Raw genomic sequence first — 57,671 nt, 5'->3', positions numbered from 1 at the left:
CGGGATCTCCATGCTGGCTGAGGAGAACAAGGGCGGCCCGGGTCAGATCGGCCGGGCGATGGCCGCGGCGCTCGGTGTGGCCGGGTTGCTGTTCATCGTGCAGACGTGGGTCGCGGCGCTGCTCGTCCCCGACCCGGCCGGGCTCCTCACCGGCGGCGACGCGGACGGGGTCGCGTTCTACGACGCGGCCCGGCAGGCGGGTGGGGCGTGGCTGGCAACGTTGTGCGCGGTCGCGACGGCGATCGCGTGGGGTGTCGCGAACTCCCTCGTCGCGCAGGTCGCCACGTCGAGGTTGTTGTTCGCGATGGCCCGGGACCGGCAGCTGCCGTCGTTCCTGCGCAAGGTGTCCGTCCGGTCCGGCGTGCCCGGCAACGCGATCGCCTTGACCGGGGTGTTGTCCGTGGCGATCGGCCTGTACATGGCGTGGCGCACGGACGGGATCGCCCTGCTCTCGTCGCTGATCAACTTCGGGGCGTTGACCGCGTTCCTCGTCCTGCACGTCGCCGTGGTGTGGCACTACCTGATCCGCGAACGGTCCCGGAACGTGTGGTCGCACCTGCTGATGCCCGCGGCTGGGTTCGCGATCCTCGCCTACGTCGTCGTCAACGCGAACGTCGCCGCGCAGCGGCTCGGCTTCGTCTGGATCGGTATCGGTGTCGTCGTCCTGATCGGCCTGTACGCGGCGGGGCGCCGGCCGAAGCTGTCCGGTATGCCGGGGACGGGGGACGCGGCGTGAACGGCGTGGTCGAGCACAAGATGACGGAGTCGGACCTGACGTACCTGTTCGGCGGTGCCAGGTATCCGATCGCTGACGTGCTGCCCGGTCAGGTGCTGTCCACGAGCACGGAGGACTGTTTCGGCGGCGCAGTCCGCAGCGTTGAGGATCTGCCGTCGAGGGTGTGCTCGCAGTTCAACCCGGTCACCGGCCCGTTCCGGGTCCCCGGCGCCGAACCCGGCGACACCCTCGCCCTGCACTTCATCGACATCACCCCAGCCCGGGACTGGGGGATGTCAGCGACGTTCCCGCACTTCGGGGCCCTGACCGGCACCCACACCACGGCCATGCTGCAGCCGCCGCTGGAGGAACTCGTCTGGCGGTACACCATCGACACGGACGCTGGCGTTGTCCACTACCACGCCCGCCGCTCCGACTACACGGTGGAGCTTCCCCTGGATCCGATGCTCGGCACCGTCGGGGTCGCCCCGGCCGGTGGTGAGGCGCGGTCGACGATCGTCCCGGACCAGCACGGCGGGAACCTCGACACCCCGGAGCTGCGGGCCGGGACCACCGTGTACCTCGGGGTGAACGTGCCCGGGGCGATGTTCGCGTTCGGCGACGGCCACGCCCGGCAGGGCCAGGGCGAGGTGTGCGGCGTCGCGGTAGAGACCGCGATGCATGTCACGGTCGCCGTCGACGTCATCAAGGGCGTGCCGACGCCGTGGCCGCGGATCGAAACCGACCACCAGCTGATCAGCATCGGCGCCGCCCGGCCACTCGAGGACGCGTTCCGGATCAGCCAGCACGACCTGGTCACCTGGACCGCGGAACTGACCGGTCTCGACGTCCTCGACGCGTACCAGCTGGTGTCGCAGGCTGGTCGGGCCGCGCCGGGGAACGTGTGCGACCCGCTGTACACGATGCACGCCGCTGTCGATGCCGCGATCCTGCGTGGGGCGTCGGCGTACGGCGGGGCGCACCGGCGGTTGCGTGAACTGGCCCGGTCGATGCGGTGACCGGCAATGACCTACCCGACCTACCCGATCGGTGAGGCACCGCCCCCGAATCTGCGGCAGCCGCTGCGGGTCGAGCTGTTCTTCCTCACCCACTCCGAAACCGGCGAACCACTCACCCACCCGACCGCGCACGCCGTGGCCCTGGCCGGTGCGGCCCTGATCGACGATCTGCTGCGGCCGGTCGAGCGGATCCGGATCGTCGGTCCGCAGGTCGTCGTCGTCAACGCCGACGTGTCCGGCGATCCGGTCGCCGACTGGGTCGTCCGCACACTCGGCGGCCACCGCGGCGCGTCCGTGCTGGACCGGCCGCAGCGGTCGCACTCGGTCCGTGACGCGGTCCGGGCCATCGCCGTGCACGCCTACGACCGCACTGCGGCCGGGATGTACGCCGGGGACCTGGTCCAGGAGGTCAAGCGGCGCAGGTTAAGCGGCGGCCGGCGCCGGTACCCGCCGACGGACACCGGGGTCATCGCCCGAGTGCGTGGCCGGTTGTGCAGCGTCCTGACCGGCCACACCCCACCGGACCCGCAGACCGCCGCACTCGCCGGCCTGATCCTCGCCCTCGACCTGACCTCCGAGCTGTACCTCGACGGCACCGGCCTGAACGTCCGCAGCCTACTCAAAGCATTGGTCGACTGGGTGGGACGCGGCATGCCTGAGGTCCAGCAGTTGATCGCCGCTACCGACGACCTGATCGCCGAGGCGGCAGTCGCGGTCTACGGATAGCCACGCCGACAGCCGGGCGTCGCAGCAGCGCGCGGCGCCGGAACGAGCGCTCGCCCCCGTCCCGATCGACGGCGGCCGGGCGCCGGACGGACGGCGGACGGCCCACCGCCGAAGCCGCCGCCGTCCACGCGGGGTGGCCCTGCCTTCGCGCCTCCCAGGGAGCCGGGGCCACCCCGCACCACTGCTGTATCCGCGTAACGATCGCAAGGAGAGGACCCGTGGGCACCGCAACAGCCGCCGAGGCGGCGCGCATCGTCCTGATACGCGCAGGTACGCCGATCGATGCCAGCGCCGATGTGGTCGACGACGTGACTGTCCTGCTGAACGGCTATGTCGCCCTCGCCGGCCGTGACCCGGCGACGCAGCTGCCGGACGCCACCCTCATCGAGACCGCGATGCGCTACGCCCGTACGGCAGCGCCGGCCGCTGACGAGTTCCTGGACGCGACAGTCTGGGCGAGGTACGCCTACCACGCCGCCCGGACGCTCCACGGTGTGCATCATCCGCGGACCGTGGAGGCCACCGAGGCGCTGATCTGGGTGCTGTACAGCCGAGGCCTGGACAGCGAGGCGTGCACGCTGCAGCGTCAGCTGGTCCAGCTGCACCTCGACCATGGCAATACCGCCGCACACCTCACCGCCCGGGTCGCCCTCGCCGGCCAACTGCACGGCGCGGGCCGCTGCGCCGCTGCTGTTCAGGAGGCGACCGCCGGCTGGAACGCCTGGATCGACAAGTTCGGTGCGCAGGACCCCGCCGGGCTGACCCTGGTGCTGCAACTCGTCGGCCTACTCGCCGGTTGCCAGCGAATCGCCGAGGCGCAGCAGCACATCCAACAGGCGTACCAGCTGCTTCCGGAATCCGTCGACCCTACCCGAACGCACGCGAGTGCCCTGATCCACATCTTGGCCATGGCCCCGGCGCGGCACCGGTCCGTGTGTACCGCTCCGCATGGTCGCGAGCAACCCGACGCGGGCCGGTTGGCGGACCTCATAGCCGTCTGGACCGAGCTGCTGCCGTGACACCTCGCCGTCCACACCGCAGCGTCGCCGCCGCCGCCGCAGTACGGCTCGTCGCACCTCGCCATACGCCGACCTGGAGCAGACCACGGCCATGACCATGACTATGACCAGCGCTACCGAAGCCGCCGCGCCAGCCTCGGCCACCGTCCGGGACATCACCGCCCGGTTCCATCACCTCGCCACCACCCAACCCGACCGCGTCGCCATCATCGACCGGCACCGCAGCACCACGTTCGCCGACCTGTGGCAGCTGGCGTATCAGGACGCGGTGCACCGCCCCGCCGATCAGACGATCGTGCCGGTCGCCGCCCGGCCCGACGCCGCGACCATGGCCGCCGCACTGGGAGTCTGGTTGACCGGTGGTATCCCGCTGCCGGTTCCGGCAGCGGCGCGGCTGAAGACCCTCAACGCCGCTGTCCAGCGGGCGACCGGCGTGGCCCACACCTGCCGTCCGTGGCGCGCGTACCTGCACGCCGAGCCGGGCGCCCGCCACATTTGTGTCACCGGTGGCGTCCCGCCGACCGACCGCCGGCTCGGCGATGCGATCGGCCTCACCAGCGGCGGCACCGCACTCATCACTGCGCCTCTGCACGCCGCCGCGATCTTCGAGGCCGCCGTCCGGCAACTCCTCGCAGGCGGCACCATCGTCCTGCGGCACGAGTTCGAGCCCGACGACTGGCTCGCCACCGCCGTGGAGACCGGGGCCGACTGGGCGGTCCTCGCCGCCGAGCAGCTCATCGCGCTGATCAGACACCAGGAGGCGATCGACGGTTGGCTTCCGGTCGCCACCCGGGCGCTGCGCCGCGTCGTCGTGCCCGCCGCGGTACCTGCGGTCAACACCGGCTACCTCGCCGCGCTCACCACCCACGCCGGCGCGGCCGTCACCGCCTGGTACCACGCCCCCGCCTACGACGGGGCTCTCAGCCGTGCGGGCGGACCGCCGAACGTCCTGACCCCGCTGCCGGGCATCCACCTGCGGATCGTCGACCCGTGCGGGCGTCCGACACCGCACGGTGTCGCCGGGCTCATCGAGGCCTCCAGCAGCCGCGGCGCCACCAGCCACCGCGCCGACCTGCCCTGCACCCCCGCCGGAGCCTGGCGCACCGCCGGCGACATCGGCACCCTCGACACCGACGGCAACCTCACCCTGCGGCGCCTCGAACCGGCCAGACACTACCTCGACCCCGCCGGCGCCAGGGTAACCGTCGCCGCGCTCCGCGAAACGCTCGACGCCCACCCCGACATCACCGCACACACCATCCACGTCGTGCCGGACGACGACGGGCAACGCCGTGCCCGCGTGCAGGTCTGGACCCGCACCGCCCTCAACCCGGCCGCCGTCGCCAGACACTGCGCCGGCCGAGGCACCGCGACATCCGCCGCGCACATCATCGTCAACGATGCCCGATCCGAGGAACCGTTCACGGCGGATACGCGATGAACACAGCGCACCCACCCACGTCCAGCACACCCGACACCGGCGGGCCCGCACCTGACACGAGCAGGTGGAACGCCGCGCCGGCACGCACCACTACCGCCGCACTGGTTGTCTCCGCCGGCCTGCTGGCTGCCGTCCTGCTACCCGCGATGCTGTTCATGATCCGTCACAGGACGGCTGAGGTACCCGCTCAACGGGCGTCGCAGTCACCGGCACACGCCAGCAAGCCTTCAGGGGTGCTGCCAACGAGCCCGCCTGCCGCCAGTTCCGTGCCGTGCGGACCCGGTTCGCGGCGACCGTGCAGTTCGCCACCGCGGACGGTCATGCCGGTACCCGCGAGGACGTCATGGACCGCAGCGTCGAGTGCCGGGCTGGACACCCCGCCGACGAGCGGCGGCGTGTCATGAAGGCAGCCAACCCGGAGCTGCGGCACGCCCTGGACCGCGCGTACACGGCGTTGCTCGCCGGGGACACGGTGAGCGCCTCGGCGCTCCTGCAGCCGCATCTCACCGCGGTGCCGGAGTCGGCACTGCCGGATGCCGTGCGGGGCGAGGCAGCGACGTTGTGGGCCAGCCTGCTCGTCAACGGTGCGGGAGCCGCCGACCGTAGTGCGAGCACAGCGTTGGCGGTGCGGTGGGCGCGGTACGGGGCCGCCACGGCCCGGCAGTTGCACGGCAACTCCGACTGGGCGACGCTGCGAGCTCAGCGGGTGCTGGCTGAGGCGCTGACGGCAGGCGGTGCGCGTACGGCGGCCCGCGCCGGCGCTAACCACACTGTCGCGGTCGAGGTGTCGCAGACCGAGCGTGCCCGGCGACTGCTCAGCGCAGCCAGGATTTTCGCGAAGGATGCGGGTGCGCTCGGCGTCGCCGGCCTCCTGTACGCCCGCCGGCACACCGCCGGCGCCGCTGCGGGTATCGGCGCCGGCCATCACATCGCCCTTGTCGATCCTTCCGGCCGCGCCGACGACCCTCGACCCGAAGCCACTGCTGCGGGAGAGGACCGGCCGTCGTGAGGCAGCCCAGACATGCGGAGGTCCGTGCCGGCGGCGTCGGCGCCGTCATGCGCGGCGGTGGCCGGCACCGTACGTCGGAGAGCGTGACCGACCTCGTTGATCAGGCGGGGGTGTTGCTGGAGGCGTACGACTTCGCCGGCGCGTACCAGCTTCTTGTCGAGGTCCGGTCCAGGCTCGAGCACCGCGTTGCGGTTGACCCTGTTGACGCCGTGGACGCGGTCCGGATGCTCGCCGACGCGATGCTGGCCCTCGGTCAGGTCGACGACGCCGCCGACGTGGTCGCCGACCTCGGTACGTGGTCCGGTCTCGGCCCGTACCAGGCTGCGATGCTCGCCGTCACCCGGGCGCGGCTGCTGACCGCGCAACACCGCCTGGACGAGGCCGCGGCCTGCTACCAGGACGTCGTCCAGCAACGACCGCGGCCGCGGGACCCGGCGCGGTGGCCGGCGCTGCTGGCGATGGCCGGCGCCGCCGCGGTCACCGCCGCCAGTGGCCGGCCCGGGACAGCGGAACCCGCCCTGGCCCTCGGCTACACGTATCTCGTCGAGGAGTACGGCACCGGCCCGGCCGACGTGGTCCGTGTCGGTGTGGAACTGACGCACCTGCGGATGGACCTCGGCGGGTATGACGGGGCCCGGCTCCTCGCGGCGCAGCTGCTGCCCGCCGCAGTCACCGGCCTGGGCGAGGACCATCCGCTGGTCGCGCAACTCGCGGCCCTCGTCGAACGTCTCGGCGCCGAACGCAGCGACCAGGAGCGGGTACCGGTCCCGGCCGGATCACGGCCGCGGCCCGTGCGGCGTCGCCGAGAGGTGGCCGGGCGGCGGTCGTGGCCGTACTGGACGTTCGTCACGGTTGTCGTCTGTGCGGGTGCCGCCGTGGCGACCGCGGTCGTGGCGGTCGCCATCGCCACGCTCGTACCCGCTCGCGAACCGGTGGAGGTGACCGCCGGCCCGGCGCCGAGCCGGGCACCGTGGACGCCGACCTACGCGCCGGCCCGTGACGTGCGCATCGTGCGGGACACCGGCGCGGCGATCGTCGCCGCGACCCTGCAGGCAGCAACCACCAGCGTCCGGCTCACCGGCCTCGACGCCCGCGCACGCCGGTACTGCATCGGTGTCGCCGTCGCCTACGGCCCAGCCACCATCGCCCGCGCCGCCGACGTCTGTACCAGCAGACCCACCAACAGATCCACCAGCAGTCCAACCAGCCGACCCGGCAGCACCCCGACCACCCGCCACAGCACGCGGAGCTCATCCCGACCTGCTGCGCGGCGCCGCCGCCACAGCACGATCCGCCGTCTCCTGGCCGCACGCGACGCGACGCGGAACGGACCTGCCCACCAATCCAGATCGCCAGGCGGTGACGCGGATCGACCGCACGACATCAGTGCCGACCGCGCAACGAACCACGACACGGACCCGGCCGCGAAGCCCTCCACGAATTCCGACACGAACGGCACACACCCATGGCGACACGCACCTCGTACACCCTTCTCGACGACCTCGACGGGAGCCCAGGAGACGAGACCGTCCCGTTCGAACTGGACGGCACCGCCTACACCATCGACCTGTCCGCAGCGCACGCCGCAGACTTCCGGGCAGCGCTCACCCCGTACGTGCGGGCCGCGAACCTCGCCGCGCAGCAGCAAGCTCGCGGTGCCGAGCCGGGAACGGCCCGGCGGACCCGCCCGCGCCGGAGCACCGGCCGTCCGGGGGCAAGCCCGGCCGGTCGGCTGAGCAACGCCGCCGCCCAGCGCAGAGCGGCCAACACCGCCATCCGGGACTGGGCCCGCGCCGCCGGCTACGAGGTGCGCGACCTCGGCCGGATCAACAACACGATCGTCGAGGCATACCACCGGGCCACGCGGGCCACCGCGGGCCAGAGCTCGTCACGACAACGCTGATCACAGACCGGCAGCCGCTACCGGTCCAGCCTGGCCTCGATCCGATAGGCCGCCGCCGACGCGAACGGGACTGCAGGTGTCACCAACGCAAGTCGGGGCGCCTGATGGCGGGCCGGTGTGGTGGGCGCTGCACCGGCCCTTCCCGCCCTCACGGCCCGCCGATGGACCGCATCCGCTGCGCGGTCGTCCCGGCGCGGCTTCAGCGATGACCGCCCACACCCAGACCACTACCGACCAGGAACGTCATCATGCCTACCTCCCAGCAGCCGGGCACGCCCGGCGAGCCGCTCCCGCCCACACCGCCCAGCGACGGGCCTCGGACCCAGCTCGACATGTCGGTGATGCATCCAGCCCGGCGCTACAACTATTGGCTCGGCGGGAAGGACCACTTCGCCCCCGATCGGGCATCGGGTGATGCGATCGCCGTGGCGCACCCGGTGGTCAAGGCCGCGGCGCTGGCGAACCGGGCGTTTCTCGGCCGGGCGATGCGGTACGTGGCAGGGCAGGGTATGCGCCAGTTCCTGGACATCGGCACCGGCCTGCCCGCACCGGGCAACACCCACGAGATCGCCCAGGCCGTCGACCCGGGCTGCCGGACTGTGTACGTCGACAACGACCCGCTCGTGCTCGTCCACGCCAGAGCGCTGCTGACCAGCACCATCCCGGACACCGTCGCCTACCTTCACGCCGACCTCGCCGACCCCGCAGCGATCCTCGACTACCTCCGCGCCGACACCATCCTCGACCTGACCGAGCCGATCGGGCTCCTGCTCGTGGCAGTGCTGCACTTCCTGCCCGACGACATCGACCCGCACCGCATCGTCACCGCGCTGCTCGACGCCCTCGCCCCGGGCAGCTTCCTGGTCCTCAGCCACGGGACCGCCGACTTCCTCACCGCCGAACAACGCGCCGCCCTGCCGGCCCTGGCCCCGGGCTACCACCCACGCAGCCGCACCGGGATCACTGCGTTCACCGCCAGCCTGGAACCGGTCGCCCCCGGGCTCGTCGGCGTCGCCGACTGGCGCCCCGACACCACCCCGCACGCCGATCCGGACACCACCCCGAACGTCGAGGCCGGTGTGCGGCTCGGTGTGGAGCAGCTCGGTGTCTACGGCGTCGTCGCCCGCAAACCCGCCGGATAGTCCCCGATCAGCCGGATGTCGCCCGGCTGCCGGTCCACTGCCGCGCGGTCGTCCCGTTCCTGCGCGCTGCCGAAGCTGATCCCTTCCCCCACGAGCATCTCCATTGGAGTCGAGCCACATGACCAGTCGCGGTACCCGCCTAGACGGCGGACCCGCCGCCGCGCCGCCGTCCACGCGCCCAGACCGGCATCCCGGCAGGCGGGCGCCCGCCGGGTGGCGGACCCGGACCACAGCCGCAGCGGCAGCGCTCGCCGCTTCCCTGTCCATCGGTGGGGCCAGCAACGTCGGTCGTCCGCAGGGAGATCCGGATCGCCCGGTGACACTGGCGCAGCTGCGGCCACGCCCGGCGTTCTGCCCCGACCCAGCACCACAACCCGGCACGACGCCCATCGGCATCAGGTTGCTGCCCGCGCCGGCCGCGATTCCGCTGGCGCCCGCCGTCACACAGGTGTGGGCTGGTCCGTCGCCGTGGAAGTTGGACGGCAGCCGGGTCGTGATGCCGCCCGGTCGATACAGGTTCTTCGCCACCCGGCTGGTGCGGCAGGCTGACTTCTGGCAGCGCGACCCCGGCTCCTCAGCGTGGTATCAGCCGTTGGAACAGACCGACGTCGCCACGTGGGAGTCGACCGACATGCCGACCTTCGGGTTGTGGCAACGCTCGTGGGATGTGCCCGACTGGCAGCCGCGCGAACCCTACCCGTTCGTCCGGCCCGCCGTCGTGCCGCTCGCTGATCCGTCAGATCCGGCTGACCCGCGGTATGACCTGTGGCTGGCGGCGTCGGCGTGGTCGACTGACCCCGCCACCCTGGCCAGGCAGATCGCGATGTGGGACCCCGACGACCGGCGGGCGACCTACGTCCTGGCAGCGATCGCGTTGCGGTACCGACACATCCTGCCGACCATGGCACAGCACCAGGCCGCGCTTGCAGTCCTGTGCAGCACCCCCGGTCTACGGCTCGACGGGCCGACGATCGACCAGGCCGGCCGCCCCGGCATCGCGGTCCACGCCGAACATGACCACGGCCACGGCACCGTAGACCACAGCACCCTCATCCTCGACGCCCATACCTGGCGACCACAGTCCTGGGGCCGCGTCACCACCATCGACGGCGTCGTCAGACAGTCCCCGCACGACCGCATCGAGCTGCTCCTGGACGCCGGATACCGCACCGTCATCACCTGAGCCAACCGGCTGAACCAGCCAGCTGAACCGACCGGTACCCGCACGGCAGCGTCCTGCCGGGCGGCGTTGCAGCATGAGGCGGACCTCGGCCGGCCGCAGCTGGCGTTCACTGCGGGCGAGCCGGTCGGCCCGCCAGTCCGCGAGGTCGAGCAACGCGACGGTGGCGGTTTGCGCGACGGCGCTGGAATCGTGGGGGTCGGCGAGCTGGGCGACCCCGCCACTGCTGCCGTCGGATGGGTTGGCCACATCACGGCAGCCAAAGACGGCCCCAACCGTAAGCGCCGCGCAGCAAAGGGCCGCTTGACCACCGGATTCGTCGCACTGCTGGTCCTCGCAAAGCCTTCTGGCCACGGCCCTAACTGATGCGAGCCTTCAGGCCACTGTCAGGTAATCTGAGGGCCTCGGGCTGCTAGCTCAATGGCAGAGCTGCGGACTTTTAATCCGTAGGTTCAGGGTTCGAGTCCCTGGCGGCCCACCCTCTGACCTGCGAAAACGTCGCAAAGATGATGACGTTCTTGGATGTGGTTGCTCGGAATTGCCCGGAGTTGCTCGGTTCGCCTACCGGGCGTAGCCGCAATATCACCCCGCTTCGGCCTCGATATCCGTTGAACGTGGCCGCCGGTTCGGCGACTTGCTGCGGGTGCCGGTCTTGCTGCGCTGCCGTAGCGGGGTGACGTTGCTGGTCGCGGGTTCGGTGCGTGCTGCTCGTGGGACGAGCGCGGCGGCGGCGTCGGCTTTGGCTCGTTCGGTTTCGAGTTCCTGGATGACTGAGGTGTAGGTGTCGGCGGTGATGGTGATCGATGAGTGGCCGAGGGTCTCCTTGATGTCGTTGAGGTCGGCGCCGGTCGCCTTGAGGTAGGTGGCGGCGCAGTGCCGCAGGTCGTGCAGACGGATCGGCGGCAGGTCCGCGGCTTCGACGAGTTCTTCGAAGCGGTCGCTGACGTGGTCGGGGTGCCACGGGGTGCCGTCGGGTTTGACGAAGAAGTCGCCGGTGGCGGGCCACTCGTCGCCGGACACGAGTTGCCACCGGTCGCGCATCGCCTTGTATTCGGTGAGGGCGGCGATGGACGCGGCGTCGAGGGCGAGGGTACGGTCACCGGCCTCGCTCTTGACCTTCTTGCGCACGGCCCGGTAGCCGACGGTGGTGACCTGTTCGGAGAAGGTGATGGTGCCGGCGTCGAGGTCGACGTCGCAGTCCCGGAGACCGACGGCCTCACCGCGGCGCAGGCCACGGTGCATGATCAGCGTGAACAGGGCGTAGAGCATGATGTCGTGCGCCTCGGCGTAGTCAAGGAACTGGCCCGCCTGCTCGGGCACCCACACCATCACCTTGCTCGGGCGCTCGCCGGTGGCGCGCCAGTGCGCGATGGCGGCTTTGGTCCACACCTTCGCCTTCGGGCGTTTCCCGGAGGGTAGTTCGACGTGGGCGGCGGGGTTGAACTCGATGAGCCGGTGGGTGCGGATGGCGTCGTTGAGGGCTTTACGCAGGGTGGCGCGGATGCGGTGCATGGTGGCGGGGCCGGTAATCCGGAGGCCTTTGAACCTGGCGCGGACGGCGGGGTCGTCGCTTTGGCGGGCGAGGTCGACTTCGGTGTTGCGGTCGGCGATGGCATCGAACATGGCCTGGATGTGTACGACCCGCAGTTCGTCGATCGGGATGTGGCCGAGGTGCGGGGTGAGGTGGTTTCGGATGTGCCCTTCGTAGGAGACCCGCGTGGTCGGTTCGATCTGGCGGTGGCGTAGCCACTGCTGCAGGTATTCGGCCGTCGGCGTGGATTGGGTGGTGGGGATGCCGGCGCGGACACGGCGGGCGATCTGGTCCCGGTCGGGTAGTGGGTGTCCAGCTTTGAGGCCGCTGAGCAGGTCGGCGATCTCGGTGGCGAGGGTGGCGTTGGTGCCGGCGAGGGCGAGCAGTTCCTGGGCCTGGCCGCGTTCGGTGAGGGCGTCGTCGCGGGTGTCGAAGTTGCGGCGGCGCAGCTGGCGGCGGACCCCGGCCGCGGTGGGTGGGAGTTCCAGTTGGTAGGCCCACCGGCCGTGGGTGGGGCTCCACGAGCCGCCGGGCCGGCGCAGTTTCGGGCAGTTGCCGTTGAGCCGTCGGCCGTCGCGGTCGCGGCACGGGCAGTATTTGGCGATGGATCCTTCCGCCATGACGGTTGACTCCTTGGTGGTTCGTTGCGGGTGCTGGCGTGGCGGTGCTGTGGGTTCGTGGTGTTGATCGACGCGTGGTTCGGGGCGGGAATCAAGTCGTCGGTGGGTCGGGTTCGGTGGGCATGTGCAGGGCGGTGAGGATCGCCGTGACGGGGATGCGGTAGCGGCGGCCGAAGCGCAGGACAGGTAGGGGGAAGGTGCCGGTTTTGATGAGGTCGTAGGCGACGGAGCGGGACAGGCCGAAGATGGCGGCGGCGGTCGGCACGGTGGTGACCGTGCCGAGCGCGCGGATCCGTTCGGCTGTCCAGGCGGGCCGGTGCGCGGACGCCGACGGCTGCTGGGCGCCGTGGGTGTGGGTGTGGGCGGGCTGCGGGTGCATGGGGTGTCCCTTGCGTGGTGGGGTGGGATGCGGGAGCCGCCCGAGACGGGCGGTGCAGGACGGCGGTCGCCGGGTTCACCGGGTGCTTGACCGTGTGGCGGCGCGCCGCGCGCGAAGCGCTGACATCCCCCTATCCGGTTTTGTGAGCCGTGGCGAACGCCCCTGCCGCTCACAGCCGCTCACAGCCGCTCACAGCAGCCCAACACCCACTCACAGCCGCATTGCGCACGCTCACAGATACCGAACGTGGTCGAATTCAGGCGGGCGTCCGCTCACAGCGGCCCCGCCTGTCAACCCCCACCCGCTCACAGTCACTCACAGCGTGAGTGGACCCGCTCACAGCCGCTCACAGTGCGAGGAGGACCCCGCTCACAGGCGCTCACAGCGCGAGGCGGATCTCGGCGGTGTGCGCATGCAGGTGCTGGAGGGCAAGGGGGCGGTCGCTTCCGCATCCAGCAGACGTCGGGGCGCATCGGTGACACGCCGTTCACACTGATCGATAATCTTCTGTGACACGATCAGGTGGCAATCGACGATCTTCTGTGACACGGGCGGCATGTCAATCGGTGATCTTCTGTGACATGCGGGCGTGTCACGGCTGGCGGGTAGGAGCATGGCGAGGTGCCGTGAGCGCCGACGGCATCTGCCGCAGTACGGGTGATGAGGGCTGCGGCGGACCGCCGCGCGTGGGCGGGGTATTGGCACGGCCCGCCGACCGGGGAGGGGCGCGCTGTCATCCTTCGTGTCAACGTGCAGCTCAACCGCTGTGACAGGCATTCATGTCAACGATCAAAGTCGATGTCAAAGATCGTGTGACACGCCGCCGGCGTTGTGACACGTCACGACGCCGACCGCCTCGATACACCGCTGACCAGCACTGTCGGTGACCTGTGAGCGCGCCGTGGCGCGATGACATCCCGGACGCCGCCGTGACAACCCGCGTGATGTCAATTCACGATCTTCACTGTCACGGGGAGCTTGTGACATGCCCCTGTCCACCATCCCGGACCACGCCACGACCCACCCGGCCACCGATGACACGACCGATGACACGGCCGGCGGTATCGCCGCCACGAGCGGGGACACTGCCATCGGCACGGCCCGCATCGTGTCCGGTCACGGTCCCGCCGACATTGACCGCGCCGACGCCACCGACGCCGGTGATGGGGGTGATGGGGGTGGCCGTCCGCACCGTTGTGCGCGCGTCGACGCCGCGTTCGCCGCGCTGGCCACCGGCCCGGACCCGTTGAGCATCGATCACACCGGCCACGACCCCGACCTCGGCCTGCCCGACGGCGTGGTCAGCCTGGACGCGCTGCGCACCTGGCTGGCCGCACACCGCCGGAACTGGGCGGCGTTGGACGCAATGTGGCGGGAGCTGATCGTCCGGGCCCGGCTCGACGACCCGGCCTGGGTCGTCGCGGCGACCGCCCTCACCCCACCCCGCCCAAACCCCACCCTCGGCCTGCCGGTCGGCGGCGTGCTCCTCGCGGCGCTGTCACCGCTGCTGCGTCGGCCTTGCCGCCCTGATTGCCTACGGCCGGCGCCGGGCCGGGTCCCCGATGGTCGAAGAACGGCGCCGAGCAGGGCTGTGAGTGGGTTACGAGCGACGCCGCCCGCCGCTGTGAGCGGCTGTGAGCGGCTGTGAGCGGCTGTGAGCGGCAGGGTCGTTCGCCACGGCTCACAAAACCCGATAGGGGGATGCAGGGCCGTCCGACCCAGCGCAGAGGATCAATGGGTGATCCGGACATGCCGGGTCGTGCTCGAACCGGGATAAGCCCGGTGGCCCGCTTGCCAGGGCCCTCGAGCGTCGGCTATCCCGGGTGCTGCCCCGCCAGTACCTGCCCCACCCGTCCCGGACGTCTCCTCGCCGCCGCGGCCGGCTCTCCGCGACCCGGGGGATACTCAAACCACCGCCGTGCGCAGGGACATGCTGGTGCCGGGCCGGCGCGCCCGCCCAGGCGCGACGAGCAGACCGCCCTCCAGGCCCTGCACCACCAGGCCCTGCACCACCGTCCGCGCTGTCGCCGCCAACAAACCTCAGCCTCGACTCCTGAAGGCGCGTCCACCGAACCGTCCTGATGACCGGGCAGGCCTCCGTGGTCGCATCGCCGCGGCATTCCAGCGGTATCGATGACGCGTTGAGCGACCCCTCCGCGAACCCGATGACGGCGGCCGCCGACCAGGCAGGCCAAGCGGGGATCCGCTGTCAGCGGGCGTCGTGCACCGGGTCGTCGACCGGCTCGTCGTGCGGCTCGTCACCCCTCACCGCGCGGACCCGTATCACCATGCCTGACCTGCGCTGTCAGTGCAGCACACCGCCCTGACAGCGGCCGATCCGGCGACCTTCACCGGCCAGACACCCCTCCAAGGGAGGGGTCCCCCTTCCCCCAAGGAGCACCAGGACCCATGTCCCCCAACCGGCCCGACCCGAACAGGTTCAGCCCTGCCGGTCCCCCGTCGAACTCCCTATCGAAGGCCAAGCCCCGGGTACCGCCGCCCTCGGCCCGACCCGACCCGCTCGCCGTGTACCGGCGCATCACCGCGCGGGACCGCGCCCTGCTCTCCCTGCTCGCCGAGCACTACCTGCTGTCTGCCCCCCAGATCGCGTCCGCGTTCTTCGACGGGCTACGCACCGCCCAGCGGCGGCTGACCATCCTGCACCGCCTCGACATCCTGCACCGCTTCGCCCTGGCCAACCCCGCCAACACCGCCGTGCCCTACCTCTACGCCCTCGGACCGGTCGGACTGCAGATGTTCCCGACCGTCTACCACAACCCCGACCCCACCCAAGCCCAACCCAGGGCGCCCCGCACCTCCCTGGAACGGGCCCGGCGCATCGCCGCCAGCCGCAAGGCCGCACACCTCATCGGCGCCAACCAGTTCTTCATCGACCTGATCACCACCTCCCGCCACCAGCCCGGCACCGAACTACGGCGCTGGTGGTCCGAACAGCACGCCACCGACGTCTACACCCTGGCCGACATCCGCCCCGACGGCCACGGCATCTGGCACGCCGAACACCGCACCGCCGGCTTCTTCCTCGAACACGACAACAGCACCGAAAACCTCGCCCGCGTCATCGCGAAACTCCGCGGCTACGAACGCCTCGCCGCCTTCGGCCCCCGCTACCCCGTCCTGCTGTGGGTACCCAGCCGCGACCGCGAGACGAACCTCCTACATCTCCTCGCCGGGCTCGACACCGCCATGCCCATCGCCACCGCCGTGCACAGCCACGACCCCGCTGGCCCGGTCTGGACCCTCACCGCCGACCCCGGCCACCGCCGACGCCTGCACGAACTGCCCTCCGACCACGGCCCACACGCGGCGACCAACCCCAGCAGATACCCCGACGACGACTGACAGAGCCCCACGCGCGAGCAGCAAGAAACGTCTCCTCGTTCACGCACAGCGCAGGTTCCCGCCCATGCAACGTCACGTGCTCCCGCCGACCCCGCCACCGGCCCTGGTGCGGGCGGTCGGCGGGTCCGGACCCCCGCACCCGACAGGAGCGACCACGACGACTTGACCTGCGAGGCAAAGTCGAGCGTCGATCTGTGTGCCGCCACCGGACGACCCGCCGCGGCCGGCGACAACGGCTGCCCGGACACGCACGCAACGCAGGAGACCACGCCATGACCATGCTCACCCTGGCCACCACACACCGGACCCACCCATCCGCTGACGTGCCGGTCCCAGCCGACGTCGTCGACGTCCTGCTCTGGCGCACCGCGTTCGACGTCGCCGCCGAACACCAGCGCGGCCCCACCGGCGACTGCACCAACCTGCGCTGCGCCAGCGAGCACGGCACCTGCACCCCCGCCCGGCAAGCCCTGCACGCGCTACACGTCGCCCGACGCGCCCCAGCCCCCGCACCACAACCCACCACGAACACACCGCACACCACACCACCCTCACCCGGTCCGTCCCGGCCACAGCCGCAGATCGTCGGCCGTGCCACCGTCGCCAGACCGAACACCACCCGGTTCACCGGCTGGTTCACCAGCACCGCCCGCGCGGTCAACACCCTGCGGCTGTACCACCTGCCACGCCGCCAACCCGGCGCCGCACTCGCCTACGCCACAGGAGGCATGGCAACCACATGAAAAGTCGACAGCCGTCCCGCCGACACCGCCTCGATCCGGACCTGCATCACCGCGATCGATGCCGGCGAAACTTTTGTACGGGCATGGCGGAGTTCAATAGCCGCGAAGGCAGATGAGCCGGACACGGTAGGGGTTTCGATGCACCACCAGGCGTGGCAGACGAGTATGGGTCGGACGCTCGAGGGTTCGATCCTGCAGCCACCGTCGACCGGCGTCTCGCTTCCGCTACTCACGATGGGTCGTCACAAGGGTCTCGCCAGCGCTCGGACCGCGGCCGGACCCGGATGCCCTTGAGGTTCTCCCACGTGGATGCCGATCTTGACACCAGTGTGCCGGGGCATACAGGTGATGGCCGCGGCCGGTCTGCAGCGTGGTTCGTACGCGACCAGCAGGTCCGATCGCGCCGGACGGAAGGTGTGTTGGCAGGCGCGGGCGGCTGATCATGGGATTCGCAAGGGCGGTGCGGGGTGGTACAACGTCGCCATGCATGCTGCGCGTCCCGGGCCCAGCCCATCCCGCGCGCCGATGATCGGAGGTGCGGTCGCCTTCGTGGTCATTGTCGTGCTGCAGGCTTCGGCGTGGGTCCGCCAAGACTGGGCCGTCCCACTGGTCTTGGCGCTCTTCGGGGTGACGATCGCGGCGGCCATGGTCGTGCTCGTCCGCGCCGCGCGGGCTTCGCGACGTGACGACCCGCCGGCGTGGCTGGTTCTCACGTGCGGCGGCTTCGCGGTGCGGCCGGCAATACCGCTCGGGCCGGTCCTCGGCATGCTGAGCGCGTTCCTTGGCGTGCAGGTCGGTCCGGTCGTCAACGAGTGGCGTGCTGTGATCCAGATGCGGCCGACTGTCGAGGTCGACGCCGGGTTCGCTCTCGTGATAGGCGCACCGGTGCTGCTGGGCGTTGTTGCCCGTGGCGTTGATGGTGCCCGTTGCCTGGCGCGGTTACGCGGTCGAGCTGGCCCCGGCCGAGATCCGATCGCGCGGTCCTTTGCGCCGACGCGTGCTGCCGTGGCAGGCCCTCGCCGCGCAGGCCGGGCATCAGGCTGGCCGCGTCTGGCTCGTCGTGGACCGTCCGGACCTGGTGTTCCAGCGGGGTATGCCGGTCCTGGACTCGCGGGAACAGCCGACGCTTTCCGCTGGGCGGGCGGCACCTGTGTTGACCGAGGCAATCGCCTGGTTCCTGGCACATCCCGGTGAGCGGGCCGGCATCGGTACTCCGGCCGGGTTTGACCGGCTGCACGCGCACCTCAAGTCGGCGGCACCGGCACCGCCCGCCGCGGCAGCGCTGGGGAGGCCCGGTCGTATCGGCGCGATCGTGCGGCTGGTCCATGCCGCGGCCGCTATCGCCGCCGTGACCGCGGCCGCGGATCTGAGCATCGCGATCGTCTTCCGCGACCGCCTCCTCGCCGCCGAGAACGCCCTCGCCGCAGCAGATCCGATACCGCCGGAGGGCGAGCTGTTGTTCACCAACGAAACAGTAGGGTTCGCGACGGGATCGGCGACGGTCGCGCTGATCGTCACGCTGGTCCTGGCAACAGTTGGGGTCGCGTTGGTCCACAAGGTGCGGGCTGGCTCCGGGTCCACGCGGACCGGGCTGACCATCTTGTCGGGTGTTGTGGCCGTCATGGCGATGTGTTCCGGCCTACGGTCGTCGGCGCCGCGTCTTATCAGGCTGATCCGCGGCCGTACTCGCCGACGAGCGGCTCGGAAGCGGGGCGGTCGTCGCCGGCCTTCGGGTTGCCCTGGAGTTCCTGCTGCAGGGCGGCGAGGTCGGTCTGCGGAGTCGAGTACTTGAGCTCGCGGGCAATCCTGGTCTGCTTGGCTTTTGCTCGTCCGCGTCCCATGATTCCCCCCGTTGAGAACTGCCGCTGTGGCGTGGAGTTCGATCGTGCCGCTCATAGTATCGAAGATCCAAAAGCAGGTACCAGACTCGTCTGTCCACAGACTTATCCACAGACTGTTGATAGAACGTCTGTACGAGAACTGGTCAGCCCGACGCAACTCTCGCGCCCCCGCCAACCGCACCATCAGCAGCTACATGTGTTGTTTCGCTGCCCAAGAAGGTCTGCGCCGAGCTAACTGCGACGTCCTCTATTCGGGACTACATATAGCGATACGGCAGGCCGCCGGGCCAGTGGTCAGGCTTCCTCGACTCGTCGGGTGGCGCGAGCCGTGAGACGGTCCGTAACCATGCGGGTGACTGCATCGCGCAGGTCGTTGGGGACGTTGTCTGTGTTTGTGTATCGCTCGCCGTCGACGTGCTGGGTTAGTTCTGCCCAGGTGCGGATGCCGTTGGGCAGTGTCCCGTTCGCTTGGCCCTCGTCGATGGCTTTCATGGTCTCATCGGCGTAGCGGCAGAGTTCGGTCCAACGCTCGCCGGCAAGCGTTGATGCGATCCGCTGCGCGAGTGCCTTGGTAGTGACGGGTTCGTCAACCATGAATCCGGCCTCGTCGTCGTCCTCCAGTCCGACAAGCAGATCGCCGACCTCGCCGGTAAATCCGCCGCTCCCATCCGGCCACAGGGGCCCGACGATGATGAGGTTCGGGGCGTAAACCTCGAGCACGCGGGTCCCGCCGCCGCCATCCATGATCTCGCAGGCAAGACCGATGGCGCGGAGGTCTGCGGCGAGCGCGTCGATGTCGATGGTGTCCATGTCGACTCCCTTGACTCGGAGGTTCGATAGTTCTATCGATCGCAGCCCGCCGGGCCGTACCCGATCACACCCAACAGACGGCGCCGGCACGCTGCCGACTGCGCGTCAGCGCCGGCTGTCGCCGACCAGACCGGCTGGTCGGCGACGCATTCACGGGGCGTGAGTCTAGCTATGCCACCGGGATGGATTCGTAGATTCCGGTGGTGCGTTGAACTCGGCGGGGTCCGTGCCTGCGGCGACGACTGCTTCAAGCAGCTCAATGGGCATCGCCGAGCGTGTCGCCAAGGCACCCAGCTGCATTCCGTCGGAGGCGAGCAGGCGCACCGCCTGCCCCACGATGGAGGGGGCTTCGCGGGGGCCGAGGTCGCCGGGTTCTGGATAGCCCCCGTCGGCGAGCAGGGTCATGCCGCGCCGGTAGGTGTGGTCGCGGTAGACGCCCATCGTATGGCCCCGGTAGATGAGTGCCTTCAGTGACATGCCCCAGCGGCGTTTGAGTTCGTGGAGGCGGTCGAAGTCGAGCCGGCCGGGCAGTTCGTCGCGCAGCCGGCTGGTCGGGGCGAGGAACTGTGAGGCGAATGTGGTGGCCTGTCGTTCGAGAATCTGGCTGCCTGGCTCGGCGTCGTGGTGCAGCAGTATGTGGCCGAGTTCGTGGGCGGCGTCCATCCGGGAACGGGCCTTGTCGTTCTTGCCTGGGCTGGCGAAGATGAACGGTCGTTGCCCATACCAGTGGGAGAAGGCGTCGACCCGGTCGGAGGCGTCGGGCAGGGTGAGCACGATGATGCCGTGCGACTCGAGCAGCCGCGTGACGTGCGGAACCGGTTCGTCACCTAAACCGAACGCGGTACGCGACTCGATCGCGGCGCCTTCGACATCCGCTGCCGTCGCCGGTTCCGGTATGTCGAGCTGCGGGAGCCGCAGCTCCGGCAGGTGCAGGTACTGCTGGAGCACGTCGATGACCCGCCAAGCGATCTCGCCGAAGGCGAGGGCCTGGTCGCGTTCGGCCTGGGTGGTGACCCGCAGGCTCCGGAAATGGGCATGGCCCGGCGTGGCAGGCGTCGGGAAGCCCGCGGCGAAGAACTCGACGGGCAGCGCGAGGGCGAGGGCGAGCCGGCCAAGGACGCCGGCGGACGGCCGGGCCTGAGCGAGCTCGTACTGGCTGACGGCGGCGGCCGTGACCCCGGTGTGCACCGCGAGCTGCTTCTTGGACATGCGCCGCCACCGCCGGGCCAGGGTGAGCGCGTTCGGCTGGAACGCCGCCACCGCCAACGCGGGCGCGGCGCCGCGGGTCGATGCTCGGCTCATGCGGACATCGGCGCGCCCGGACTACGGTTGACGTGGCGCAACTGCAGGTCGATATCCGGGATCGGCAGTTCGTCGTGATGCCGTTGCGGACGCTCCGAAGCCCGATCGGCTGGCTCTGCGGCGATGTGGGCGGGCGCACCGAACCACAATGCCACCTCGAACCACGGTGAGCCGCCGTTGCGGTTGTCGCGAGGTAGCCCGAGATAGGCGACCGTCTCGCCGGTGTCGATGTCACCGGTGTGCGCGACCCTGATGTGCCGCTTGCGGGGGATCAGGCCGGCGAACGCGTGCGGGAACTGCTCGTCGTCGTCGAGGGCCAGCTGGCCGTCGGCGCTGTTCTCTACCGCCCCGCCGAGACGGGTCTCGCTGCCCTCCCACCGGATCGACTCGACACTCGAGCCGGTGCCGCCCTGCAGCGAGTACAGGCGCAGGATGTAACCGGCGGCCAAGATCTCCAGCGAGTTGTCCTCGATCCGCGCGTCCATACCGGGCCGACCGGCGAACTGGGCGGCACCGAGGTTGGTCAGGTTCCGCCACACCGTGGTGCCGAAGCTCATCGCGTCATCGCCGAGGTCGGGCTCGTGACGTTCCGAAGCTCGGCGGTATACCTGTCGGATGAGATCGGCCAGTGGGGTGAGCACCCCGCGCTGGTCCAGCGTGGCGATCGCGTCAGTCAGCAGATCCACGTCCGAAAACCTAGCAGGGTCATCTGTTGATGTTGCGGAAATCAAGCGTGGACACGCGGGACGAGCCCGCGGAGCATCTACCGGATTGATGGGACCGTCAGGCCGGCACGGGCGTCGATGCCGCGCCCGGGCGGCCGATCTATGCTGCTCAGATGGCCTACTTCCGACCGGGCGACAGGGTCGAGCTCGTTTCCACAACCGATGTCCTTACCAAGCTACGCCCTGGTGATCGAGGAGTCGTCACCCGGTTCGACCTTGAGCGACAGATGGTCTACATCGACTGGGACGGCGGCAGCAAGCTATCCATGTGTCTGGACGCGGGTGACGAAATCCGCACCATCCAGTCAGTCACCATGAACGACAGCGCTGTCGATGCCGAGCGGCTCGATCCCCGCAACGGGCGGATCGGCCAGGCGGAGGATGCAGACCCGTCCCCACTGCATCCACATGCCACCGAGGACGCCGGTGCGCTCCTACAACGCCTCGACCGGACAGGCCTCGACGCGGACGATCTCATCAGCTTGGCGTGGATCGTCGATCGAGTCGACCGGCGCGCGTCTCTGGAGCGTGTGGAGGGAAACCTGTCGAGCGTCGGCAGGGTCGTCGGTGCCGTGATTCGCGACGGAGAGGTGACCTCGGAAAGTCCGAGCGCCCGTGCGGCCTACCTGCACGTTCAGCTCGAGCCGAGCGGCGACCGGGTCCTCTGGCCGCTCGACGATCTCATCGCCGCGCAACAGCAGGAGTGCCTGTTCGAGCTCACTTGAGTCACCGGACCGTAGCAGTCGTGGTGGCTGCTGTCCGCCTTTCGACGCTGACCCGCCGAGATGCACGAGCGGGCGATGCTGGCAGGGCTCTACACCGCGGATCGTACGACACAGTGGCGAGGCAATCGTCGCCGCCAGCACCTGCGACGCCGGTGGAGGACGTGAGTATGGAGGCTGCTGATGCCAGACCCGATGGTTGGCACGACGACCGCTGGCACGCTCATTCATGGCGCATGATTCAACGTTCGCAAACCCCGGGCTACGTGGCCCGGCCGTATGTCGAGCCGCACCGGGACATCTCCGAGCGTGGAACGATGTGGCCATGGACGAGGGCTGTCAGTCTGGTGATCGGCGCGACGAAGTGGCGCAGCTCTGCGCCGCGTTACGTCAAGCCCGCGACGACCTGTACCTTGACGCGTCCGGTTCGGCTACGAGGCCCAGTTCGTCGCCAACCGGCGGCATCGTCGTTGGAGCACCGCATCGCCATTCCAGCGAGCCCCCGATCGAGCTGCCTTTCTGTATTGCGGCCGTCGACCGTGTCGACCGATCGGGTCGTTGGTGACTCCATACGGCCACTCGGGGACGGTGCCGGTCGTGGCGGCCGGAGTGTCGGCGGCGGAACGAAGGCCCAGGTAGTACCCGACGGCGCCCGCCGATACGGAGAGTCCGTCGTCACCGCTGCCGTGACAGCAGCCGGTGACATCGAAGTCGTCACACCGGGATGCACGGTCCTGTGCCGCGAGTCGTTCTTCCGTCGGGTCGATGCACTCAACACTAGTCTGGGGAGGTGTCAGATTCAGAGTTCATCGAGACGGCAGAGGCATCGGCGGCCGCCGGGAGGCGGCCCCGCAGGGGCAACCCGGTACCTCCGGTCGGTGCTACGTGCCTGAGCGACTACACGGGTGAGGCCGATCTGGTCGGTCACCCGGACGACGACGCGGAGCTGCAGAAGGTCAGGAGCCTGCTCGTCGCCGAGTCGGAACTCGCCAGACTCGTCGGGGATGCGGTCGAGGACTCGATCTTCTACGTCCTCGACGGCTATCGGACGCACCGGTTCGATCTCCTCGACGATCGGGTCGAGCCCGACGAACGCCGGACCGTCGGAACGAAACTGCAGTACCACCTGCTCGACAATCTCGGCCTCGAGAAGATGCGGCAGCCCGACACGGTGATCGCGGGTGTGCCCGTCGACGTCAAGGGCAGCGCGACGACCGACGGTTCGCAGAGCTGGATGATCCCGCGAGAGGCTCAGTGTGGGCTCTGCCTGCTGGTCCACATCGACCTCGTGCGCTACCGGCACCGCACGTGGCTCATGCGGACTCATCGCGTCATGCTTCACGGCGGTGACGGCAATGGTGACCGCAAACGCGGCATCTCGGTGCCAGCGTTCGATACGTACAGCGTGGCGCTCTACGACTGGACCTCGTTGAGGCCGAACCCTCTGAAGCATCTGACCGCTGAAGATCGGGAGCTCGTATTCGGGCGGGCCGGTCAGGAGACCCGCATCAAGGCACTGTTCCGCGCCGCGCCGCAGACGGTGATCCCTCGTGGCGTCATCCTCACCGTCTGCGCCAATCGGGCCGACCCGATGCGCCGGGTTCGCGCGACCCGGGTCGACATGGCCAGGGAGGGCGTCGCCCTGCTCTGCGGTACCTGGACATCACACCGGCAGCTCGCCGATACGTTGGGCTTCGATCTCACCGGTGAGGCGTGGATCGCGGTCCCTATGAGCGCCGTCCTGGGTCATGGGGAGCTGACCGACCGGGTCCTCGATCAGATGCGCGACGGCGTCAAGGAGCCGGACCTCGGACTGTTCGAGCCCTGATCCCGAGATCCACGATGCTGGCCGACTGCCTACGGGCGCACTCCACGACGAATCCGAGTCTGCGGCAGGCACGACCGATCGCATCACCCGTGCCCACTGGGCGTTCCGAGTGGACGGACGGTTTCTCCGTCCGTCCACTCGCCGAACGCACTCCGAAGTGGCGAAGCCCGTGCGACTCTTCGGTCCTACTCGCTGCGGCCTCCCGATCACACGCGACCATCCGCCCTTCCCTTGGGCCATGTTGATTGCGGCCTGCACTTGACCTGTTCGGTGTCGTGAGCGTGAATGCCATGACGGCGGCGTGCGCCCAGCCGTCCAGTAGCGGCAGGCGGCGATCCGAACGGATGGCCGCAGCCATGAGAGGAGCATTCGTGAGATCAATCGGGAGGCGAGGCCGCCCGCGCGCTGCTCACCGTCGCGGCGATCCGAGCGGCGGCCTGGGCGGCGGGTTCGTGTTCCCAGACTCGGACGACCGTCCAGCCAGCCTGGATCAGCCGCTCATTCGTGTCGAGGTCCCGGCGTCGGTTGGTCGCGACCTTCTCGGCCCAGAACGCCGCGTTGGTCTTGGCGACGGTGTGGTGCTGGGGACACCCGTGCCAGAAACAACCGTCGAGGAACACCGCCACCCGCACCCGTGGAAACAGCAGGTCGGCGGTGCGGCGTACGGACTTGATCGGTCGCCGGTTCACGTAGTAGCGCAGGCCCAGCGCGTGGACGGCGCGGCGCAGCGCGAGTTCGGGTGCGGTGTCGCGTCCGGTGTTGGCCTGCATCGACTTGCGGACACCGGGGGACGAAGCCCAAGATCTGTCGGACACGCGTTCTATCTCACCGGCGCGGCAATGTTGCCGCCGACAGAAGGGGAACTACCATGTCGCAGGTGAGTGATCGGCTGAGCATGATCGACTTGTTCGCGGGATGCGGTGGAATGACCGTCGGATTCCGGTCCGAAGGATTCAACCCGATCATGTCCGTCGAATGGGATCTCGCGGCGGCCGCCACGTACGCGGCGAACTTCGGCGAGTCGCACACCCGTTGGGGTGACATCACGCTCATCCGTGACGACGAGATCCCCCAGGCCGAGGTGGTCATCGGCGGCCCGCCGTGCCAAGGTTTCTCCAACCTCGGCAGCAAGTCGGTCGACGATCCGCGTAACAAGTTGTGGAAGCAGTATCTGCGGTTCGTCGTCGAGGCGCGCCCTCAGGTGTTCGTCATCGAGAACGTGGAGCGGTTCTCCCGTGCGAACGAGTTCCAGCTGCTGCTCGACGAGGCCGACCATGGCGTCATCAAGGATTACGAACTCACCCCCGGCGTACTGTTGGCGGCCGACTACGGTGTGGCGCAGCGTCGGCCGCGCACCATCGTCATCGGATCCCGTATCGGCAAGATACCCCTACCGGATCCGACGCACGCGAAGGTCCCCACCGGTGACCTCAAGCCGTGGGAGGACGTCCGCAGCCGCATCGGACGGCTCGACCCGCACCCGTCGACCACGGAGCTGCCCGACAGCATGACCGAGTACTTCGGGCAGCGCATCCGCGGCGAGTTCAAGGGCGTCGACATCCACTTCGGTAGGCAGCCGACGCCGATGTCGTTGGAACGCTACGACCACGTCCCGCCCGGCGGCGGTCGGTTCAACCTTCCGGACCATCTGCTGTCGCGATGCTGGCGGGAGAAGAAGACCGGTACGACGGACGTCATGGGCCGCATGCGTTGGGACGCCCCATCGCTGACCATCCGCACCGAATTCTTCAAACCGGAGAAGGGACAGTATCTGCACCCCCAGTGGGAGCCGGACCGCCCCGATCGCAGGGTGAACCGTGTCATCACCCACTACGAGGCGTCCCTGCTGCAGGACTTCCCGAGGGACTACCTGTGGTGCGGGTCCAAGACGGAGATCGCCAAGCAGATCGGCAATGCCGTGCCGTCGGGTCTCGCCGCGGCTATCGCACGGCAGCTTAAAAAGTACCTGAACTGAATCGTCAGCCACCGGGCACGCCGCCATCGTGCGCCAGTCGGGCTCTCGGCGGTTGACCGGCCGTCGATACTTCTGACACCCTGCCGGGGTGTCGATCACCCAGGGTGAGTTGTTCGAGGATGACGAGGGCGCGGCCGTCGTCCCACGCACGTTGCGGACCCGACGTACCCGGATCCTGCCGACCCGCCCGTCGACGTCGGGCAGGCCGCGCCCGGCAATCGGGCCTTCACCGTTGCGGACCGCAGCGCGGCCGCCGACCGCCGACGAGGATCCCGAGATCCTGGCCGTCTACGAGGCCATCCGGATGCTTGACCCCGACGGCGTTCGAACCGGCTACGCAATTCGAGAGGCGCTCGATCAGATCTACGACGGCCAGCGCACCGGCCGATGGGACTACACCCAACTGCTGAAGACCGAGAAGACGCACGTCGGGACCCTCGTCGAGATCGAACTGCAGCGCGAGTTCCGGTTCGACGACGGTGAGGACCTCGACTACAGGATCGCTGGCATCGACGTCGACTGCAAATGGTCGCTCAATCTGTACGCCTGGGAGATCCCTCAGGAGATGTACAGCCGCGGTGAAAAGATCGCCCTCGTCATCTGGGCCAACGAGTACACGGCTCGTTGGGCGGCAGGCCTCATCCGCATCAGCGAGACGGTGCTCAAGCCGGCGGGAGGTCAGCGGGACGGCAAACGCCGTCTCAACGACCACGGCCGCGACCGCATCCTCTGGATCTTCCCAGGTGCCGACCTCGTCAAGAACACCCTGCTGCACGTCGACGATCCGAGGAAACTGGACCTCATCGCGTACGCCAGGAGCGGTCAGACCGCAGTCACGAACCTGTTCCGGGAGTTGACCGGGCAACTTGTCAACCGGGCGACGGTCCTCACCGCCGCTCAACAGGTCGACAGTGCCAAGCGCGTACGCGACGCCCGCACGAAGCTCAAACCCGAAGGCATCGTGATCTTCGGCCACTACGCGCCGCACCCCGGGATGGCCGCGGACCTTGAACTCCCACCACCCACACTCGGCAGATTCGTCAGCGTACGACTGCACCCGTGGCGGCCCGGCGATCCCGAGCCCTGTACGGAGATCGAAGGATCACTGTGGCGTCGGGCCCGTGACGCGGACCCGGTGGTCACCGCTCCGACGCTGCCACGCCAGGGCGATGACGGATGACCGTATTCGGGCGTCGACCGCATCCACCGGTACGCTCGCACGGACGACACCGGACACACGCCACCTCACGCTCTCCCGTGGCCCTTCCTGCCGCAGACTAGGCAACCGGTCGCTCCGATCCGGTCATGTTCCTATTTCGGCTCCGAGGTGACGTCGGATCCACTCATCCATCTCGTCCCGGCGGGGAAGGTACACCTGGCCGAACCGGGACGCCGCACGCAGTTCCATGTCGATGAACGTGAAGCTCGACACGGATCCGTGCAGGTGCTCTCGGTGGCCGCATGCTTGCGGCCCACCGGCCGCGGCGCGGAACGTCGGGTTGCTCACGTAGAGGCTGATGACCTTGTCCCCCCGTACCACCCGTCGACGGCGAAGAACGCATCGGCGAGCGGATGCTGCCGGGTCACGACACCGTGCGCATGCAGGTAGCGTGCACCCACTGTTCACGAAGGAACGAGTAGTAGAAGTTGCCGATACACCACGCATGGCGTCGTACGCGATCCTTCTCGCCGTGCCGGCTTCGATGCACGCCTGCACCGCCCGATCCGCAGGAATACGAAGCATTTCCCTGAAACGCGGCGAGCCGCTCACCAACTATCCGGCCCGGCTCGCCCACCGGTACGATCAACCAAGATCAACTAACTTCGCCTTCGCCCCGCGCTTCTGTCGAAGTCTCGTCGCCAGGGTGGCTCGCGGTCGAAGCTGAGCACCATAATGATGTCGTGGCGAGTGTGGAGGGCTGGGAGAATCAGGACGGGGTCCTTGAGCGGTGGGTCGAAGATCATCATCACAAGGCCCTGGGTGCTTATAGAGCGAATCCTCTGTTGGTGGGTGAGCACGGTCTGCAGGAAGACAGTTTCCGGACCGGCGGTTACGCCCATCGTCAGGTTCTCGAGCTGGTACAGAACGCCGCTGACGCGCTGCGTCGCAGTGGCTCCCGCGGACGGGTACAGGTCCTGCTTCGTGACGGCGTCCTCTACTGTGCCAATGAGGGGGCTGCGTTCAACCGGCAGGGCCTCGAAGCGGTCTGTCACGCTTACCTCAGCGACAAACGCGGTGAGGACATGGGCCGCTTCGGCCTCGGGTTCAAGTCGGTGCTGGCGGTCACCGACACACCCACGGTCCTGAGCAGGTCCGTGTCCTTCAAGTTCAGTGCCGACGCGGCCCGCCGGACACTGGCAGGCGTAGCGGCGGATGTGGCCAAGTACCCGGTCCTCAGACTGCCGACCCTCGCAGACGCCGGAAGCGAGATGGCCGATGACCCGGTCCTTGCGGAACTCGGCGAGTGGGCGCAGACGATCGTGCGCCTTCCGCTGACGCGGGACGTCGACTGGCTCACCGAGGAGTTGCAGACTTTCCCGAGAGAATTCCTGCTGTTCGCGCCGTACGTCTCACAGCTCGACGTGTACATAGACGGAAGCGGCAGCGAGTTCCGCTGTGAGGAGCTCGGAGGCGACCGTTACCGACTGGTCGGCGGCAACGACAGGGCCTCGGAATGGTTGGTTTGCCACCAATCGCACCGCCCTTCCGAGAAGGCATTGTCCGAGGTCAGCGAGGCGATCCGTCGGCCCGAGGTAACCGTCAGCTATGCGGCACCGCTGGACGACGCTCAGAGCATGGGACGTTTCTGGGCGTACTTCCCGTTGCAAGACTTCACCTCCGCCCGTGGTATTCACAATGCCCCCTGGCACATCAGCGACGACCGTACGAACCTTCTTCCCGGACAATTCAATGATGAATTGCTCGGCATCACCGCCGAACTCATCGTCAACGCGCTTCCTCGATTGAACACCCCGGGGGATCCCGCTCGCCACTTCGACTACATGCCGGCCCGTGGTCGCGAGTTCGACAACTTCGCAGACCTGCGCCTCACCGAACTGGTACCCGAGCTGACGGAGAAGACCGCCTCGGTTCCCGACGCGGACAAGACGCTACGACTCCCTGCCGACCTCGAGTACCCGAACGCCGACCTGCGGATCGAAGTCGAGTCCCTCGAGATGTGGCACGCAGCACCGGACAGGCCCGTGCGGAGCCCTCATCCGAGCTGCTTCAAGACCCCGACGCGCCGAGCGCGGCTGCGCCGGCTGGTGCGCGGCGAAGCAACGAAGGCGGCCGCCAACGAATTGGGCGGCACCGAGTGGCTCGAGCGCCTCGTAGTGCAGGCGACCGACGAGCAGTGCGACGCCGCCCTTCAGGTCTACATGTCGATCGGCGACGAGGCCACCCGACGGCAGATGCGACAGGCCTCCATCGTCCCCGATGGTGCGGGGACGCTGTGTCACCTCGAGCACACCGACCGTGTCTTCCTGCGAGGCAATCCGCTGAGCGCGTCCGCCGGCATCCGACTCGTCAGGGCGACGTTCTTGCAGCGCGATGGCGTCGAGGACGGTCTGCGATCGATCGGGTTCGAGGATGTCGACCCCGCGCACGAGCTGCGCCTGCTGGCCGGGACGGCTGCGAGCCGCTGGACGGGGCCACAGTGGCAGGAGTTCTGGAACTTGGTGCTGGAGGTCGGCGCCCTCGATGCGGAGGAGATCCTCCTGCAACACGTGCAGAAGGACGCTGCACTGAGGGTGCGATGCCGTGACGGGTCTTGGCAACACGTCGGAACGGTCGTGGTACCCGGTCTGGTCGATCCGACGAAGCCCTCCCTGGCTGTCGACAGCGACTTCCATGAACTGCATCTGGGCCTGTTGCGCGCCATCGGTGTCGCGGACAGACCGGTGATCGCGGCCACCGCCATGAAGGACATGACGCTGCTGGAGTACCGCCGTCTGCAGCGTTCTGCCTATCTCGAGGCCCTGCCGCCCCGAGGGCGACCGGATCCGTCGGCGATCGACTTCCGGGAGACCTCCGGACCCACGCCGCTGCACGTCCTCCGCGGATTCGCGGACTCCGGGGACAGCGAGTCCCGCGTTCGTTGGACGCGAGCGCTTCTGGAGCTGGAGACGCCCACGAGATGGACGCTACAACATCCCAATGCGGGAAAGTTCGCTCCGAAGACGGTGCCGGCACCGCACCTGTGGGCCGTCCAGAGATACGGACTGGTCGACACGGCGTGGGGGCCACGCGAGGCAGAACGATCCCTGCACCCCGACCTCACCTCACTCAACCCCATGCTCCCTGTCGCGACGTGGAGAGTCGCCTCCAGGTTGACCCTGATCGGCAGTAAGGCCGACGTCTCCGTCAACCTCTGGCGAGAGTTCCTAGCCCGGGTACCAACCGGCGGCGACTCACGCCAACTGGGTGCTCTCGTCGCCGACGCATTCGCACGCCTACCGGCCACCGAGATCCCGGATCGGGTCCCGGCCGTCGCGGGGGCAGGTCACGCCTGCGCGCCTGCGGACCAGGTGCTCATCGCCACCGGCGACGACGAGATCCGGACCCTGTCCGAGCAGGGTCTACCCTTCATCACCCTCGACGACCCCGACGTCGCGCAAGCCCTGACGGAGTCGTGGGGATGCCGACCCGCCTCATCGATGCTGCGCGTCGAGATCATCGCTGACACCCCCGGCGAACCCGTCGTCCTGCTCGACCGGTTCCGTAGGCTGCGCGACTACGGCGGCGCCGTTCTCGACGGACTCGAATTGGTCGGCTGCACCTCACTCGAACGCGTGGTGACCCTGCCCACCGGGACGCAGAGCGACCCCGAGGACTTCGCCGTCACCGGACACACCGTCTACTTCGAGAATTCGCTGGACGACGACGAACTGCTCGATCGACTCTCAACCCGGTTCGCCCTCGGTCTCGATGATCAGTCGATCGCCCGCATCCTCAACGAGGCGGACAACGCGCGGGTGCAAGTGGCCATGGCCAAGGCCCGAGCCACCCGTGACCCCGCGGCTCGCCTGTTGGCGCTGCTCCCCGTCCGCACACTCGAGGTCCGGCTACCCGAAGGACTTCTCGAGACGGTCCGGGAGGTCTCACCCGACGGCGGCGACCACCAGGTGGCGCAATTGCTGTTGCACTACCACGGCGACACGGTCCTTCACGCTCTACGCCACGACCTGAAGGCCGCCGGATACCCGGTTCCGGACACCTGGGCAGGATCCGGGCCGGCCATGGAAACCGTGCAGAAGCTGGGATTCGCGGCCGAGTTCGCGGGTGAACGCGCCCACCGACTCGATGCCGACGTCACTGTGCTCGGGCCACCGAACCTCAAGAAGCTCCACCAGTATCAGGAGCTTCTCGCCGAACAGATCAGAGACCTCGTACGTCCCGGCGCGACACCCGATCGGGCACTGCTGTTCCTGCCCACTGGAGCCGGCAAGACTCGGGTGACGGTCGAGGCGCTGATCCGCTCGCTGATCGCCGGCGAGATCGTGCGTCCGATCCTCTGGATCGCCCAGAGCGAGGAACTCTGCGAACAGGCCGTCCAGACATGGGCTACCGTGTGGCGACAGTTCGGTGACCGTCCACTGCGACTCTGTCGGCTGTGGGACCGCAACGATGTCGCCGGCAGCGATCTCGACGCCACCGTCGTCGTGGCCACCGACGCGAAACTCGACAAGGTTCGCGACAGCGACGGGTACGCGTGGCTGCAGGATGCCGCCATCGTCGTGATCGATGAGGCCCACGGGGCGATCGCCCAGGGGATCACGGCGACACTCCGGTGGCTAGGCATCGACCAGCACAACACGGCGCGTCCACTGCTCGGGCTCACCGCCACACCGTTCGCGGGTACCGGTGACGCATCGAACCAGCGCCTCGCCGCCCGGTTCCTGCGCCACCAGTTCAATGTGCTCGGAGACGACCCTTACGGCGAGCTTCAACGGCTGGGAGTGCTGGCCGCCGTCGAGCACCGGGTGATCGAAGGGTCGATCTACTCGATCGCGGACGCCGACAGGAACCACTTCAACAAGTTCAAGGACATCTCCTCCGACATGTTGAACCGGGTCGGCCGTGACCGGCAGCGGACGCTTCGCCTGGCCGAGGACATCGCGGGTCAACCCCGCGAGTGGCCGATCCTGGTGTTCACCTCGTCGGTGCTCGCAGCGCAGACCCTGTCCGCCGTGCTGCGGGAACGGGACATCCGATCGGCTGCCGTCAGCGGGTCGACGCCCACACCCGAACGGCGACGGACGATCGAAGCGTTCCGGAACAACGACATCCAGGTCCTGACCAACTGCAACGTCCTGACCCAGGGCTTCGACGCCCCAGGGGTGAGGGCCCTGTACATCGCCCGTCCGACCTTCAGCCCCAACCTGTACATCCAGATGGTGGGCCGAGGCCTGCGCGGGCCCGAGAACGGTGGGAAACCCGAATGCCTCATCGTGAACGTCGCCGACACCTTCGAGGTGTTCGGCGACCGTCTCGCCTACAAGGAATTCGATCATCTGTGGCAGTACCCCGGCGGTGACCGGTGAGGATGATTCCGGCACCCGAGCGTTTCGGACACATCAACTCGGCTGCCGAGACCCGCGTCGCGAAGCTGCTGGCCCAGGTGGAACTCGGCGAACCGGCCACCTGCCTGTACTCGGTGCACCTGCCTCGTCACGAGTACAAGCGCATGGCCGAGATCGACTTTCTGATCGTGCTCAACGACCTCCTCCTCGTCGTGGAGGTCAAGGGTGGCCGGCTGAAACGAACCGCCGGTCTCTGGGTCTTCACCGACCGCTACGGCGAGGAGCACGAGAAGCGGGAAGGCCCCTTTGAACAAGCCCGCGGCGCGATGTTCGCCCTGAGCGACGGTCTCAGCCGGCGAATCCCCGGACTGACGACGGCGTTCGGGGCCGTCGTGGTGACACCGGACCAGCCATTGGACCGCGATCTCGAATGGGACCCGGCGGAACACATCGGACCGGCCGCGATGACGGTCACCGGCCTGGAAACGGCGCTGAAGACCACCGCGGATTTCTGGCGTCGCAGAGCCCACCACCCGGTCCGTGACTCCGACCACCGCGATATCCTGGCCATGCTCCGCCCCGACTTCGACCGTGTTCCGCGCCTGTCGCTGCTCGCCCCCACCTTCGAGACCGACTACCTGGAACTGGCCCGAGAGCAGTACGACATGCTTCGAGGCAGTGAGATCAACGAACGGATCTTCTGCACCGGCGGGGCCGGCTCCGGCAAGACCCTGCTGGCGGTGGAGACCTCACGGCGGGCCGCACAAACCGGTGCCTCGGTCCTGCTCACCTGCCGCTCGCGAGGCGTCATCGACGTGATGCGCCGTTCCCTGGCCGACACAAGCATCACCTGCCTGCCCTGGTCCGATCTGGCGGACACCGATCCGGTCGACGTCCTGGTCGTCGACGAGGCCCAGGACCTGCTCAACGTCGAGGACTGCCTGCGACTCGACGCACTCGTCACGGGCGGACTGCGTGACGGGCACTGGCGCATGTTCAGCGACCCGAACAACCAGACCGACATCCACGGCGTCTTCGACCCCGACGTCTACCGCGAGGTCTGCGCGAACGCCAGCCGCTACCAACTGCCCTACAACTGCCGCAACACCTCGGCGATCGTCACCCAGACACAACTCATGACCGGCGCGGACCTCGGCGTGGCCAAAGCAGGGCAGGGACCCGCGGTCGACTACGACCGGCCGGACACCGACCAGGACACGGGCGCCCTGCTCGACGCCCGACTCAAAAGGCTCCGCCGCGACGACGTCGACCTGAGCGATGTCGTGGTCGTGACACTGCGCGATACGGTGAAGGACAGCTCTGCCGTGCACACCAGGGCCTTCGCCAGAGGATTACTCGTCGCCGACGACCGGGGGGCGAGACCGTCCGAGCCCGGTGTCGCCAAACTCGTGACCGTCCAGGACTTCAAAGGCCTGGAGTCTCCGCACGTCCTGGTCATAGACATCGACGACGTCACCGAGCCGTCGGATAAGTCCAAGCTGTACGTGGCCATGACGCGGCCACGGATCTCACTCTGGCTGGCGGTGCTACCGACAGCCTGGCAACAGCTGACCACGGCACCCGGAGGGAACCGGCGATGACCGAACCGCGGACATTCGTGGAACTGCGCGACGACACCGTCGCCTACCTACGACGGCAGTATCTCGGACCACAGGACGGTGAGCACGAGATCCTCGTGAACCGCCCCGACAGGGTCTACCTGGTCGGCACCCTCTACCCGCGGGGGCCCGCCGCGCCGCGGCTGGACGGCGACGTCCTTGGTGACGACGGCCACGAGGAGGGGCTCGACGAGCCGATCGAACTGGCGAATGCGTGGCGCCCCGCGTCCGCCGCCATCTCCTTCCTGCACGACGGCACCGACATCGACTGTCGGGTCTCGGCCGCCCGCTACGAGAAACTCCCCGACGGCGACGACTGGCGGCGTGTTCCGCTCAAGGAGCCGTCCGTCGTCCTGGATCCGCACACCGACCCGGTGGCACTGTTCGGTGGGGCCGCGAGCCTCAAGGCGGTGTGGCGACGGCTGGGCGACGCATGGCTGGTCACCGTCGCCGTCGAGAACAACGCCCGACACGACGACGCCGCCTCCCCGCCGCCGACCGAGGACTGCCTGTTCCAGGTGGACCTGAGCTGCACCGTCGGCGGCGGCGAAGTCCGTCCGTATCCGTCGGTGTCGCTGCTCAGCGAGGACCCGGAGGATCAAGAGCTGCAGCTGCTCTACCGGCACCGCCGCGTCTACGGCGTCGGCCACGGCTGCTCCGTGGCCTGGGAGACATCCGACGACGTCGTAACACGGGTCGACGTCGACATGCTTCCCCGAAGCATCGTCCCCGGGGTCTCGCCGGGCACCCGCGCCGCCTCCGTGCTCAGCCTCGGATTCCTCAGCGACGAGACGATCGCGGTCACCCGACTCGCCGCTGAGCTCGGCTCCTTCGTCGAAGACTACGCAGGCTGGATCACCGAACGCCGGGCCGAAGCCGACGGGCTGCCCGCACACCACACCGGCGCCGCGGGTCGGCTGCTGCAGCGGATGGAGACGGCCCGCGACCGGATGCGTGAAGGCGTCCGCGTGCTCACCGATAACGAGACGGTCCGAATCGCCTTCCGCCTGGCGAACAGAGCGATGCGCGAACAGATCCTCCAGTCGCGACACGCCAAGACGTCACCGGGTCGCCGCGGACAGGAACTGGCGAAGCGGCCCGCCGATCTTACCGAACCCGCCTGGTACCCGTTCCAGCTGGCGTTCCAACTCCTCACCGTCGCGTCGACCACCGATCACCGCCACACAGACCGTGAGATCGTCGATCTGATCTGGTTCCCGACCGGTGGAGGAAAGACCGAGGCATACCTGGCCCTCGCCGCCTTCGAGATGATCCACCGCAGGCTCACCCGCGGCCTGCGCGGCGGCGGAACCGCGGTCCTCACCCGCTACACCCTGCGCATGCTCACCGCCCAACAGTTCCAACGGGCCGCCACGCTCATCTGCGCACTGGAACAACTCCGCGACAACGACCCGCGACTGCGGGGGACACCGGCATTCACGATCGGGCTGTGGCTCGGCGGAGAGACCACACCGAACTCCTTCAAGGTCGCCCACGAACGTGCCCGCACCCTGCGCAGGGCATCCGAGCCGGACAACCCCTTCCAGATCAACGACTGTCCGTGGTGCGCCACCCCCCTGCTACCGCGTACCCGAACCGCCGATACCGGGGCTTACGGCGTCCGGACCACGAACAACACGTTCGGACTGTTCTGCCCACACGCCGAATGCCCGTTCCATACCGAACTGCCGGTCAAGGTGGTCGACCAACAGATCTACGCCGACCCGCCGACCCTGCTCGTCGCCACCGTCGACAAGTTCGCCGGACTGGCCTGGCACAAGGACGCCGGCGTGGTCTTGGGCCGCGACGACGTGCCCTACGACCCGCCCGGCCTGGTCATCCAGGACGAGCTGCACCTGCTCTCCGGCCCGCTGGGCACCACCGTCGCCCTCTACGAGTCCGCAGTCCTCGGCCTCATGGGCTGGGACGGCCTCAAACCCAAGATCGTCGCGTCCACGGCCACGATCAGGTCCGCACCCGAACAGGTGCAACGACTCTACGGATCACCCGTCGCGCTGTTCCCGCCTAGCGGACTGGACGCCGACCACAGCTACTTCGCGAATACCGACGACGAGTCACCGGGGCGCATGTACGTCGGTCTGATGCCCCAGTCGTTCACGCAGTCCCGCGCTACTGGCCTGGCCTGCCTGGCTCTGCTCGAAGTGCCGATGCTGTTGTCGCAGGAACCACGAGACCTGGACCCCTACTGGACGGTCGTGGCCTACCACAACTCGTTGCGGGAACTGGGTCGCACCGTCACCATCGTCCGCGACGACATCGAGTCCCTACTGACCAACCGAGCGACACGCCGTGGTGACCGCGCACGCCGCATCCGAGGCGAGGGCGTCATCGAACTCACCAGCAACGTCCCGCCCAGCGCGCTGATCAAACGACTCGCCCGCCTCGAGCGACGCGTCGACCAGAAGGACGCGGTGGACCTCGTCGCGACGACCAACATGCTGTCCGTCGGCATCGACATCAGCCGTCTCGGTCTGATGCTCATGAACGGACAACCCAAGACCACAGCCGAGTACATCCAGGCCACGAGTCGGGTCGGCAGATCAGACGTGCCGGGCCTGGTCGTGACGTTGCTCCGTGCGGGAAAACCCCGCGACAGGTCGCACTACGAGTCATTCCGGGCATTCCACGGATCGCTCTACCGCCACGTCGAACCCACCAGCGTCACACCTTGGTCCGCGGCGTCCCGCGGTCGATCGCTCAGTGCCGCCCTCGTCATGCTCGTACGTCACGGTGCAGGACTGCGCACCAACGACGACGCGGGTTCCTTCCACCCCGCAGCCCCGCCCGTGGCCAAGGCTGTTCGCATCCTGCTCGAGGCCGTCGCCCGAAGCGAACCGGAGGCACTGGCCGAGACGACGGTGGAAGTGCAGCGGCTCGTCAACGAATGGGATCGCAAGGCCCGACGGGCCGAAGATCTGGGACTGAACCTTCGCTACGACAGCAGCGACAACGATCATCCCGTCCTACTCTGCGAGTTCGGGGAACGGCGCGACGCCTGGCCCACCATGCATTCCATGCGTTCGGTGGATCGCACCGTCCGTGTCATCGCCATCGGGGAGGTTCAGTGAGGACCACACGACTCAGCCAGACGATCTCACCCTTCGGCGTCGGCGCCGTCCTCGACGTCCTGGGAGAATCCCTCATGGCCGTGGACATCAGCCGCTGGCCGGTGGGTGAGACCTACCGCATCGTCTCACGACGGCTCGAGGAGAGCCTCGGCGTCGCCGAGCTGCGCAGTCCACCCAGCGTCCCCTCCCGCCCATCGAAGCGCACGCCCGGTGTGCTCTACGAGCGCTTCCCCGGCTGGCTGTTCTGCCAGGACTGCCGCCGCATGCACCGGATGAGGCACCACGACGAGACGGGCGAACCGCCGGCCTGTAGACACTGCAGGGGCCCCATGGTACCGATGCGATTCATCGTCGTGGGAACCGAACGCGGTCACGCCATGGACGTCCCCTGGGTCAGATGGGCCCACTCCGAACCGCAGAACCAGGAACACCAACGGTGCAAGGCGGAGGATCTCCTCTTCCTCACCCGCTCCGGCGGGTCCGAAGGTCTCTCCAGCCTCTACGTACGGTGTGCCACCTGCACCGCCGAACGAGACCTGGGCGACCTGACCGCACGCGGATCCCTGGCCCGGATAAACGTCCGATGCAGTGGCGCCCAACCCTGGCAACGTCCAAATCCCAACGCCTGCGATGAGCGACTCGAAGTCCTTCAGCGAGGCGCCACCAACGTCACCCTCAGCGAGACCACGACCGCGTTGGACATCCCCGAGCCAGCGATACCCGCCCGCGACGAACAAGCCGAGATTCGACAGCACCGCAACTTCGAAGACCTGCGATCGGCCCCGAACGGCCCGTTCGCCGAGATGTTCGTCGAACTCATCGCCACCAATCTCGTCGTCAGTACCGACCTCGTCCGAAAGGTCGCCGGTTCGGACACCAGCCATGATCAAGAGGTCAGTGCCGCGCGAGAAGGACTACTCGCCGACGAATGGCACGCCTTCAGGCAGGCCATCGACAACCCCGACGAGCAGATCGGCACACCCACGTTCCGCGTCTCGGCCACCGCGTTCCTACAGCCGGACGCCAGCGCGGTCTACGGCGCGCTCGGCGAAACCGTCGGCCATGTCGTCCTCGCCCACCGCCTCAGAGAGGTACGGGTCCTGCACGGCTTCCGCCGATACGACCCGAACGCCGACATGGTCGACGCCGACCTGGGACCTCGAGGCCGAGCTCGGTGGCTGCCCGCCGTGGAGGCCTTCGGCGAAGGAGTGCTCCTCACCCTCGACGAGGGTCGACTCGCCCTGTGGGAACGTCGGGAGCCAGTCGCGGAGCGCGCTCTCGAACTGGAACGTAGACGACGCGAGTCACCCATCGGCTCGAGATTCTCCGAGGCGACGCCCCGCCTAATCCTCCTGCACACCCTCGCGCACATCCTCATGCGCCAGCTCGCCTTCACGTGCGGGTACTCGGCCGCATCACTCCGCGAACGCGTATATGCCTCCGCAGGCCCGGCACCTGAGGCCGGACTGCTCATCTACACGGCCTCCGGCGACTCGGAGGGCACGCTCGGAGGTCTCGTCCGCCAAGGACACGCACCACGCCTGGCCACAACTCTGTTCTCCGCCCTGGAGGGTGCCGCCTGGTGCTCCTCGGACCCTCTCTGTCGAGGAAGTCGCGGACAGGGCCTGGGCAGCATGAACCTCGCCGCCTGCCACGGCTGCTGCCTGGTGTCGGAGACCTCGTGCGAGCGAGGCAACCTCCTGCTGGATCGCGTCATGCTCGTCGGTGATGGGAAGACACCCGGCTATTTCCAGGACGTCATCGCCGCCGCGCAGCTCACGGCGGCCCAACACGTCACCGCCTGAGAACCACCTCGCCGGCGTGTTCCTGCGAACTGACTCGACACCGTCGGTGGACACGCCGGCGAGGCGATAGGTGCGGATCCGGTGCGCTGTCAGCCACTGACGCCGGCGGCCGTGCATCGGTTGCAGGACGTGGCCAGCCTTACGAGGCTGGTCAAGCGATCCGCGGGCAGGTCGGCCACTGCGTCAGGCGCGGCGTCGAGGTGCCCGACGACCAGGTAGAACACCTGATCTCGCGGTACCTTCAACGAGAGACGACCGAGGCGGCAACTTCGACACGTGAACCGATCACGCGAGAAGACCTGCCTACGCAGATCCTCGGGAAACAGTCTCTGCGACGGATGCAGCCGATCGATCTCTCGTATCGACACGAGTCGGTGATCGCCCGGGTTCAAGTCGGGCGCATCGGCAGAGGTCTCGATCGGTAACAACTCCCGGCTCCTGATCTGCCGTGCGACGCCTGCACCGTCCTTGCCGTGGGCGACCCTATTGAGCTCCTCAGCCGTCACGGCCTGACCGACAAGCGTTTCCAGGAGCGCCTGGACTCGTTCGGTGGCTGAACCGTCTGCATTTCGGAGGTCCGTGACGGTCTTGAAACGATCACGGCGGACCGTATCGGGCTCCTCCGACACCAGACGGTATCGTCCGCCGCCTTCCTCGATCTCGTAGCCCTGTTCCCCGCGTAGCTCACGTACCCGCCGTGCCCACTCGCCGATACCGGATACCGCAGCCAGTTCGTCGCTACCCACCCACTCACCGCGGTGCTTCACCAGATGGGCAAGAATCCGTTTCCGAGCTCCACCGCCAGAATCCGACCGTGGCCGTCGACCTCGGTACGCGCGAGCGATGGCTACCCGAAGGTCGGCGACGGCATCAAGGACCGCCTCCTGTGAGCGTTCGGCGGCAACCTCGTCAGCGAGTTCTGTCAGTCGTTCGACCGCAGCGCGAAACTCGTCAGCTGGATCTCCATCAACCACCTATGCACCTTACGCTGTCCGTGCTTTCTCGACTTTCGGAAAGCCCATGCGTCGAGGTTCCGCGACAGCAATCGCGTCGGCTACCGGTACGACGTGGTTGTCCGGCGACGGCCACCCAAAGTTCATGAGCATGCTTGCGGCTTGGCTGGCGCTCAGGCGACACAAGCGCACCGGCTGCGCATGATCGAGCTCGGCCTACCATCGCCACGTCCGGAGATCGGCTGGCTCGACTGCGAGGGCGTCCACGCCATCGTCGGCTACGAGCGAGAGGGAAGCGAGGGGGCGGATGAACGTCGTGTCATGGCATGCTGCACCATGCCCTCCAGTACACCCAACGCGGTCGTACCAGCGCGAACGGTCCGCGACGGTATGGCAATGGATGTGTAGCGATGACCCACAGACCATCGGCAGCCCGGGCGGCGTGGCCGCCGACAACGCCCGCCGCGCTGTTGCAACTGCTTGAGGCCAACGACGGCGTGGTGAGCGTTATCGATCCGCCGCAGGAGGTGCGGGCAGCGTGGCGGTCGGTGCTGCACCTGCTGCGCCGCGATGGACACATCCCGGACGGATGGCATCTGCTGCACCGCGGTCGTGACAGCGGTGATCTGGTGATCGAACTACGTCCGGGTGAGCACCCGTCGCAGCGCTACCGCGTTTCGCCGTCGGAGCCGATCACGGTGCCGGACGAACTCGTCGATCCCCATCCGGTGGTTGACGCGTTGCGTGATCAGCCGCATCGGCTGCCCGCGTCGCAACGCAACCGATCGCGTGCCCTCCTGCTGCTCGAGGCGTTGGCCCGGGAGGCGTTGCGGCGCGGCCACGAAGTCCACGCGAGCACGCCGCCGACGCTCATGACGGTTGCCGCCTCAGGCGCCTCCTACGGTGTCGAGGTCTTCGAGTCCAGCGGCGCGCGGTGGGAACTGCGGCTGGCGGTCCGTATCGACGGCCCGGGTAAGGGAGCCGACGAGTGGGCGGACTACGCGAAGCGCCCGGTCGAGCAGGAACTGTCCGCGATTCTCGACGAGATCGACCAGCGGGCCGCGGCGGTCGCCGCCGAACAGCGGGACCGTGAACGGCGCGAAGAGGAACGCCTGCGACGTGAACAGGAAGCGATCCTGACGAGGCATCGTGCGCGGCTTCTCCACGACGAGGTGTTGGCCTGGCGGCAGGCGCAGGACATCCGCTGGCACTGCGACCAGATGGTCGCCGCGGGCCTCTCCCCACGCGATGAGTGGCTGACGTGGGCTCGCCGGTACGCCGATGACCTCGACCCGACCGTGGACCCTCGCGGGATGCCAGCGCCGCCGACCGAGGAGGAGCTGGCGCGGGAACGTTACACCGAGCAACGCCGGGCGACGGCACCGGCGCGGACCGAGGCGCCAGCGCCGCGGCCGTGGCATCCGAACCGGCGCTGGTGGAGTCAGTAGGGACCGTACGGGGAGAAGCCACGCAGGTACGGCTTCAGCTGGTCCGGCTGAGGCCCCGGAATCGTCGGCATCCCCACCTGGAGCCGCCGGGGATCGATGCCATCGGCGTACTTCCGCGCCCACGCCGCCCAAGCCAGCACGCTGTCACCACGCGGCGAGTCGAGTTCCGCCGCACGAACCAGCAACGCGTGAGCGTACGCACGGACGTCGTCGGCGTACTCGGCGTCCGCGATCCGGCTGGCGATCGCCTCCCGCCGCTGGTCCTCCTCATACAGTTTCGTGGCCTCGGCCATCACCGACTTCCACTGCCGCCGCCGCTCGGCGCCGCGCCGTTCCTGTTCCGCCCGCTGCTCGATGGCCCGCTCGGCGCGCCGCTCGATGGTCGTGAACACCTCACCGAGCCGCTGCTCGATCGGCCCGCCGCCCTTGTCGGTCCAGCTGTCGCCTCGACGGCGCCGCTGCGTGTCGTCGGGAACCCACAGGCACAGCGGTGTCGTGCTGTCACCGCGCAGAACGATGTCGTAGACGTCCAGTCCGATCTGCACCACCAGCCGGCCGCTGTCGTGACGGTCACTTCGGTCCCGCTCGATGTACACGGTGTAGCCGCGGAACAGTGCCTCCGTGATCAGTCCCTGCCAGATGCGCCGCATCCGGACGATCGGACGGCGCAACGCGGCCAGCCTCGTGAACGGCCCATACCGCTCCCGCCACATCTGATCGATCCGCTCCACAGCGGCGGTCAGCTCATCCACCAGCGGGTGCGGCTTCGTCACCTTCGATGACGGCACCGGAACCCGGCGGTCGAGGAACTCCGCCGTACGCGGCAGCACAGGGGGCGGCGTCGAGGCTTGAACCCATGCCTCCTAGTCCTCCTCGATCGGCCCATCGTTGTCGGAATCCGCCGCTTGGACGGGGGTGAGCTGCAGGCGTAGCTCGCCCCCAGCGGTCCACCGAGTCAGCCGCTGCCGTCCCGCGCGTAGCAGCCGCAACTGGGCGACCTTCACCGCGTGTCTCCACGCCGCGAACTCCTCTGCGCCGACATCGGAGATCACCAGCTTGCCGCCGGCTGCTCTCAGCCTCGACAGCACCAGGTCGGCGGTGATCGCTGGTTGATCCGGCGTCTCGCTCACGGCAGACGTGGACGCCTCGCTGGTCCTCCGCCTCGCACTGGTCCTCGGTCGAGGTGCGGTCTCCGAGTCCAGGCTCTCGCCGTCCGTGACGTGGTCCTCGTGCTGTACCCGGTCGCGACGCTTGTCGGCCGTCATTGCCGAGGCCCGGGAGGCTGAACCGGTTCCGGGCGGCGTCGCGTCGGTCGAGGGTGCGCGGTCCGCCGGCCGGGTGTCGGCGACAACCTTCCGTGTTGTCTGCTTGGGTGCTGAGCCGCCAGACAGTTCGTGGTGCTCAGGGTGATCCGGGTGGTGGCCGTGTTCCAGGTAGAACCGGCCGGCGTCGGTCGGGTGAGCCTGCCACGTGCCGCCCTTCCTCGTCACCCGCAGCAGGCCCCGGTCGTGAAGCGCGCGACCGGAACGGCGATCGCTCACCCCGTCCGGGCCGCTGAGATCGTCACCAGCGGCAATGCGCTGCAGAAGCCTCAGCTGGCGATCATTGAGCGGGTCCCATCGCTGCACACCCTGACGCTTCCGCCTATGCGCAACACGCGCAAGACCGTGGGCAGCATTCGGATCGCGCCGCCGATCGTGGTTGGACCTTCCTCGTCGAAGATGCCGCCCCCTTGGGGATCACCACGCAGCGTGGACAACGCCCGGACGGGGGCTTTGCGAGGACGATCGTCACCTGAAGCACTGACGCCAGCACATGCGTTCGGGGATCGGATCTTCCACGGGGGAGTAAACGGTGTCACCCTGCCGCCGGCAATCCGTATCGAGCGGCGATCAGGCGTTGCCGGCGGGTGGACCGGCACAGGCATTCGCTTGTGGCCCATCGGGCTGGGATGGAGTGCAGGGCGTGGAGGGGGCCCGCGTGCCTGTTCTCCTCGTACTTGATGTGCGTGCCGGTGGGGCCGAGACGGTACGGACGCAGCCCGGGGTGGGCGTGCTTGAGCGCCTCTGCGGCGAGTAGGACGCCGGCGAGTGCGGTGACGAATGGTGCCGCGACGGCGACGGTGCCGGTCGCGGTGGTGAGCTCGCTCGCGCCGTAGAGGAGTTCGCCGGCGCGTAGGTGTTCCAGTGTCTGGTTTTCGTAACGGTCCAGAGCCCCTGGGGCGAGGCCGCGGTGCCGTTCGATCTGGCGGAGGACTTGGCGTTGCAGGCGCGGGTCGCCGACGAGCCACTGGGCGATCGTTCGGTGGTCGAAGCCGGTGGCGCGGGCGAGGATGCGGATCTTGGCGTTGTCGGCGTCGAGTATCTGCTCCATGTGTAGGCAGCAGAGGCAGGGGCCGTCGCCGGTGCGGTGGCCTGAAACGGTGATCTCGTCTGGGTGGCATGCGGCGTTGACGAGGTCCAGCGGAAGGCAGTCCTGCAACGAGCGGCGCGCGGCCGCGCTGTCCACGGCAGAGAGCACGAGCGGCAGAGGGCTTTTCCACGGCTGATTCGCGACCCAGTCAGACAGGGTGCCTTGGTGCGGGTCGACATGGAGACCGTCGTGGTGGCCAAGGGCCTGTTTGACTGTGAAGACCTTCCAGTGTCGGGCGGTCGCGGTGGCGGCGGTTGCGAGCAGCGCCCGGTCGAGATTCTTGTCCTCCAGGCGCTGGGGATCCGCCACGGCCAGACGGCCGGACAGGTGCGGAGTCATGGCGAAGGTGTAGACGGCGGCTCCGCCGACGGATCCGGCACCGGCGAGCGCAGCGTCCAGTATGAGGTCGTCGCCTGCCCAGCGGGTTGCGTCCGGGCTGTCGTCGATCGGGTCGGCGCTGCCGACGTGGGTGAGGGCGCTTGCGTAGGCACTCGGCTCGGGAACTCTGGTTGGTGCCACGGTGGTGAGGGCTGCCGTTGTCGCTTGCCCGGCCGCGCGGCAGGCTGCGGCCAAGGGCCCGACAGGAATTGCTGGCCATGGGCCGTCGGGCAGGCGGGACGGCAGCGTGCCGTTGTAGGACTGCCAGCCGCCACCGTCGGTGTACAGGAGCGACCCGTGGCTGTTGTCGGGTCGTGTGCCGGTGCCGATGATGACGGTGACCGTAGGCCGGTCGGGCGTTCCCCTCGTCAGTAGTGCTCCGTTAGTGGCTGCGGCGTGGAGTCGTTCGGTCAGCAGGGCTGGCCCTGGTGGTAGGTCTGGGTGAGCGGTCGCTGCGCGGTCGGCGGCGATGGTGAGGTTCGGGAAGAGTCTGCCGAGCAGGTCGACGAGGGCGAGTGCGAGGACTTGGTGCCGCCATTGCGGCGTTCCCTGCGGGAGGATGACCCGGATCGGCGTTCGGTCGAGGAGGTCGAGGACTGCCTGGCCGTCGGCGTCGGAGCCGGCCACCACACGTAGTCTCCGGTCCGCAGCGGCCGCCGGTGTTGCCGCAGGGTCGTGGCGGACTGGGTCGGGTTCGCTGGGGTGGGCGGCCTGGGCGTTCATAGGACCTCGAATCTGCGTGCGACTTCTTTGTCGGTGAGTTCGCGCCAGCCGGTGGGGTGGCGAAGCTCGTTCACCGAGCATCGCGTGAGGTCGATCGGCGTGGCGGCGAAGTCGGGGACGACGATGCTGATGGCGCCCTGATGGGCGATGAGCATGTTCGTGTCGTCGACCGGTGAGTGGTAGGCGGCGCCTGGGTGGGTGTGGATCCGGACAAGGACGAATACGCCGTCGGGCAGTAGGCGGACGATGTCGCTGAGGGCTTCCGGTGGAACCTCGACGGCGCAGCCGGCGTCGCTGCGATAGGCGATCTGGCCCGGCATGACTGCGGTGATGATGGAGGCGTTGCGGGGTCCGTCCACCTGGCCCAGCCACAGCACCACGGCCTCGAGTCCGAGAACACCGCGTTCGCGAAGGAGGGCACCGGTATCTTCGAGGACTCCATGCGGGATGGCGTAGACCTCGAGTGTCGGCGGGACCCTGCTCATCGGATGCCGATCCAGGTGTCGCGGAGCGCGACGAGCAGTTCGATGACAAGTGCGTGGAGCGGAAGCTCTTCGCGGTGGCGGTCCCACGGGTCGTCTTCGTGTTCGGGGTGGGAGTGGTATTCGCGCAGGCCGCGGCGGCAGAAGAACGGCCGGGCGTAGTTCTTGTGGTCTCGCACGATGCCGCGCTCGACGAGCGACTTGGGCCATTCGCCGGGAGGCAGTGGCGTGCGGTCCACGCGCAGGAGTTCCGCAGTGGGTGGCTGGCCGTCGTAGTCGGTCAGGTCCATGTGCAGCACCAGGTTCCGGGTGGCGGGAGGAGCGCCAAGGAGCGGTACCTGAAAGACGAACGCGGTGGGCTGGCCGCCGGGCAGCACGAGCGTGCTCAGGACTGCCTGCGCCACGAGTTGCCGGTCCGTCTTGGCGAACGGGATGTACAAGCGGGTGGCGTCTTCCAGGACGGGTTCGTCGGCGGTAAGCCCAGGATGCTGGCGGAGGCGGTCGCGGAGCACCTCCACCGATTCGGTGACGTACTCCGCGACGTCGGCCGGGTGCATTCAGCCGTCCTGGGCCTGGTTGGTCTGGAGCAGCAGCACGTCGCCGTCGACGAGCCCGAGGTCGGACAACTTCTCACCCAGCGCGAGGGTCCGGCCGTCCGCGTCGCGGCGCAGCACGTACGTCACACCCCCTGCGACGTTGAGGCCGAAGTAGCTGATCGCCTCGTCGAAGACCTTCTGGGCCTTGTTGTTCTTGTTGTAGCGGGCGGTGAAGACGCCCGATGTGGACTTGACCGCCAGATCGAGGAAGTGGTCGTCGGCTGTGCCTGGCACGTGCTCTCCAATGCTCATGGCCGGGTGTGCGGCCGCAGGGTGTATCGGGTGGCCACGGCGATGGCAGGCTCGTCCCAGGCATGGCAAGCCACGCCGGACTGGCACGGTGGCCTACTCTTTACCGGACAGGTGAAGAGTAGCAGGGCGATCTTTACCTAGTAGGTAAAAGGAGGTTGGCAACGTGTACGTCGTCTTCCCGGACGAGGCGCTGGGTGCTCTTGCGGCTTCCCAAGCGGCGCTGGAGGCCGTCTTCGGCTCCCGTGCCGCCGACCTCATGCTCTGTGTGGTACTCCTCGTTGAAGCTAGAAATTTGGGTCATTTACGTCTTTTTGGTCTGTTTGACATAAGTGCCGTGTGTACCCCTGACGGCAGGTGGACCATTGACGTCGTCACCAACGGAGTGGGTCTTCGTCTCCAGCCGACGGACAGGCATGGCCGACCGATGGTGCAGGCGACCGAACTGGAGGAATCCGACGTGCAGCAGGCGACCGTTATGCAGCTGCTCGGTGTTCCGGTTCCAGTGGGTGGGGCAGGCGCACGATGAGAAATGCGGCTCATATCGGCAGTCCCGGCGAGCCCGTGGTTCACGCGGCGACGTTGGACGGGCAATCCGGCACGGCGGCCTGGCGACCGAGTTATGCCTTGCCGCCAGGCCAGGTGCTGCGGCGAGTTCTAGCCGAGCGTGGCATCAGTCAGGCCGAGTTGGCGGTCCGAACGGGCCTCAGCGCCAAGCACGTAAACCAGGTTCTCCAAGGCATTGTGCCGCTCTCAGTGGAAATGGCGCTACTGTTGGAGCGCGTCCTGGAGACCCCGAGTTACATATGGAACCAGCTTGAGGCCGCGTATCGCGACTCGATAGTCCGATCCCAGCATCGCGAGAGGCTCCAGACGCATCTTCAGTGGGCTGATCACTTCCCGGCGCCGGCATTGATCGATCGAGGCGTGCTGAGTCCATCCGATGACGGCCCGGCGCGTGTCGAGAAGATATTGTCGTTCTTCGGCGTTGCCGACCCTGATGCATACGAACAGATCTGGGATCAGCCCATGGCTGTCTTCCGCAGGTCCAGGAAATTTTCAGTCGACCCCTACGCCACTGCTACCTGGTTGCGCTTGGCGGAGGTGGCAGCAGGGAATATTAACCTATCACAATATGACGGCAAGGCCTTTCAGCGGATAGTGCCGCAGCTGCGCGAACTCACGATCCCTCCGCTAGGCGAAGCTTTTCCAGAATTGCAGAGAAGGTGCGCGGAAGTCGGAATCGCGGTAGTGCGAGAACCGCAATTACCCAACACTCGCGTATGCGGCGCGACTCGGTGGATCAACGCCTCGTATCCAATTATTGTCCTGTCGGGGAGATATAAGACGGAAGACAGTCTCTGGTTTTCGTTCTTTCATGAAGCCGGTCACGTATTGCTGCACCCAAAGCGAACCACATACATCGCGCCCGACGAGAGGGGCGACAAAGACGACATCGAGCACCAGGCCGACAACTTTGCGCAGCAAATATTAATACCCGCAGAAGCAAGTGGCCAGCTTGCCCGACTCAGGACAAACTCCGAAATTGAGCTGTTCGCCCGTCAAATAAATATCGGCGTCGGGGTCGTTGCGGGACGCTTGATGAACGATGGACGGTTGAACTGGTCGCGTAGCGGGCGCCTAAGACGCCGGCTAGGCGGCTGAATACGCAAGAGGCCGACGCCGCCGGCAACATGAAGACCGCCGCCGTCGTCGGCGAGCCCAGCGACGAGGCACGAAACGGCGGGTTGGTCAGCCGATGCAGTACGTCATCATGCGTGGCTTGCGACGCCGACCAGCCCTACGACACTGGCCGTACCGGAAAGCTGCGCGCCGCCGACCAGGGTGTGCCTGCCGGCGAACCGTTCCCGGTCGGCGCCGAGGGCATCGTGCAGCGCGTGCTCGATGAACGCGACGGCTTCCGCCTCGCTGCAGGCGGGGACGCCAGAGGCGCCGAGGACGTTCGGCGTGGACCAGGTGCCGGACGCATCGATGACGGCCTGTGCGTGGACGTCGGTGCCGTCGGCGAGACGGACCAGGAACGGCGCTTGGTCGCGGCCGGCGGTCCGCAGCCGGTCGAGGCCGAGCCGGTTCACCGCGGCGACCCGCGAGCCGTAGCGCACGTGCGGCTTGAGCGCGGGGAGATCCGCCAGGGGCTGCAGGTAGTTCACGGCGAGTTCCCACCGGTCGGCAGCTGCTCCGGCGAAGGCTCGACCCAGCCGGCGTCGGTGAGCAGGCGCCGGGCGGCGTCGTCGATGGATACCGCCAGGGCGAGAACAGCCGCACATGGGCCTTGTGCCGGACGGCGGCGGCCGGGCCGTCACCGGCCTCCAGGACGAGGAACGGCAGGCTGCGCTCGGAAGGTGGGCGGCGGCGGCCAGATCAACGAGGCCGGCACCGATGACGACGACAGGCAGGGTGTTTCACGACAACGTCCTTGTCTCGACCGGGCCCGGCTCGGCATCATGCGCCAGTTCGCCGTCCTACTCACCGTGGACGCCGCAGCACGCGCCGGCTGACTGACCCTTGGCGCCAGCGACCGCCGAGTACGGGCCGAACCGCTCGGTCACCATCTGGGGCACTGCGCGGCCGCTTGTGCCTGATCCGCGCCCCGATCAGCTCGTCTACCAGTGGCGACGCCGGTAGACCTTGACTTCGCGTACGGGCATCTCGGACCAGTGCAGTGGGCGGTCGACGACGGGGCGGGCGAGGTAGGGCGTGATCCGGTCGCGTTCGTGCTCCTCGGCGAACTGTTCGGCTTGCATGGTCTCGCCGGCGAGGTCGAGCGCTTTGATGAGTTCCACGACGAGTAGGTCGAGGCGGTGGTTCTCCGCTTCAGCAGCCGTGAGGCGTTCGTGAGCGGCCACGGCCCGGTGGCCGCACCATTGCCGCAGCAGCTCGTGCTGAGGCCGGACGTGCTTGCGGTACCAGTAGTACTCCCATTCCGGACTGGACTCCTCGCCCTTGCGGTACGGGTGCGGGCCGCCGTGCTTGCACTTGTGCCGGGCCTCGGCCTCCTCCTCGATCACGTGCTCGAGGATGGTGTGCGAGTGGGCGCGGCAGGCGGCCTCCGCGATCACGATCGTGCCGGCGGGCGAGACAATCGTGCCTTCGTCGTTGGCGAACCACTCGGCCCTCTCCAGGATCTCCTCGACGGATACCTGAAGGATTTCGGCCAGCGCCGCGCGGTCCTTGATGATCGTTGCGTTCTCGACCGGGCGCCAGTCCAGCTCCGCTACCTCCTCCGGGATGAGAGCGGAGTAGACGGTGCCCACCGCGCTCTGTTCGACGGAGTCGAGTTCGAAGTCGGCGATACGCTGCCACGCTGCTTGCTGGGTGTCGTAGGCCTCGACGTCCGCCCATCGGACCTTCAGCCGAGATGACGTCACGGTCTGCACACGATGACCGTCGTCCGGGAACTCCACCTCGATACTCGCGCTGGCTTTCTTCGGAGTGACAGCCTTGATTCGTACGCGTTCCGAGGGCGCTGTGTCTCGAAGCCGGTATGCCCATTCGTCACCGACGACGAACTGCGATGCATCGAACGCCACCTGAACCGCCCTTCAGATGCCAATCTGCTGCGAGGCAGCGAGACCCGGGTGTACCGGACCACTCTGACATCGACCGATGGTCTACGCCTACCGGATGATGGGGGTCTATGCGGGTGAGGGAGCTGGTCGGTATAACTGCTCGATGGTCGACATCACCGCGCCGCTGAAGCCGCACCAGGTCGAGGTGCTGCGCTGGGTAGAGGCCGGCTGCCCCGACGCGGATTTGCCCGGCGACGGCGCAAAACACACCGCGCGGGCCCTGCAAGGCCGGCGCATGGTCACGGTGTCACGTCGGGACGGCCGCTGGTTCGCAGCCTTGACCGACCGCGGCCGCTACTACCTCGACAACGGCCAGCACCCAACAGCGACCGACACGGTGACCGGCGATCCTTCGGAGGGCTCGTCCACGCTGGCGGCCTCAGACGGAAAGGGCCAGCAGTCGACAGCGCCACCGGCAGCGGTCCGAGAAGCGACCGTGCTGATCGAGCGGCTCCAGACCGGCGGCGGCACCATCGTCGTGTCGGACCCGGACGCCGACACCCGCGCGAACTACCGACGCGCCATCCACGCCGCCAAGCAGCACAAACTCGTGCCGGACGGCTACGAGCTTCGGCACACCGGCCGCAACACAGGTGACCTCATCATCCGCCTGTACTCCGCGGCGCAGCCCTATGACACCGACTGGAATCGGCTACGGCTCGGCCAGAGCGACGAACGTGTCACTGCGGCGGCCGACTACGGCGTCCTCGAAGAGGATCCCACCAACCTGCGGGTAGCGCCGGAGTCGATCCCCCGCGTGCTCGCCTTGCTCCGGGTGATCAACGACGCGGGGACGACCCGAAAATGCCGCGTCGGCGTCAACCTCACCACGAAGAACCCGAAACCGTATGTCAAGTTCGGCAGCGCGCGGCGTTCGCTCGAGTTCTTCGAGGAGTACGACCAGGTACCCCATGTGCTCACCGCCGACGAACGGCGAACCAAACGACTCCGCCCCTGGGCACACATCCCGGAGTTCGACAGCGTAGCCACCGGCCGCCTCCGGCTCGAAGTCATCAAGTCCCAGTCCGGCCAGCGCTTCACCTGGCGCGACACCCCGACCAGAAGCCTGGAACAGCAGACCGGTCGCATCGTCGCCGACATCATCAAGGCCATCGAAGAACAGGAACAGATCTCCGCCGCCTTCCGGCAGCGCGAGCAGGAACGGCAAGCCGCAGCGAGACTTGCCGAACAACAGGCAGCCGAGGAGCGCCGACGCCGAGACCTCGAACGCAAGGCGAAGTGGGAGCACGCCATCACGAAGGCCCGCGACCTCGCCATCGAGGAGTACCGCAGGACGACGTTCCACACCGCGATGGAGCAGTGGCAGAACGCCGTGAACATGCGGGCGTTCTGCGACGCTCTCGAACACGCCGCCGCAGGTCAGGCGGCCAGCGACGGCGAGCTCACCGCCTGGCTGGCCTGGGCACGCGCTCGTGCCGACAAGATCGACCCCACTGTCGGTATCCCCACGCTCACAACTGTCAACTTTACCATCGAACCGAACCCGGAAGACCTACGCCCACACCTCAACGGATGGAATCCACACCACCCGATGAAGGAATAGAGACCGGGTTGCGGCCCACCGACTCTCACCGACTCACTACCAGCAGTGCGCGGAACCGTCACCGACGGTATAGATGTGAGGACATCCGGTTCCCGGCGCAACGCGATCGCACGCCCGCCCACCAGGCGAAACCGCATGCCAAAGACGGTAGGCTGTCGAGGACCGCAACCGACCATGATCAGGCGCGCACTCACGCCGATGAGCGGAAACCGAGCCGCGCGTTGAGCGCCTGTGGCGAAGCTGCCAGGATTCAGCCATGTTGGTGCACGCGACGGCGATCACAGCTGAGCTCCTCGAGTATCTGGCGCAGTCCGATGTTGGCATCGGTCGCCTAAATGCCAGGCTGGAAGTCGCCCTTGCGGCCGACCTTGCCTCGGCGGGTATTCCCTTGGATTCGATTGAAACGCAAGGACGGGTTGAACTCGAAGGTAGCTACAGCACTCGCTCAAGTGTGTGGGATGTGGCGATATTCGAAGACGATCTTCCTGTGGCCTTGATAGAAATCAAGACCCTGTTGAGCTCGCTGAGCAAGAACCTGATGAATCGAATCGACGAAATCGTTGCGCTAGCCACCAATGTGACGCGAGCATTCGATGGCCCCGATCGGGCGCCCTACAAGCCCTGCGTGGCCATTCTTCTCGCCTTTCAGGCAAAAGACTCCCCTCGACATCTTGAGCTGGCACGCGAAGCATTTGGGCGGATGATGGCTGACCGGTTGATCAATGCCCTATGCCTGCTGGCAGTCGATCGCGACCTTGGGACCGTCGTCGAGCCGTTTGAGGCCTACTCGTTCAATGCTTTCGTAACTGCCATTCGCGAACACTCGGCTGCATCAGCGATCGCGCGCACGGCGGGGGCTGTCAGTGCTGGCGGACTAGGGCGGGCTTTTGCGCACGGTGGTGACGTTGCGGCAGTCGTAGCTGGAATTACATCCACGCCGGAAGGTTTGTCAGCTGCGGAGTCGGCGGTGATCCGCGCTCGCCGAAGGGTCGTGGCCGACCTTCAATGCCTAGCACTGCTGCCTGAGGCAAACGAAACCCTGATGCATGCAGCTATCGGCAGCCAGTTCTGGATCTTCGGCGGGCAGTACATCGGTATGGTTGATCGACGGACAATCGTCCCGCTCGACCAGTACGATATTCCTTTGGTATGCGCAGATGGAAGTTTGGAAATCGTTGAGCTGAAGGGCCCCGAGGCAAGCCTCGTCCGCCGTCATCGCAACCATCTCATTGTCTCCAATGAGGTGCATGAAGCGGTGAATCAGTGTCTTAATTATCTTCGCGCACTTGACGAAATGGGTGCGGCACTTCGCACGCAATACCGGAACGAACTCGATCTTGACGTCGATTTCCGGCGGGCCCGAGGCACTGTAATCATTGGCCATCCTGCCCGCGTTCCGGCCACAGCCGCAACAACGGAGCAGGTAGAGCAGACCATCAGGTCGTACAACGCACACTTGAGCCGGCTCACAGTTCGCACATATGCCGACATTCTGGAAAGCGCCGAACGCACGCTTCGCTTCGCGTCCGATGAGAGTGCGTCCAGCCCGCGTTGATAGAGGACGTGGGATGCCGCATCAGGGCCCCGGCAAAGTCGTGGCGAGTGTCCGGCTTGAGCTGATTGGTGTAGACGCGCCCTTGCTGGAGGCAGCAGGGCGGGCATGACCGGTTCAGAAGATCATCAAGGTTCCTACGCCTTTGTTGATCGTTTCCGAAGTGAGCCATGCCCGTATCGCCAACACCGCTGATCGCCTCGTTGTCGCCCGCACCGACCGGGCTCTGCCCACGGAGCTGACTCTTGGCCTGCCCGCAGCCCTGGCTGCGGTACCCGATCCCCGCGATCGCCGCGGCATCCGCCATCGTCTGGCGGTGGTGGTCACAGCGGCGGTCTGCGCGGTGGTGGCCGGCTACCGTTCGTACACCGCGATCGGCGAATGGGTCGCGGACCTGCCCGCCGACACCGCGGTGCTGCTGGACATCGACGCAGACCGTCGACCGTCCGAGGCGATGATCCGCAGACTGCTGCAGGCCCTCGACCCCGATCTGCTCGCCGCGGCGATCGGAACCTGGCTCGCCGCAAGGACTCCCGCACCGGCGCCCGGCAGCAGACAAGCGATCGCCGTGGACGGTAAGACCCTGCGCGGCTCACGAAGCCGTGACCATGCAGCCAGGCACGTCCTGGCCGCCGCCGACCAGCACACCGGCATCGCCCTGGCCAGCACCGACGTCGACACCAAAACCAACGAGATCACCCGCTTCACCGCCCTCCTCGACCACCTCGACGACCTGCGCGGCACCGTGGTGACCGCCGATGCGCTGCACTGCCAACGCGACCACGTCGCCTACCTCGCCAGGCGCGGCGCGCACTGGATCCTGACCGTCAAGGGCAACCAGTGCGCCACGAGGCGCTCTGACACATCCCCGCTTCAGGCGGGACAGACTCGAAGGGAGGTCTGCTGGGTCTGATGGCTTACCTGGAGCCGAAAGGTGAAGGGGACAAAAGCATGCCAGGAAACCGACGGCTGGGTCCAGATGCCTGGGACAGCGCGTTCGGGGGACCCGCGCGGTATGGCGAAGGCTTGATTGCTTGAACCCTAATCTCCAGCGGCAGCACTTTACTGCGACCGGAACGGCATCTGGAACCGGTGTCCGTCGTGGCCGGGGCGTACTGGTTCGTCCTGGTCAACCTTCGCGGCGGGAGCGATGCCCAGCGAGGGCATTGAAGGAGATGAGTGGGGCGCCTGCAGCCGCGCTGATGTGTGTCGGAGACGAACGTGGGATCACCGTCCCAGTACGGCTGGCGGTGTCGGAGTGCTCGTAGTAGTCGCCGGAGTCACGACCGGCCGGGGAGAACGGGAAAGCCGTTCACAGGGCGAAGGGGCACAGGTGATGCGGATCGTGAGTCACGGTGGAGGTATGCGGAATGCAGAGCGCTGACACGGTCCTTGCGGTCCTGCGTGACCGGGGGCGGCGGAAGCTGCCCCTGGAGCGGTTGTATCGGCAACTGTTCAACGAGCAGTTGTTCCTGGTGGCCTACGGACGTGTCTACGCCAACGACGGCGCGATGACGTCCGGGGTCGACGGGAAGACCCCCGACGGGATGAGCCTAGACGTGATCCGGGAGATCATCGGTCGGCTTCGCGCCGAGCGGTACCGGTTCGCGCCGGTCCGGCGGGTCTACATTCCCAAGAAGAACGGGACCCGGCGGCCCCTGGGGCTGACCTGGTCGGACAAGCTGGTCGGTGAGGTGGTGCGCCTGCTGTTGGAGGCGTACTACGAGCCGCAGTTCTCGGCCAGGTCCCACGGGTTCCGGACCGGGCGGGGCTGTCACACCGCGCTCGACGAGATCGCCTCGACATGGACGGGCACCGCCTGGTTCATCGAGGGCGACATCGCCGACTGCTTCGGCAGTCTCGATCATGAGGTCATGCTCGCCATCCTGGCCGAGCAGATCCACGATCAGCGGTTCTTGCACCTGGTAGAGGGCATGCTGCGGGCGGGATACCTGGAGGACTGGACCTGGCACGCCACGCACTCCGGCGCGCCACAGGGCGGGGTCGTCTCGCCGATCCTGTCCAACATCTATCTCGACCGACTCGACACCTTCGTGGAACAGGAACTGGTCCCGGCCTGGACACGCGGAGCAGCCCGCCGCAGCAACCGGGCATACGTGAACGCCACCGCGAGGGTCCGCTACTGGCGAAGCAGAGGCGACCGTGACAAGGTCAACGCCTTCCGCAAGATCCAGCAGTCGACGCCCAGCAAGGACGTCCACGACCCGGACTACCGACGGCTGCGCTATCTGCGTTACGCCGACGATCACCTTCTGGGGTTCGCCGGCACCAAGGCCGAAGCCGAACAGATCAAGAACGAGCTCACCGCGTTCCTCCACGGCACGTTGAAGCTCGACCTCTCCACCGAGAAAACCTTGACCACCCACGCCCGCACCCGCAAGGCGCGGTTCCTCGGCTACGACATCTGGACCCGGCAGGCCGACACCTGGCACACCAAGGGCGGCCGGTCGCTCAACGGCTCCATCGCGCTCGGCGTCCCACCAGAAGCCGTGAACACCAGATGCCGAACCTACCTGCAGGGACAAGGCAAACCCTTGATCCGCAACGACCTGATCCGCACCAGCGACTACAACATCGTCGCCGCCTTCGGCGCGGAGTATCGAGGCTACGTCCAGTACTACCAGATGGCCGGGAACATCAACTGGCTCAACAAGCTCCGCGGCGTCATGGAACGGTCGATGCTGTCGACCCTCGCGGCGAAATACCGGCGCCCGTGTCAGCGCTCACGCAATTGGGCTCTGGCACTCATCCGGTGATCGACTGATCTTGATGGTTTGATCGTTCCCTTGTGGAGCTTGTTGGCGCGTTGTTCCCGCATCTGCATGGCGTTGTGGTGGACCGGGTTGTGTTGGCGGAGTCGAGCGTTCATGTGGAGGCGCGGTGCGTTGTGTCGGCGGCATCGTGCCCGAGCTGCCGCGGGACGTCTGTGAGGGTGCATAGCCGGTATCGGCGTCGGTTGGCCGATCTGGCGATTGCTGGGCGTCGGGTGCTGATCCGGCTGATGGTGCGCAGGTTCTTCTGCACCGATGCCAGCTGCGACCGGAAGATCTTCGCCGAGCAGAGCGGCCTGGCTTCACGGTATGCACGTCGGACCCAGTTGGCCGGCGGCGTCCTGGAGACTATCGCTTTGGCGCTGGGCGGCCGGCCGGGTGCGCGGATGACCGACGCGCTCGAAGTCCCGGTCAACCGGATGACGTTGCTGCGTATCATCCGCCGCATCCCAGACCGCCCAGTCCAGGCGCCGGAGGTGCTTGGCGTCGACGACTTCGCGATCAAGAAAGGTCAGAACTACGCGACCATCCTGCTCGATATGGCGACGCACCGGCCGATCGACGTGCTGCCCGACCGCAGCGCGGACGCGTTCGCCGACTGGCTGCGCCAGCATCCTGGCGTGCGTGTCATCTGCCGCGACCGCGGCGGCAACTACGCGATCGGCGCCCGAGCCGGCGCCCCGAACGCGATCCAGGTCGCCGACCGCTACCACCTGTGGGCCAACCTCGGCGAGGCCGTCGAGAAGACGGTACTGGCCCACCGGGCCTGCTTGCACCCGCCCGAACCCGCCGCCGAGGAGCAGCCCGAACCGGCACCCGTGCAGACCGCACTTGCGCCTGACGGCGTCCGTGACGTCCACGGCCGCGAACGGCGCCTGGTCACCCGAACTCAGGAACGCTACGCCGCAGTGCAGACGCTGCTGGCCCAAGGCAAGTCCCTCAGCGCGATCTGCCGGGAGCTCAACCTGGAGCGGGGAACGGTCAGACGGTTCGCCCGCGCCGAAAGCCTCGACGAGCTGCTGTTCAAGGCCACGCACCGGGTGACCAAACTCGACCCGTTCAAGGCCTACCTGATCGAACGCTGGAACCACGGCCAGACCGACGCCGCAGCGCTGTTCCGGGAACTGCTCGAGCAGGGCTACCGCGGCGGCAAGCTGACCGTCCGACGCTTCCTGCACCAGTTCCGCGGCCACCACCACATCCCGCAACCCGGGCCACGCCCGATCAAGCCGCGCCACGCGACCCGATGGATCATGACCAGACCTGACCGGCTCACGGATGCCGACCGCGCCTATCTTCGCCAGATCCGGGACCGCTGCCCCGAACTCGACCGCACCGCCGAATACGTGCGCGCCTTCGCCGTCATGATGACCGGACGGCAAGGCGGCAACCTCGAACGCTGGCTCACCACGATCGAGGGCGACGACCTTCCCGCACTGCGATCCCTCGCCATCGGCATGCGCCGCGACCAGGACGCCATCACCAACGGCCTCACCCTGCCCCACAGCTCAGGAGCAGTCGAAGGCGCCGTCACCAGAGCCAAGGCCATCAAACGCGCCATGTACGGCCGCGCCAACCTCGACCTGCTCCGCAAACGTATCCTCGCCCAGCACTGACATCCCCATCCGCCGATCACCGAATGAGTGCCAGAGCCCGCAATTGGCCCGGCGAGCGCTCGTCGTGCCCATCCGCGACCCCGGGAGCCTCGACGCGGTCGCTCGCCGTCCTCGCGACGGGCACGACGAGCGGGAAAGATGAAAAACGCAGCGAGGAGGGGTAGGTGGGCCCTCCGCTTCGTCGCCTGCTGCCGGCCGGATTTCGTTGCTGTGGATTGCCTGTCGGGCGGCGCAGTCGTGTGCATGGCGAGCGAAGGCTGGGTCAATTGCGTGAGCGTCCACACC

48 protein-coding genes, 1 tRNA gene and 1 pseudogene (2 of these 50 cut by a window edge) are annotated in these 57,671 nt (G+C 67.9%); 31 read left to right on the top strand and 19 right to left on the bottom strand.

The features are described 5' to 3' along the window. From ACQEVZ_RS27970 to ACQEVZ_RS27925, 10 genes are all read left to right on the top strand, one after another. Nucleotides 1–736, top strand: partial view of an APC family permease gene (locus ACQEVZ_RS27970; RefSeq protein WP_433371757.1) — the 3' portion only. It extends 680 nt beyond the left edge of the window; the window shows 736 of its 1,416 coding nt (coding positions 681–1,416); its start codon lies off the left edge, out of view; its stop codon occupies nt 734–736. Between the two features lie 20 nt (nt 737–756). Next, entirely contained in the window at nt 757–1,734 is a 978-nt protein-coding gene (locus ACQEVZ_RS27965; protein WP_433377021.1) for an acetamidase/formamidase family protein, read from the top strand. A 6-nt stretch (nt 1,735–1,740) separates the two neighbouring features. Next, nucleotides 1,741–2,460 (top strand): GPP34 family phosphoprotein, encoded by a 720-nt coding sequence (locus ACQEVZ_RS27960; protein ID WP_433371754.1) that lies wholly within the window; start codon nt 1,741–1,743, stop codon nt 2,458–2,460. 218 nt (nt 2,461–2,678) lie between these two features. After that, entirely contained in the window at nt 2,679–3,479 is an 801-nt protein-coding gene (locus ACQEVZ_RS27955) for a hypothetical protein (protein ID WP_433371751.1), read from the top strand. 103 nt (nt 3,480–3,582) lie between these two features. Continuing rightward, nucleotides 3,583–4,920, top strand: a complete 1,338-nt coding sequence (locus ACQEVZ_RS27950) for a hypothetical protein (protein ID WP_433371748.1) — start codon at nt 3,583–3,585, stop codon at nt 4,918–4,920. A gap of 271 nt (nt 4,921–5,191) precedes the next feature. Continuing rightward, complete coding sequence (locus ACQEVZ_RS27945; RefSeq protein ID WP_433371745.1) at nt 5,192–5,929, top strand: hypothetical protein; 738 nt, start codon at nt 5,192–5,194, stop codon at nt 5,927–5,929. 1,465 nt (nt 5,930–7,394) lie between these two features. Beyond that, nucleotides 7,395–7,832, top strand: coding sequence for a histone-like nucleoid-structuring protein Lsr2 (locus ACQEVZ_RS27940; RefSeq protein WP_433371742.1), 438 nt, complete (start codon nt 7,395–7,397; stop codon nt 7,830–7,832). 248 nt (nt 7,833–8,080) lie between these two features. After that, a complete protein-coding gene (locus tag ACQEVZ_RS27935) occupies nt 8,081–8,974 on the top strand; it encodes an SAM-dependent methyltransferase (protein WP_433371739.1) in 894 nt (297 codons plus the stop codon). Nucleotides 8,975–9,290: 316 nt separating this feature from the next. Then, nucleotides 9,291–10,157, top strand: a complete 867-nt coding sequence (locus ACQEVZ_RS27930) for a hypothetical protein (protein WP_433371736.1) — start codon at nt 9,291–9,293, stop codon at nt 10,155–10,157. Nucleotides 10,158–10,560: 403 nt separating this feature from the next. Further along, nucleotides 10,561–10,632: transfer RNA gene (locus ACQEVZ_RS27925), tRNA-Lys, on the top strand. 104 nt (nt 10,633–10,736) lie between these two features. Here the strand turns inward: ACQEVZ_RS27925 and ACQEVZ_RS27920 are convergent. Then, the gene (locus ACQEVZ_RS27920; protein WP_433371733.1) at nt 10,737–12,305 is read right to left on the bottom strand and encodes a site-specific integrase; all 1,569 of its coding nucleotides are present in this window, start codon (nt 12,303–12,305) and stop codon (nt 10,737–10,739) included. A 91-nt stretch (nt 12,306–12,396) separates the two neighbouring features. Then, nucleotides 12,397–12,684 (bottom strand): helix-turn-helix domain-containing protein, encoded by a 288-nt coding sequence (locus ACQEVZ_RS27915; protein WP_433371730.1) that lies wholly within the window; start codon nt 12,682–12,684, stop codon nt 12,397–12,399. Between the two features lie 985 nt (nt 12,685–13,669). On the opposite strand from ACQEVZ_RS27915, the gene ACQEVZ_RS27910 reads away from it, so the two are divergent. Beyond that, nucleotides 13,670–14,332, top strand: a complete 663-nt coding sequence (locus ACQEVZ_RS27910; RefSeq protein ID WP_433371727.1) for a hypothetical protein — start codon at nt 13,670–13,672, stop codon at nt 14,330–14,332. Nucleotides 14,333–14,589: 257 nt separating this feature from the next. Here ACQEVZ_RS27910 and ACQEVZ_RS27905 read toward each other — a convergent pair whose 3' ends face one another. Beyond that, the gene (locus tag ACQEVZ_RS27905) at nt 14,590–14,718 is read right to left on the bottom strand and encodes a hypothetical protein (protein WP_433371724.1); all 129 of its coding nucleotides are present in this window, start codon (nt 14,716–14,718) and stop codon (nt 14,590–14,592) included. 375 nt (nt 14,719–15,093) lie between these two features. Here ACQEVZ_RS27905 and ACQEVZ_RS27900 point away from each other — a divergent pair, with 375 nt between their 5' ends. Next, a complete protein-coding gene (locus ACQEVZ_RS27900; protein ID WP_433371721.1) occupies nt 15,094–16,047 on the top strand; it encodes a replication-relaxation family protein in 954 nt (317 codons plus the stop codon). A gap of 272 nt (nt 16,048–16,319) precedes the next feature. Then, a complete protein-coding gene (locus ACQEVZ_RS27895; RefSeq protein ID WP_433371718.1) occupies nt 16,320–16,790 on the top strand; it encodes a hypothetical protein in 471 nt (156 codons plus the stop codon). Nucleotides 16,791–18,505: 1,715 nt separating this feature from the next. On the opposite strand, the pseudogene ACQEVZ_RS27890 reads toward ACQEVZ_RS27895, so the two are convergent. From ACQEVZ_RS27890 to ACQEVZ_RS27875, 4 genes and pseudogenes are all read right to left on the bottom strand, one after another. After that, nucleotides 18,506–18,631 (bottom strand): annotated as a pseudogene (locus ACQEVZ_RS27890) (DUF3073 domain-containing protein); the annotation flags it as partial. A 294-nt stretch (nt 18,632–18,925) separates the two neighbouring features. Next, nucleotides 18,926–19,441, bottom strand: a complete 516-nt coding sequence (locus ACQEVZ_RS27885) for a hypothetical protein (protein ID WP_433371715.1) — start codon at nt 19,439–19,441, stop codon at nt 18,926–18,928. Between the two features lie 165 nt (nt 19,442–19,606). After that, nucleotides 19,607–20,743, bottom strand: coding sequence for an XRE family transcriptional regulator (locus tag ACQEVZ_RS27880; protein WP_433371712.1), 1,137 nt, complete (start codon nt 20,741–20,743; stop codon nt 19,607–19,609). Then, nucleotides 20,740–21,474 carry a hypothetical protein gene (locus ACQEVZ_RS27875; protein WP_433371710.1) on the bottom strand — a complete coding sequence of 245 codons (735 nt, stop codon included), beginning with the start codon at nt 21,472–21,474 and terminating at the stop codon, nt 20,740–20,742. Before ACQEVZ_RS27875 ends, ACQEVZ_RS27880 begins: the two co-directional genes overlap by 4 nt. Nucleotides 21,475–21,581: 107 nt before the next feature. Between ACQEVZ_RS27875 and ACQEVZ_RS27870 the strand changes: the two genes are divergently transcribed. Further along, a complete protein-coding gene (locus ACQEVZ_RS27870; protein ID WP_433371707.1) occupies nt 21,582–22,193 on the top strand; it encodes a DUF4314 domain-containing protein in 612 nt (203 codons plus the stop codon). A gap of 796 nt (nt 22,194–22,989) precedes the next feature. On the opposite strand, the gene ACQEVZ_RS27865 is transcribed toward ACQEVZ_RS27870, so the two are convergent. Further along, a complete protein-coding gene (locus tag ACQEVZ_RS27865; protein WP_433377298.1) occupies nt 22,990–23,316 on the bottom strand; it encodes a hypothetical protein in 327 nt (108 codons plus the stop codon). Here ACQEVZ_RS27865 and ACQEVZ_RS27860 point away from each other — a divergent pair. Further along, complete coding sequence (locus tag ACQEVZ_RS27860; protein WP_433377018.1) at nt 23,212–24,018, top strand: NaeI family type II restriction endonuclease; 807 nt, start codon at nt 23,212–23,214, stop codon at nt 24,016–24,018. The genes ACQEVZ_RS27865 and ACQEVZ_RS27860 overlap by 105 nt on opposite strands. Nucleotides 24,019–24,395: 377 nt before the next feature. Here ACQEVZ_RS27860 and ACQEVZ_RS27855 read toward each other — a convergent pair whose 3' ends face one another. Beyond that, nucleotides 24,396–24,833 (bottom strand): very short patch repair endonuclease, encoded by a 438-nt coding sequence (locus ACQEVZ_RS27855; protein WP_433371704.1) that lies wholly within the window; start codon nt 24,831–24,833, stop codon nt 24,396–24,398. Nucleotides 24,834–24,886: 53 nt separating this feature from the next. Here ACQEVZ_RS27855 and ACQEVZ_RS27850 point away from each other — a divergent pair, with 53 nt between their 5' ends. From ACQEVZ_RS27850 to ACQEVZ_RS27835, 4 genes are all read left to right on the top strand, one after another. After that, nucleotides 24,887–25,993 (top strand): DNA cytosine methyltransferase, encoded by a 1,107-nt coding sequence (locus tag ACQEVZ_RS27850; RefSeq protein ID WP_433371701.1) that lies wholly within the window; start codon nt 24,887–24,889, stop codon nt 25,991–25,993. 88 nt (nt 25,994–26,081) lie between these two features. Continuing rightward, a complete protein-coding gene (locus ACQEVZ_RS27845) occupies nt 26,082–27,173 on the top strand; it encodes a NaeI family type II restriction endonuclease (protein WP_433371698.1) in 1,092 nt (363 codons plus the stop codon). Between the two features lie 722 nt (nt 27,174–27,895). Then, complete coding sequence (locus ACQEVZ_RS27840; protein ID WP_433371695.1) at nt 27,896–32,539, top strand: DEAD/DEAH box helicase; 4,644 nt, start codon at nt 27,896–27,898, stop codon at nt 32,537–32,539. Nucleotides 32,540–32,541: 2 nt separating this feature from the next. After that, a complete protein-coding gene (locus ACQEVZ_RS27835) occupies nt 32,542–34,119 on the top strand; it encodes an NERD domain-containing protein (RefSeq protein WP_433377015.1) in 1,578 nt (525 codons plus the stop codon). A gap of 47 nt (nt 34,120–34,166) precedes the next feature. On the opposite strand, the gene ACQEVZ_RS27830 is transcribed toward ACQEVZ_RS27835, so the two are convergent. Then, entirely contained in the window at nt 34,167–34,502 is a 336-nt protein-coding gene (locus tag ACQEVZ_RS27830) for a hypothetical protein (protein WP_433371692.1), read from the bottom strand. A 9-nt stretch (nt 34,503–34,511) separates the two neighbouring features. Here ACQEVZ_RS27830 and ACQEVZ_RS27825 point away from each other — a divergent pair, with 9 nt between their 5' ends. Both ACQEVZ_RS27825 and drmB read left to right on the top strand, forming a co-directional pair. Next, nucleotides 34,512–37,226, top strand: coding sequence for a helicase-related protein (locus ACQEVZ_RS27825; RefSeq protein ID WP_433371689.1), 2,715 nt, complete (start codon nt 34,512–34,514; stop codon nt 37,224–37,226). After that, complete coding sequence (gene drmB, locus ACQEVZ_RS27820; protein WP_433371686.1) at nt 37,223–39,031, top strand: DrmB family protein; 1,809 nt, start codon at nt 37,223–37,225, stop codon at nt 39,029–39,031. The genes ACQEVZ_RS27825 and drmB overlap by 4 nt, the downstream gene beginning before the upstream one ends. An 89-nt stretch (nt 39,032–39,120) precedes the next feature. Here drmB and ACQEVZ_RS27815 read toward each other — a convergent pair whose 3' ends face one another. Then, nucleotides 39,121–40,005, bottom strand: a complete 885-nt coding sequence (locus tag ACQEVZ_RS27815) for a hypothetical protein (RefSeq protein WP_433371683.1) — start codon at nt 40,003–40,005, stop codon at nt 39,121–39,123. A 389-nt stretch (nt 40,006–40,394) separates the two neighbouring features. Here ACQEVZ_RS27815 and ACQEVZ_RS27810 point away from each other — a divergent pair, with 389 nt between their 5' ends. Continuing rightward, the gene (locus ACQEVZ_RS27810; protein ID WP_433371680.1) at nt 40,395–41,432 is read left to right on the top strand and encodes a hypothetical protein; all 1,038 of its coding nucleotides are present in this window, start codon (nt 40,395–40,397) and stop codon (nt 41,430–41,432) included. Here ACQEVZ_RS27810 and ACQEVZ_RS27805 read toward each other — a convergent pair. The 6 genes from ACQEVZ_RS27805 to ACQEVZ_RS27780 form a co-directional block, all read right to left on the bottom strand. Then, the gene (locus ACQEVZ_RS27805) at nt 41,426–42,262 is read right to left on the bottom strand and encodes a hypothetical protein (RefSeq protein ID WP_433371677.1); all 837 of its coding nucleotides are present in this window, start codon (nt 42,260–42,262) and stop codon (nt 41,426–41,428) included. The two genes, ACQEVZ_RS27810 and ACQEVZ_RS27805, sit on opposite strands and share 7 nt — an antisense overlap. Nucleotides 42,263–42,295: 33 nt before the next feature. After that, on the bottom strand, nt 42,296–43,060 hold the full coding sequence (locus ACQEVZ_RS27800; protein ID WP_433371674.1) for a hypothetical protein: 765 nt from the start codon (nt 43,058–43,060) through the stop codon (nt 42,296–42,298). A 229-nt stretch (nt 43,061–43,289) separates the two neighbouring features. Next, nucleotides 43,290–44,849 carry a ThiF family adenylyltransferase gene (locus tag ACQEVZ_RS27795; RefSeq protein ID WP_433371671.1) on the bottom strand — a complete coding sequence of 520 codons (1,560 nt, stop codon included), beginning with the start codon at nt 44,847–44,849 and terminating at the stop codon, nt 43,290–43,292. A gap of 92 nt (nt 44,850–44,941) precedes the next feature. After that, nucleotides 44,942–45,430, bottom strand: a complete 489-nt coding sequence (locus ACQEVZ_RS27790; RefSeq protein ID WP_433371668.1) for a hypothetical protein — start codon at nt 45,428–45,430, stop codon at nt 44,942–44,944. Then, entirely contained in the window at nt 45,427–45,984 is a 558-nt protein-coding gene (locus tag ACQEVZ_RS27785; protein WP_433371665.1) for a hypothetical protein, read from the bottom strand. Before ACQEVZ_RS27785 ends, ACQEVZ_RS27790 begins: the two co-directional genes overlap by 4 nt. Next, the gene (locus tag ACQEVZ_RS27780) at nt 45,985–46,257 is read right to left on the bottom strand and encodes a hypothetical protein (RefSeq protein ID WP_433371662.1); all 273 of its coding nucleotides are present in this window, start codon (nt 46,255–46,257) and stop codon (nt 45,985–45,987) included. Nucleotides 46,258–46,438: 181 nt separating this feature from the next. Between ACQEVZ_RS27780 and ACQEVZ_RS27775 the strand changes: the two genes are divergently transcribed. After that, nucleotides 46,439–46,801 (top strand): hypothetical protein, encoded by a 363-nt coding sequence (locus ACQEVZ_RS27775; protein ID WP_433371659.1) that lies wholly within the window; start codon nt 46,439–46,441, stop codon nt 46,799–46,801. Beyond that, nucleotides 46,798–47,937, top strand: a complete 1,140-nt coding sequence (locus tag ACQEVZ_RS27770; RefSeq protein WP_433371656.1) for an ImmA/IrrE family metallo-endopeptidase — start codon at nt 46,798–46,800, stop codon at nt 47,935–47,937. The genes ACQEVZ_RS27775 and ACQEVZ_RS27770 overlap by 4 nt, the downstream gene beginning before the upstream one ends. A gap of 107 nt (nt 47,938–48,044) precedes the next feature. Here ACQEVZ_RS27770 and ACQEVZ_RS27765 read toward each other — a convergent pair whose 3' ends face one another. Beyond that, complete coding sequence (locus ACQEVZ_RS27765; protein WP_433371653.1) at nt 48,045–48,443, bottom strand: hypothetical protein; 399 nt, start codon at nt 48,441–48,443, stop codon at nt 48,045–48,047. Between the two features lie 192 nt (nt 48,444–48,635). Between ACQEVZ_RS27765 and ACQEVZ_RS27760 the strand changes: the two genes are divergently transcribed. Then, nucleotides 48,636–48,791 carry a hypothetical protein gene (locus ACQEVZ_RS27760; protein ID WP_433371650.1) on the top strand — a complete coding sequence of 52 codons (156 nt, stop codon included), beginning with the start codon at nt 48,636–48,638 and terminating at the stop codon, nt 48,789–48,791. Nucleotides 48,792–48,896: 105 nt separating this feature from the next. On the opposite strand, the gene ACQEVZ_RS27755 is transcribed toward ACQEVZ_RS27760, so the two are convergent. Next, nucleotides 48,897–49,823, bottom strand: coding sequence for a hypothetical protein (locus ACQEVZ_RS27755; protein WP_433371647.1), 927 nt, complete (start codon nt 49,821–49,823; stop codon nt 48,897–48,899). A gap of 142 nt (nt 49,824–49,965) precedes the next feature. Here ACQEVZ_RS27755 and ACQEVZ_RS27750 point away from each other — a divergent pair, with 142 nt between their 5' ends. The 6 genes from ACQEVZ_RS27750 to ACQEVZ_RS27725 form a co-directional block, all read left to right on the top strand. Continuing rightward, nucleotides 49,966–51,426, top strand: a complete 1,461-nt coding sequence (locus tag ACQEVZ_RS27750; protein ID WP_433371644.1) for a hypothetical protein — start codon at nt 49,966–49,968, stop codon at nt 51,424–51,426. Between the two features lie 256 nt (nt 51,427–51,682). Beyond that, nucleotides 51,683–52,981 carry a Shedu anti-phage system protein SduA domain-containing protein gene (locus ACQEVZ_RS27745; RefSeq protein WP_433371641.1) on the top strand — a complete coding sequence of 433 codons (1,299 nt, stop codon included), beginning with the start codon at nt 51,683–51,685 and terminating at the stop codon, nt 52,979–52,981. Nucleotides 52,982–53,123: 142 nt separating this feature from the next. Further along, complete coding sequence (locus tag ACQEVZ_RS27740) at nt 53,124–53,891, top strand: ISAs1 family transposase (protein WP_433371638.1); 768 nt, start codon at nt 53,124–53,126, stop codon at nt 53,889–53,891. A gap of 457 nt (nt 53,892–54,348) precedes the next feature. Next, entirely contained in the window at nt 54,349–55,755 is a 1,407-nt protein-coding gene (locus ACQEVZ_RS27735) for a reverse transcriptase/maturase family protein (protein ID WP_433371635.1), read from the top strand. Between the two features lie 32 nt (nt 55,756–55,787). After that, a complete protein-coding gene (locus ACQEVZ_RS27730) occupies nt 55,788–57,386 on the top strand; it encodes an ISL3 family transposase (protein ID WP_433371632.1) in 1,599 nt (532 codons plus the stop codon). A 266-nt stretch (nt 57,387–57,652) separates the two neighbouring features. Next, nucleotides 57,653–57,671 carry the 5' portion of a hypothetical protein gene (locus tag ACQEVZ_RS27725; protein WP_433371629.1) on the top strand. The gene runs 404 nt beyond the window's last position, so 19 of the gene's 423 nt are visible here — the first part of the coding sequence; its start codon is at nt 57,653–57,655; its stop codon lies beyond the right edge, outside the window.

Origin of the sequence: Dactylosporangium sp. CA-152071 (genome assembly GCF_050936335.1) — a bacterium.
Classification (GTDB): domain Bacteria; phylum Actinomycetota; class Actinomycetes; order Mycobacteriales; family Micromonosporaceae; genus Dactylosporangium; species Dactylosporangium maewongense.
Note: the sequence above shows the minus strand (reverse complement) of the source record. Positions and strands in the feature narration are given on the sequence as shown.

What these genes read in the sequence shown, in the direction of transcription:
- ACQEVZ_RS27940 (WP_433371742.1), top strand. Translation starts at nt 7,395, where the DNA reads ATGGCGACACGCACCTCGTACACCCTTCTCGACGACCTCGACGGGAGC.
- ACQEVZ_RS27895 (WP_433371718.1), top strand. Translation starts at nt 16,320, where the DNA reads ATGACCATGCTCACCCTGGCCACCACACACCGGACCCACCCATCCGCT.
- ACQEVZ_RS27850 (WP_433371701.1), top strand. Translation starts at nt 24,887, where the DNA reads ATGTCGCAGGTGAGTGATCGGCTGAGCATGATCGACTTGTTCGCGGGA.
- ACQEVZ_RS27885 (WP_433371715.1), bottom strand. Translation starts at nt 19,441, where the DNA reads ATGGACACCATCGACATCGACGCGCTCGCCGCAGACCTCCGCGCCATC.
- ACQEVZ_RS27745 (WP_433371641.1), top strand. Translation starts at nt 51,683, where the DNA reads ATGTTGGTGCACGCGACGGCGATCACAGCTGAGCTCCTCGAGTATCTG.
- ACQEVZ_RS27790 (WP_433371668.1), bottom strand. Translation starts at nt 45,430, where the DNA reads ATGAGCAGGGTCCCGCCGACACTCGAGGTCTACGCCATCCCGCATGGA.
- ACQEVZ_RS27920 (WP_433371733.1), bottom strand. Translation starts at nt 12,305, where the DNA reads ATGGCGGAAGGATCCATCGCCAAATACTGCCCGTGCCGCGACCGCGAC.
- ACQEVZ_RS27960 (WP_433371754.1), top strand. Translation starts at nt 1,741, where the DNA reads ATGACCTACCCGACCTACCCGATCGGTGAGGCACCGCCCCCGAATCTG.
- ACQEVZ_RS27770 (WP_433371656.1), top strand. Translation starts at nt 46,798, where the DNA reads ATGAGAAATGCGGCTCATATCGGCAGTCCCGGCGAGCCCGTGGTTCAC.
- ACQEVZ_RS27810 (WP_433371680.1), top strand. Translation starts at nt 40,395, where the DNA reads ATGACCCACAGACCATCGGCAGCCCGGGCGGCGTGGCCGCCGACAACG.
- ACQEVZ_RS27735 (WP_433371635.1), top strand. Translation starts at nt 54,349, where the DNA reads ATGCAGAGCGCTGACACGGTCCTTGCGGTCCTGCGTGACCGGGGGCGG.
- ACQEVZ_RS27870 (WP_433371707.1), top strand. Translation starts at nt 21,582, where the DNA reads ATGGCCTACTTCCGACCGGGCGACAGGGTCGAGCTCGTTTCCACAACC.
- ACQEVZ_RS27965 (WP_433377021.1), top strand. Translation starts at nt 757, where the DNA reads ATGACGGAGTCGGACCTGACGTACCTGTTCGGCGGTGCCAGGTATCCG.
- ACQEVZ_RS27785 (WP_433371665.1), bottom strand. Translation starts at nt 45,984, where the DNA reads ATGCACCCGGCCGACGTCGCGGAGTACGTCACCGAATCGGTGGAGGTG.
- ACQEVZ_RS27835 (WP_433377015.1), top strand. Translation starts at nt 32,542, where the DNA reads ATGATTCCGGCACCCGAGCGTTTCGGACACATCAACTCGGCTGCCGAG.
- ACQEVZ_RS27900 (WP_433371721.1), top strand. Translation starts at nt 15,094, where the DNA reads ATGTCCCCCAACCGGCCCGACCCGAACAGGTTCAGCCCTGCCGGTCCC.
- ACQEVZ_RS27910 (WP_433371727.1), top strand. Translation starts at nt 13,670, where the DNA reads ATGCCCCTGTCCACCATCCCGGACCACGCCACGACCCACCCGGCCACC.
- ACQEVZ_RS27750 (WP_433371644.1), top strand. Translation starts at nt 49,966, where the DNA reads ATGGTCGACATCACCGCGCCGCTGAAGCCGCACCAGGTCGAGGTGCTG.
- ACQEVZ_RS27935 (WP_433371739.1), top strand. Translation starts at nt 8,081, where the DNA reads ATGCCTACCTCCCAGCAGCCGGGCACGCCCGGCGAGCCGCTCCCGCCC.
- ACQEVZ_RS27915 (WP_433371730.1), bottom strand. Translation starts at nt 12,684, where the DNA reads ATGCACCCGCAGCCCGCCCACACCCACACCCACGGCGCCCAGCAGCCG.
- ACQEVZ_RS27950 (WP_433371748.1), top strand. Translation starts at nt 3,583, where the DNA reads ATGACCAGCGCTACCGAAGCCGCCGCGCCAGCCTCGGCCACCGTCCGG.
- ACQEVZ_RS27880 (WP_433371712.1), bottom strand. Translation starts at nt 20,743, where the DNA reads ATGAGCCGAGCATCGACCCGCGGCGCCGCGCCCGCGTTGGCGGTGGCG.